At 67.2% G+C, this 41,971-nt stretch carries 35 protein-coding genes, 3 tRNA genes and 1 pseudogene; 22 read left to right on the top strand and 17 right to left on the bottom strand.

Annotation, left to right across the window (positions count from 1 at the left end; genetic code table 11):
• The 3 genes from GORHZ_RS00720 to GORHZ_RS00710 form a co-directional block, all read left to right on the top strand.
• On the top strand, nucleotides 1–3,874 hold a 3,874-nt coding region (locus GORHZ_RS00720; RefSeq protein ID WP_006329349.1), incomplete at its 5' end, for a beta-ketoacyl synthase N-terminal-like domain-containing protein.
• Nucleotides 3,875–3,894: 20 nt separating this feature from the next.
• A complete protein-coding gene (gene acpS / locus GORHZ_RS00715; protein WP_040529547.1) occupies nucleotides 3,895–4,287 on the top strand; it encodes a holo-ACP synthase AcpS in 393 nt (130 codons plus the stop codon).
• Nucleotides 4,288–4,374: 87 nt separating this feature from the next.
• Nucleotides 4,375–4,815, top strand: coding sequence for a nitroreductase family deazaflavin-dependent oxidoreductase (locus GORHZ_RS00710; RefSeq protein WP_006329345.1), 441 nt, complete (start codon nucleotides 4,375–4,377; stop codon nucleotides 4,813–4,815).
• A gap of 54 nt (nucleotides 4,816–4,869) precedes the next feature.
• Here GORHZ_RS00710 and GORHZ_RS00705 read toward each other — a convergent pair whose 3' ends face one another.
• Together GORHZ_RS00705 and bcp are read right to left on the bottom strand one after the other, a co-directional pair.
• Complete coding sequence (locus GORHZ_RS00705) at nucleotides 4,870–5,502, bottom strand: TetR/AcrR family transcriptional regulator (RefSeq protein ID WP_006329343.1); 633 nt, start codon at nucleotides 5,500–5,502, stop codon at nucleotides 4,870–4,872.
• A 24-nt stretch (nucleotides 5,503–5,526) separates the two neighbouring features.
• Entirely contained in the window at nucleotides 5,527–6,000 is a 474-nt protein-coding gene (gene bcp / locus GORHZ_RS00700) for a thioredoxin-dependent thiol peroxidase (RefSeq protein WP_006329341.1), read from the bottom strand.
• A 244-nt stretch (nucleotides 6,001–6,244) separates the two neighbouring features.
• Here bcp and GORHZ_RS00695 point away from each other — a divergent pair, with 244 nt between their 5' ends.
• The 5 genes from GORHZ_RS00695 (at nucleotide 6,245) to GORHZ_RS00675 (ending at nucleotide 10,820) form a co-directional block, all read left to right on the top strand.
• Nucleotides 6,245–6,466, top strand: a complete 222-nt coding sequence (locus GORHZ_RS00695) for a DUF3618 domain-containing protein (protein WP_006329340.1) — start codon at nucleotides 6,245–6,247, stop codon at nucleotides 6,464–6,466.
• A complete protein-coding gene (locus GORHZ_RS00690; protein WP_006329339.1) occupies nucleotides 6,463–7,689 on the top strand; it encodes a L,D-transpeptidase in 1,227 nt (408 codons plus the stop codon). Before GORHZ_RS00695 ends, GORHZ_RS00690 begins: the two co-directional genes overlap by 4 nt.
• Nucleotides 7,690–7,771: 82 nt before the next feature.
• Nucleotides 7,772–7,844 (top strand) — tRNA-Lys (locus GORHZ_RS00685).
• Between the two features lie 204 nt (nucleotides 7,845–8,048).
• Nucleotides 8,049–9,263, top strand: coding sequence for a L,D-transpeptidase (locus tag GORHZ_RS00680; RefSeq protein ID WP_006329338.1), 1,215 nt, complete (start codon nucleotides 8,049–8,051; stop codon nucleotides 9,261–9,263).
• A gap of 66 nt (nucleotides 9,264–9,329) precedes the next feature.
• A complete protein-coding gene (locus GORHZ_RS00675) occupies nucleotides 9,330–10,820 on the top strand; it encodes a glycoside hydrolase family 183 protein (protein WP_006329337.1) in 1,491 nt (496 codons plus the stop codon).
• Between the two features lie 70 nt (nucleotides 10,821–10,890).
• Here GORHZ_RS00675 and GORHZ_RS31195 read toward each other — a convergent pair whose 3' ends face one another.
• The 10 genes from GORHZ_RS31195 to GORHZ_RS00630 all read right to left on the bottom strand — a co-directional run bounded on the left by GORHZ_RS31195 (nucleotide 10,891) and on the right by GORHZ_RS00630 (nucleotide 19,858).
• The gene (locus GORHZ_RS31195) at nucleotides 10,891–11,052 is read right to left on the bottom strand and encodes a hypothetical protein (protein WP_006329328.1); all 162 of its coding nucleotides are present in this window, start codon (nucleotides 11,050–11,052) and stop codon (nucleotides 10,891–10,893) included.
• 354 nt (nucleotides 11,053–11,406) lie between these two features.
• Nucleotides 11,407–11,479: transfer RNA gene (locus tag GORHZ_RS00670), tRNA-His, on the bottom strand.
• A 105-nt stretch (nucleotides 11,480–11,584) separates the two neighbouring features.
• A complete protein-coding gene (gene orn, locus GORHZ_RS00665) occupies nucleotides 11,585–12,184 on the bottom strand; it encodes an oligoribonuclease (RefSeq protein WP_006329327.1) in 600 nt (199 codons plus the stop codon).
• Between the two features lie 72 nt (nucleotides 12,185–12,256).
• On the bottom strand, nucleotides 12,257–13,063 hold the full coding sequence (gene cmrA / locus GORHZ_RS00660) for a mycolate reductase (protein WP_006329326.1): 807 nt from the start codon (nucleotides 13,061–13,063) through the stop codon (nucleotides 12,257–12,259).
• Nucleotides 13,064–13,123: 60 nt separating this feature from the next.
• Nucleotides 13,124–15,187: an NADPH-dependent 2,4-dienoyl-CoA reductase gene (locus GORHZ_RS00655; RefSeq protein WP_006329321.1), complete on the bottom strand. Its 2,064-nt coding sequence runs from the start codon at nucleotides 15,185–15,187 to the stop codon at nucleotides 13,124–13,126.
• 45 nt (nucleotides 15,188–15,232) lie between these two features.
• On the bottom strand, nucleotides 15,233–15,778 hold the full coding sequence (locus GORHZ_RS00650; RefSeq protein WP_040529540.1) for a PadR family transcriptional regulator: 546 nt from the start codon (nucleotides 15,776–15,778) through the stop codon (nucleotides 15,233–15,235).
• A 52-nt stretch (nucleotides 15,779–15,830) separates the two neighbouring features.
• The gene (locus tag GORHZ_RS00645) at nucleotides 15,831–17,510 is read right to left on the bottom strand and encodes an ABC transporter ATP-binding protein (RefSeq protein WP_006329319.1); all 1,680 of its coding nucleotides are present in this window, start codon (nucleotides 17,508–17,510) and stop codon (nucleotides 15,831–15,833) included.
• Nucleotides 17,511–17,713: 203 nt separating this feature from the next.
• A complete protein-coding gene (locus GORHZ_RS00640) occupies nucleotides 17,714–18,139 on the bottom strand; it encodes a hypothetical protein (protein ID WP_006329318.1) in 426 nt (141 codons plus the stop codon).
• Entirely contained in the window at nucleotides 18,136–19,323 is a 1,188-nt protein-coding gene (locus GORHZ_RS00635; RefSeq protein ID WP_006329317.1) for a globin domain-containing protein, read from the bottom strand. The genes GORHZ_RS00640 and GORHZ_RS00635 overlap by 4 nt, the downstream gene beginning before the upstream one ends.
• 31 nt (nucleotides 19,324–19,354) lie before the next feature.
• Nucleotides 19,355–19,858 (bottom strand): RrF2 family transcriptional regulator, encoded by a 504-nt coding sequence (locus GORHZ_RS00630; RefSeq protein ID WP_006329316.1) that lies wholly within the window; start codon nucleotides 19,856–19,858, stop codon nucleotides 19,355–19,357.
• A gap of 120 nt (nucleotides 19,859–19,978) precedes the next feature.
• Here GORHZ_RS00630 and GORHZ_RS00625 point away from each other — a divergent pair, with 120 nt between their 5' ends.
• On the top strand, nucleotides 19,979–21,286 hold the full coding sequence (locus tag GORHZ_RS00625; protein WP_006329315.1) for a uracil-xanthine permease family protein: 1,308 nt from the start codon (nucleotides 19,979–19,981) through the stop codon (nucleotides 21,284–21,286).
• Nucleotides 21,287–21,463: 177 nt separating this feature from the next.
• Here the strand turns inward: GORHZ_RS00625 and GORHZ_RS00620 are convergent.
• The 5 genes from GORHZ_RS00620 to GORHZ_RS31490 form a co-directional block, all read right to left on the bottom strand.
• Nucleotides 21,464–21,537: transfer RNA gene (locus GORHZ_RS00620), tRNA-Arg, on the bottom strand.
• A 115-nt stretch (nucleotides 21,538–21,652) separates the two neighbouring features.
• On the bottom strand, nucleotides 21,653–23,329 hold the full coding sequence (locus GORHZ_RS00615; RefSeq protein WP_006329309.1) for an APC family permease: 1,677 nt from the start codon (nucleotides 23,327–23,329) through the stop codon (nucleotides 21,653–21,655).
• A gap of 267 nt (nucleotides 23,330–23,596) precedes the next feature.
• Nucleotides 23,597–24,730, bottom strand: a complete 1,134-nt coding sequence (locus GORHZ_RS00610) for a hypothetical protein (RefSeq protein WP_157205001.1) — start codon at nucleotides 24,728–24,730, stop codon at nucleotides 23,597–23,599.
• Nucleotides 24,731–24,855: 125 nt separating this feature from the next.
• Nucleotides 24,856–25,026, bottom strand: coding sequence for a hypothetical protein (locus GORHZ_RS30680; RefSeq protein WP_006329305.1), 171 nt, complete (start codon nucleotides 25,024–25,026; stop codon nucleotides 24,856–24,858).
• A gap of 35 nt (nucleotides 25,027–25,061) precedes the next feature.
• The gene (locus GORHZ_RS31490) at nucleotides 25,062–25,913 is read right to left on the bottom strand and encodes a hypothetical protein (protein WP_006329303.1); all 852 of its coding nucleotides are present in this window, start codon (nucleotides 25,911–25,913) and stop codon (nucleotides 25,062–25,064) included.
• A gap of 1,025 nt (nucleotides 25,914–26,938) precedes the next feature.
• On the opposite strand from GORHZ_RS31490, the gene GORHZ_RS29360 reads away from it, so the two are divergent.
• From GORHZ_RS29360 to GORHZ_RS00545, 13 genes and pseudogenes are all read left to right on the top strand, one after another.
• Nucleotides 26,939–27,379: a hypothetical protein gene (locus tag GORHZ_RS29360; protein ID WP_006329301.1), complete on the top strand. Its 441-nt coding sequence runs from the start codon at nucleotides 26,939–26,941 to the stop codon at nucleotides 27,377–27,379.
• A 70-nt stretch (nucleotides 27,380–27,449) separates the two neighbouring features.
• Nucleotides 27,450–27,632, top strand: a complete 183-nt coding sequence (locus GORHZ_RS00595; protein WP_157205000.1) for a hypothetical protein — start codon at nucleotides 27,450–27,452, stop codon at nucleotides 27,630–27,632.
• A complete protein-coding gene (locus GORHZ_RS00590) occupies nucleotides 27,632–28,642 on the top strand; it encodes a sensor histidine kinase (protein WP_051998707.1) in 1,011 nt (336 codons plus the stop codon). The genes GORHZ_RS00595 and GORHZ_RS00590 overlap by 1 nt, the downstream gene beginning before the upstream one ends.
• Complete coding sequence (locus tag GORHZ_RS32065) at nucleotides 28,639–28,842, top strand: response regulator transcription factor (RefSeq protein WP_006329295.1); 204 nt, start codon at nucleotides 28,639–28,641, stop codon at nucleotides 28,840–28,842. The genes GORHZ_RS00590 and GORHZ_RS32065 overlap by 4 nt, the downstream gene beginning before the upstream one ends.
• Entirely contained in the window at nucleotides 28,815–29,309 is a 495-nt protein-coding gene (locus GORHZ_RS00585) for a LuxR C-terminal-related transcriptional regulator (protein ID WP_006329293.1), read from the top strand. Before GORHZ_RS32065 ends, GORHZ_RS00585 begins: the two co-directional genes overlap by 28 nt.
• A gap of 67 nt (nucleotides 29,310–29,376) precedes the next feature.
• Nucleotides 29,377–30,093, top strand: a complete 717-nt coding sequence (locus tag GORHZ_RS00580) for a M15 family metallopeptidase (RefSeq protein WP_006329291.1) — start codon at nucleotides 29,377–29,379, stop codon at nucleotides 30,091–30,093.
• A 129-nt stretch (nucleotides 30,094–30,222) separates the two neighbouring features.
• Nucleotides 30,223–30,840 carry a maleylpyruvate isomerase family mycothiol-dependent enzyme gene (locus GORHZ_RS00575; RefSeq protein ID WP_006329289.1) on the top strand — a complete coding sequence of 206 codons (618 nt, stop codon included), beginning with the start codon at nucleotides 30,223–30,225 and terminating at the stop codon, nucleotides 30,838–30,840.
• Nucleotides 30,841–30,964: 124 nt separating this feature from the next.
• The gene (locus GORHZ_RS00570; protein WP_006329288.1) at nucleotides 30,965–31,423 is read left to right on the top strand and encodes a single-stranded DNA-binding protein; all 459 of its coding nucleotides are present in this window, start codon (nucleotides 30,965–30,967) and stop codon (nucleotides 31,421–31,423) included.
• Nucleotides 31,424–31,734: 311 nt separating this feature from the next.
• Entirely contained in the window at nucleotides 31,735–33,408 is a 1,674-nt protein-coding gene (gene ettA, locus GORHZ_RS00565; RefSeq protein ID WP_006329287.1) for an energy-dependent translational throttle protein EttA, read from the top strand.
• 121 nt (nucleotides 33,409–33,529) lie between these two features.
• Nucleotides 33,530–38,344 carry an NAD-glutamate dehydrogenase gene (locus GORHZ_RS00560; RefSeq protein ID WP_040529536.1) on the top strand — a complete coding sequence of 1,605 codons (4,815 nt, stop codon included), beginning with the start codon at nucleotides 33,530–33,532 and terminating at the stop codon, nucleotides 38,342–38,344.
• 45 nt (nucleotides 38,345–38,389) lie between these two features.
• Entirely contained in the window at nucleotides 38,390–40,615 is a 2,226-nt protein-coding gene (locus GORHZ_RS00555) for a molybdopterin-dependent oxidoreductase (RefSeq protein ID WP_040529535.1), read from the top strand.
• A 158-nt stretch (nucleotides 40,616–40,773) separates the two neighbouring features.
• Nucleotides 40,774–41,348, top strand: a pseudogene (locus tag GORHZ_RS00550) (IS607 family transposase).
• Nucleotides 41,348–41,971 (top strand): helix-turn-helix domain-containing protein (locus GORHZ_RS00545; RefSeq protein ID WP_006329279.1); only part of this gene is annotated, 624 nt, incomplete at its 3' end. The pseudogene GORHZ_RS00550 and the gene GORHZ_RS00545, both read left to right, overlap by 1 nt.

Raw genomic sequence — 41,971 nt, 5'->3', positions numbered from 1 at the left:
GGTGATCGCGCTGTGGACCAAGATGCGTACCGATCAGATCGGTTCGGCCGACACCATCGAGGCGCTGTGCGACGGTGTCTCGTCGCGCCGCAACCAGCTGCTGCTCGACATCGGTGGTGAGCTCGGACTCGGTGCCATCGACGGTGCCGCCGAGGCGGACATGAACGCGCTTGCGTCGACCGTGTCGACGCTGGCCCGCGGATACAAGCCGCTCGGCCCGGTGCTCACCGACGCCGTCGGTGACCAGGTCCGCAAGGTCCTCGGCCCGGTCGGGAAGCGTCAGTCCTACATCACCGACCGTGTCTCGGGCGTCTGGCAGCTCGGCCCGGGCTGGGGTCTGCACACCACCGTGGCGCTCGCCCTCGGAACCCGTGAGGGTGCCAGCGTCCGTGGCGAGGCGCTCGGCAACCTGCTCGACGGTCCGCTGGCCAACACGGATGCGCTCGACGCGCTGATCGACAAGGCAGTCACGTCGGTGGGTGCCGCGCGCGGCATCTCGGTCGCCAAGCCCGCCGCCGACGGTGGCGGCGGCGCGACGGTCGACGCTGCGGCGCTCGGCGAGTTCACCGAGCAGCTGACCGGTCGTTCGGGTGCGTTGGCCTCGGCCGCCTACACCGTGCTGTCCAAGCTCGGCCTCGCCGACGTCGCGGAGACCGCGGCCCTCGCCGAGGACCCGAACGCGGCCATCGCCGAACGGGTCAGTGCCGAACTCGGTTCCGACTGGGCGCGCACCGTCGCGCCGGCGTTCGACGCCGCGAAGGTCGTCCTCGTCGACGACCGGTGGGCGACCAGCCGTGAGGACCTGGTCCGCATCTGGCTGACCGACGAGCAGGAACTCGACGCCGACCACGACAAGCTCGTGGCGCGCTTCGAAGGCGCCGGCAGCACCGTCGCCCAACACGCCACCTGGTGGCAGGGCAAGGCGCTGGCGACCGGAAACGCGGTGCACGCCACGATCTTCGGGTCCATCGCGCAGGCCGCGGAGCAGCCGGGTGTCGGCCAGTGGGCCGACGAGATCGCGGTCGTGACGGGTGCCGGCAAGGGGTCGATCGCCTCGGGCGTCATCGCAGGCCTGCTGGCCGGCGGTGCCACCGTCGTCGCGACGACCTCGAAGCTGAGCTCCGACAAGCTCGCCTTCTACAAGAAGCTCTACCGCGAGAACGCCCGTCACGAGGCCGCGCTGTGGGTGGCGCCGGCGAACATGGCGTCCTACACCGACGTCGACGACCTGGTGGAGTGGGTCGGTTCCGAGCAGACCGAGAACCTCGGTGGCACCACGGCGGTCATCAAGCCGGCGATGAAGCCCACCATGCTGTTCCCGTTCGCGGCGCCGCGGGTGGCCGGTGACCTCACCGACGCCGGTGGTCGCGCCGAGCTCGAGATGAAGGTGCTGCTCTGGTCGGTGGAACGGCTGATCGCCGGACTGGCCGACCTGCGCGCCGACCATGACATCGCGGCCCGCGTCCACGTGGTGCTGCCCGGTTCCCCGAACCGCGGCATGTTCGGCGGCGACGGCGCCTACGGCGAGAGCAAGGCCGCCCTCGACGCCCTGGTCACCCGCTGGTCGGCGGAGGACTCGTGGAATCAGAAGACAACGCTGGCCCATGCCCTCATCGGCTGGGTTCGCGGTACCGGTCTGATGGGCCACAACGACGTCATGGTGACCGCGGTCGAGGCCGCCGGTGTCCGCACCTGGAGCACCGACGAGATGGCCGCCAACCTGCTCGGCCTGTGCACGCCGGAGCAGCGTGAGGACGCACGGACCAAGCCGGTCCTGGGCGACTTCACCGGTGGACTCGATCCGTCGATCGACCTGAAGGCGCTGTCCTCGGCCGCGGCCGAGTCGGCAGAGGCCGAGGCCGCCGACGTCGAGGTCGCCACCGTGCCGGCGCTGCCGGCGCCGGCTCGTGCGCCCAAGGGTCTGACCCCGCAGTGGCCGACGATCGACGCCCGTCCGGAGGATCTGGTCGTCATCGTCGGTGCCGGTGAGCTCGGACCGTACGGTTCGTCGCGCACCCGCTTCGAGATGGAGGTCAACGAGAAGCTCTCGGCGGCAGGCGTCGTCGAGCTCGCGTGGAACACCGGGCTGATCCACTGGGACGACGCGCCCAAGCCGGGCTGGTACGACACCGAGTCCGGGGACCCGGTGGCGGAAAGCGACATCGCCGAGCGCTACCACGACGAGGTCGTGTCCCGCTGCGGTATCCGCCGCTACGCGGACGAGGGTGCGATGGTCGACAACACCTCGCCGCTGCTCACGTCGGTCTTCCTCGACGAGGACCTCACCTTCACGGTGAGCTCCGAGGCCGAGGCCCGGGCATTCGCCGCGGCAAACCCGGAGAAGACCCGCGTCGCGGAGAACGCCGAGACCGGCGACTGGCAGGTCACCCGCCTGGCCGGCACGGAAATCCGTGTGCCACGGCAGTTCTCGCTGTCCCGTTCCGTCGGCGGTCAGATCCCGACCGGTTTCGACCCGACCCGCTGGGGCGTCTCGCCCGACATGGCCGAGTCGATCGACCGGGTGGCCCTGTGGAATCTGGTGGCGACCGTCGATGCCTTCCTGACGTCGGGCTTCACCCCGTCGGAACTGATGCGGTGGGTGCACCCCGGTCTGGTGGCCAACACCCAGGGCACCGGTATGGGCGGCATGATGTCGATGCGCGAGCTCTACATCAACACGCTGCTCGGCGAGTCGAAGGCCAACGACATCCTGCAGGAGGCCTTGCCGAACATCGTTGCGGCCCACGTGGTCCAGTCGTATGTCGGTAGCTACGGCGCGATGATCCACCCGGTCGCCGCGTGTGCGACGGCCGCCGTCTCGGTCGAGGAGGGTGTCGACAAGATCCGCCTCGGCAAGGCACTGTTCGCGGTGGCCGGCGGCTTCGACGATCTCGGTATCGAGGGCATCGTCGGATTCGGCGACATGAATGCGACCGCGGAGTCGGCGAAGATGACCGCGCGCGGCATCGAGGATCGCCGGTTCTCGCGGGCCAACGACCGTCGTCGCGGCGGATTCGTCGAATCCGCCGGTGGCGGGACGATCCTGCTGGCCCGTGGTGATGTCGCGGCCCAGATGGGTCTGCCGGTCCTCGGCGTGGTCGCCTGGGCGCAGAGCTTCGGTGACGGTGTGCACACCTCCATCCCGGCTCCGGGTCTGGGTGCACTGGGTGCCGCCCGCGGTGCGGCTTCCTCGCCGCTGGCGTGCGCGCTGAGCGCGCTGGGTGTCTCCTCCGACGATGTCGCGGTGATCTCCAAGCACGACACCTCCACGCGGGCCAACGACCCCAACGAGTCCGAGCTGCACGAGCGGCTGGCCTCGGCGATCGGTCGGACCGACGGTGCACCGATGTTCGTGGTGTCGCAGAAGTCGCTGACCGGTCACGCCAAGGGCGGCGCCGCCGCCTTCCAGCTGATCGGCCTGTGCCAGCTGCTCCGCGACGGCGTCATCCCGCCGAACCGCAGCCTGGACTGTGTCGACGAGCAGATGCGCGAGTACCCGCACCTGGTGTGGGCACGCGAGACCCTGAATCTCGGCGAGCGGTTCCCGCTCAAGGCGGGTCTGCTGACCAGCCTCGGATTCGGTCACGTGTCCGGTCTGATCGCGGTGGTCCATCCGGAAGCCTTCGTGGCGACGCTCGATCCGGAGCAGGCCGAGGAGTACCGCCGGGTGTCGGAGGAGCGGGCCCGCAAGGGCAGCCAGCGTCTGCTCGAGGCGATGTGCGGTGTCGAGCCGGCCTACAAGCGCCCGCCGAACCGTCGATTCGACGCTGCGGTCGACGAGCACGACGCCGAGGCCGACGTGTTGCTCGACCCCGCTGTTCGCCTGGCCGCCGACGGCAGCTACGCTCGCGTCAACGTTGGTGGGGCAGAGTGAAGCCGGAGGCGGATGCGGCAATGAATGTGCTCGGAGTCGGAATCGACATCGTGTCGGTCCCGGAATTCGGTGAGCAGTTGAAGCAGCCGGGCACGACGTTCGGGGACCGGTTCACGGTCCGCGAGCGTCGTGACGCGGCGGCCGGCACCGGAGACGAGGCGCGTCATCTGGCCGCGCGGTGGGCTGCGAAAGAAGCCGTGGTGAAGGCGTGGTCGGTCAGCCGATTCTCGCGATCACCGCTGCTGCCGCTCATCCGCCACAGCGACATCGAGGTCGTCACCGACAACTGGGGCCGCCCGGCGATCCGGCTCTCCGGTGAGATCGGTGAGCACCTCAAGGACACCCGGGTACACGTCTCGCTGACGCACGACGGGGACATGGCCGCAGCCGTGGCCATCCTCGAGGGCGTCTGAGTTTCGTTCGAGAACAACACCCGCACCAGGGGCACGGCCCCGGTGCGGGTGTTGTCGTCTGCGCGGCGGTGAGCCCATAATCGGGGCATGTCCGAGGTCAAGACGTTTTCGATGACCCGGCTGCGTCGGTTCGGCGACAGGATCATGTCGATCCCGGTGCGACTGGGTCTGATCCCGCACACCTACCTGCTGACCACACGAGGCCGGAGATCCGGTCGATACCACAGTCATCCGGTGACCCTCGTCGAGGGGGACGGACGTCGCTGGCTGGTCGCTCCGTACGGACCCGTCGGTTGGGTCCACAACGCACGCGCCGCGGGCGCCGTGCGGATCCGGCGGCGCCACGAGGACCGGGAGTGGGCGGTGCGAGAGGTCTCCGCGGAGGAGGCCGCACCGGTTCTCAAGCAGTACCTGCAGATCACCGGCCCACCGCGTGACTACTTCCGTGCGGGGCCCGATTCACCGGTGGAGGAGTTTCGTGCGGAGGCCGACCGGCATCCTGTCTTCGAACTCGCCCCGCTCGCCTGAGCACTCGCCCCGCTCGCCTGAGCACTCGCCCCGCTCGCCAGAACACTCGGGGAGTCAGTCTTCGGCGGTGGTCTCCTCGAGGAGCAGATAGCCGGCCAGCATCCGTTTCAGCTCCTTCACGGTCTGCTCGTGATCGTGGCCGTCCTGCACCGAGAAGCTGAGCACCGAATACGCGGTGTGGACGAGCACCTGTGACATCATCTCGCGGCGGGAACGCTGGGTCGGGGTGAGCGGCGCAAGGATGCGGGCCACCTGGTCGGCGAGCACCTTCTCGTTCTGCGCCGCGGTTGCCCGCGTGGCCGGCGTGGATTGGACCGCCAGCCACACGGCCCGGCGCGACGGGTCGTCGCGCCACAGCGCGGCGAGGTGGTCGAGGAACTTCTCGAGCAGACGTGGCCAGTCCAGTGACGGGATCTCCGTGGCGAAGGCGGCGAGTTCCTCGCGGACATCGACGGTGTCCTGGCGATCGAGCTCACACACGATGACGTACTTGTTGGCGAAGTACTGGTAGAGGGTCCCGATGGGGACCTCGGCGCGTGAGGCGATCTCCTCGCAGGTGAGGGACTCGAAGCCGACCTCGGTCAGCAGGTCACGGGCCGCCGCCAGCATCGCAGAGAACTTCTTCTTGCTGCGCTCCTGCGTGGGCCGCTTGCGCGGGACCAGCGGCTCGGCCAGTGGTGCGGACATGTGTCGTCGGGTCCGTCCGGAAGATCAGACCGACAGGTCGCGCCGGAGTTTGGCGACGTGGCCGGTGGCTCGGACGTTGTACTGCGCCGCCTCGATGGTGCCCTCCTCGTCGACCAGGAAGGTGGATCGGATCACGCCGGTGACCGTCTTGCCGTACATCTTCTTCTCGCCGAACGCGCCCCACTCGGTGAGGACGGTCCTGTCCGGATCGGACAGCAGCGGGAAGGTGAGTCCCTCCTTCTCGATGAACTTCGCGAGCTTGGCGGGTTTGTCCGGCGAGATCCCGAGCACATCGATGCCGGCCTCGTTCAGGTCGGACAGATTGTCACGGAAATCACACGCCTGCTTGGTGCAGCCCGGCGTCGCGGCGGCGGGGTAGAAGTAGACGATCACCTTCCGGCCCGCATAATCGGCGAGTGAAACCGGCTTGTCCTGCGCATCGGGGAGCGTGAATGCGGGGGCTTGGTCGCCGACGGACAACCGCGTGCTGGGTGACATAGTCGTCAGGCTAGTCGATCGGTGCGACGACCGGCCCGGACCGGTGGCCCGACGGGGCCGGATATGCGCGTTTTGCAGGTGCGGCCGGAATGACGCGACGCGCAGCAGATCACGAGGAATACCCGGTGATGCCGTAGTCTCGAACGGTCGGGTGCGTGCGTCAGAACGGGGTGGGTTGGCAACCGGTGAGCCGACCGCTCCGACGCCGCCGACCACTCCGCCGTCGAACTCTGGGAGGAACAACGTGGCCGGGGATACCGAACGTATCGAGCAGGAGATCGCACAGGCACGCGAGGACCTGGCCAAGACGCTCGATGCACTGGCCGAGCGGACGAGCCCGCAGCGCTTGGCCGACGACCTGAAGACCAAGGTGGTCGCCACCCTCAACACGCCGGCGGTCAAGTTCGGTCTCGCGGGCGTCGGCGTGCTCGTCATGGTCATCGTCGTACGGAAGATCACTCATTGAGCACCGTTCGTCCCTCGAAGGAAAGCAACACTCGTCGGCGTCGCGCCGGCCTCGCGACGGCGGTGGCCGTCGGATTGACCGTGTCGGCGCTGGCCGGCTGTTCGTCGGCGCCGACCTACCCCGACACCGTCACCAACGCGGAAAGCCTGGATGTGCTCGCCCAGCCCACCATCTCGGTGACCGGCTGGGGCTCGGCGCCCATGGGTGACCACGCCGTCGGTGTGATGCCGGGCGCGCCCATCACCGTGACCGCGCACAAGGGCAGTCTGTCGTCGGTGGTGGTGACCGGACCGGAGGGTCCGGTGGCCGGGAACACGTCGGTGGACGGTTCGAGCTGGGTCTCGTCGGATGCCCTCGACTACGGGGCCGACTACACGCTCACCGCCATCGCGCGCGGCGTCGACGGAGCCGGCGCACGCAAGATCGCGTTCTCCACCGCTTCGGCCGACTCGCTCGCCTACGCGTCCAGCGTGACCTCCGACGGGGAGACGGTCGGGATCGGACAGCCCGTCGCGATCAATTTCGACACCCCGATCGCGAACAAGCGCAACGTACAGAACGCGATCGCGGTGACGACCGACCCGCCGGTCGACGGAGCCTTCTACTGGCTCAACGACAGCATGCTGCGGTGGCGACCCGAGCACTTCTGGAAGCCGGGAACCACTGTCCACGTCGAGGTGAAGACGAAGGGTATCGACCTCGGCGACGGTGTGTTCGGCGACAACGACCTCACCACGAACTTCCGTGTGGGACGCAGTCTCGTGGCGGTCGCCGACGACTCGACCCACGAGATCACCGTCTCGATCGACGACAAGGTCGTCAGGACGATGCCGACCTCGATGGGCAAGGACTCCACCCCCACCAACAACGGCATCTACATCGTCGCCGAACGTGAGCCCAGTGTGATCATGGACTCCTCGACCTACGGGGTGCCGGTCAGTTCACCGGGCGGATACCGGGAGACGGTCTACGACGCGACCCGTATCTCGTTCAGCGGCATCTACGTCCACTCCGCGCCGTGGTCCCTGGGTGACCAGGGGTATGACGATGTCAGCAACGGATGCCTCAATGTGAGCCCCGCCAATGCCGAGTGGTTCCTGAACACCGCACTGCGCGGCGACATCGTCATCGCGAAAAACACTGTCGGGCCTCCGCTTCCGGGTGACGACGGCCTGGGCGACTGGAACGTGCCGTGGTCGGTGTGGAAGAAGGGCAACGCTTGAGCCCACGGTGCCGGAGACCTTCCTGAGCAGGCGATTTCACTTCTGCCGCTTGGACATGTAAGGTTCCTTCTCGCACCGGCAAGCGCCATTAGCTCAATTGGCAGAGCAGCTGACTCTTAATCAGCGGGTTCGGGGTTCGAGTCCCTGATGGCGCACGTTAGAAAACGCCCCGCATCTGCGGGGCGTTTTCTCTTGTCCCGGAGTTTCGTCGCACCCGGTGGCGGGACCGGCGCGCGAAGTCGGGCATTACGGGCGGCGTCTCGTACACTGGACGACGAAACCGCATCCGATGGGGGATTGGTCGTCCCCGTCGTCGGGGCGCGCGGTGGGAGTCGGCTGACCACACGATTTGGAGGATCATGCGGAACGGTCATACCCGGGGCAGGCGTCGCACACTTCCGGCCCTGATCGTCGCCCTCGTCGGCGTCGTCGCATTGGTCTCATCGTGCTCAGAGGAGCCGACCTACTCCTCGGAGGTCGGTAGCTCGACCCTCTTCGACGACATGCTCAAGCCGGGCGTGGAGATCACCGAGTTGGGGAACCGGCCGCTCGCCGACCAAGCCGTCGGCATTCAACCGGGCGCCCCGATCACCGTGTCGGCCCGAGAGGGGTCGATCACGAACGTCCGGATCGACAAGGCCGACGGCTCTCCGGTCAAGGGGGAGCTGTCGGCCGACGGAACGATCTGGACCAGTGCCGAGCCCTTGGGCTACAACCGTACCTATACCGTGCAGGCCGACGCGGTCGGCGTCGGTGGCCGGAGTACCAAGCGGGTCTCGTTCACCACACAGGCACCCAACAACCTGACCCAGGCGTACCTCACACCGTCGCCCGGTGAGACGGTCGGGATCGGTCAGCCGGTGGCGATCAAGTTCGACGAGCCGATCCCGAACCGCAGGGCTGCCCAGGACGCCATCCGGATCACCACGAACCCGCCGACCGAGGGTGCCTTCTACTGGATCAGCGACTCCGAGGTGCGGTGGCGTCCGGAGCACTGGTGGAAGACCGGTACGACCGTCGACGTCGCGGTCAACACCTATGGCATCAACCTCGGCGACGGTCTGTTCGGTCAGGAGAACGTGCGCACGAACTTCCGCATCGGTCGTTCGATGATCATCACCGCCGACGACAACACCAAGCAGGTCGCGGTCAACCGCGACGGCAACGTGATTCGCACCATGCCCACGTCGATGGGCAAGCCGGGCGACGAGACCGACAACGGCGTATACCTGATCTCGGACAAGCACGACAACATCATCATGGACTCGTCGACCTATGGGGTTCCGGTCAACTCAGCCAACGGCTACCGCACGCCGGTGGACTACGCGACCCGGATGTCCTACAGCGGGATCTTCCTCCACTCCGCCCCGTGGTCGGTGTGGGCGCAGGGCAACACCAACACCAGTCACGGATGTCTGAACCTGAGCCCCGACAACGCGCTGTGGGTCATGCAGAACACGCTGCGCGGCGATCCGGTGATCGTGAAGAACACCTCCGGCGGCACGCTGTCGGGCGTCGATGGTCTCGGGGACTGGAACATCCCGTGGAGTGAGTGGTCCAAAGGTAACGCCTGATCTCTCGGCATCCCGACCTCGTCACTGATAGATTCCACCTGATCACACGACGAGGGGGAGCCGACGATGGCCGCAAGCAACGGGTACCGCGCACCCATTGCGGTGTGCGCCGTCGCACTGACTGCGGGTCTGCTCTCGGTCGTGACACCGGCGACGGCCGATGCCCAACCGCAATGGCTCCCGAGCTCGGGCTGCGAAGCCGACCTTCCCGCCCAACCGCAGTCCAAACCATTCGATCCGCGTGACCTGATCCCGGACCGCATCGGTATCCCGCTGCCGTATCCCCGGATCCGATTGGTACCTGAGCCGGAATCCGCGGAGCCGCCCGCGGTGCGGATTCCGTCGCAGCTGCCGCCGAAGAAGCCGTGCACCGATCCGTGCCCCGACATCACCGATCCGCCCAAGCCAAACGGCCCCGCAGGGAGCATCGAGTTCCCCAAGATCTCGTTCGATCTGGCGCCCAAGGACATTCCGGTGCCGGTGCCGAACCCGAATCCGGCACCGTTGCCGCCACGGCCGCCCGCGGTTCATCCGGGTGTCGACGCCGCCCCGGTCGCGCCCGACCTCCCACCGGCACAGGTCGGAAAGGTGGATTACGTCGCGTCGCTGACCGGCAAGGGGTCGACGAGCCGGACCGACAAGCGTTGGCAGATCAACGGTACCGATCTCGGCATCATGTGGGAGTCCAAACCCGGGCAGGTCGCGATCGTGTTCGGCGACACCTTCGGGAAGGGCTTCAAGCCGCCGGGCGCCAACGGTGGGGATTGGCGCAGCAACGTGTTGGGTTTCAGCGCCGACAAGAAGCTGGCCGACGGGATGTCGATCGACACCATGGTCCAGGACAGTCGTTGTCATGCGGCGCAGCTCATCTCGTCCCGCCGCATCGACCGCCTCGAGCTGACGTCCATCCCCACATCGGGTTTCGCCATCGGGGATCGGCAGTTCATGAGCTACATGTCGGTACGGACCTGGGGGCCGATCCCGGGTACATGGCTGACCAACTACGGTGGCCTGGCCTACTCCGACGACGGCGGTTCGACCTGGACGAAGGATCCGTACGTGCGGTGGGACAACATCTTCGGGACCAGTCAGTTCCAGGTGTCGGCGATGGTCCCGCAGGGCGAGTACGTCTACATGTTCGGAACACCCAACTCGCGCCTCGGCTCGATCGGCCTCGCGCGGGTCGCCAAGGGCGACATCCTGAACAAGACCGCCTACCAGTACTGGCGTAACGGACGGTGGATGCCGGCCCGCGACGGCAACGTGGCATCCACGCTTTTCGCCGGCCCGACGGGCGAGCTGTCGGTGCGCTACGACGCCGAGAGCCAGCGATGGCAGATGACCTACCTGGACGTGATCCGCAGCGCGATCGTGCTACGGACGGCGCGTGCGCCGCAGGGCCTGTGGTCCCAACCCGCCGTTCTCGTGCATTCCTTGGACCACAACCAGTTGTACGGCGGATTCCTGCACCCCTGGTCGACCGCGCACGACCTCTACTTCACGATGTCGACGTGGTCGGAGTACAACGTCTCGTTGATGCGCGCCACGGTCTACTGACGGCGCTCCGGATCGTCGAGCGCGCACCCGGGCGTCGAGCGCGCACCCGGGCGTCGAGCGCACGTGGTCGTCACTTGTACTTCTTGATGAGTTTCTCGACCTCGTCGGCGTCGATGTTCTTCTCGATCAGCTTGCCGGTCTTTGCCTTCCGGACGGAGTACAGGCCATCCTTCTTCGCCTTGGCCACATGTAGTCCGACCTTCTTGGCCGCCTTGTTCAGATCCTCCAGCACGCGCGATATCGTACGCGACGGAAATGAATTCGCGGGGTCGTCGTCACCGCTGGGAGGCCAGGTGGCCGACGGCGGCGTCGGACGGGATCCGGTGGGCGTCGAACAGGTCGGTTTCCCGTTCGCCCCCGGTCCACACGGGTATGAGGCGCCGCAATCGTTCCACGCTGTGGAGGTCGTACCGGAGATCATCGGATAGGACGCAGTGGGCCGCGAATCCGGGTCAGTGGACGTACCTGTAGGTGCTGGAAGAGCTCGCGAGCGCGACGCAGGAGGCAGCAGGGGATCAGAGGGCCTGACTTCCCCGGGAAACAACACCGCCCCACCTGCGTCGCGCGGGTGGGGCGGTGTCTTCGGGGTGAGTGACGGGACTCGAACCCGCGACAGCCAGGATCACAACCTGGTGCTCTACCAACTGAACTACACTCACCATCGGCGTCCGTCACCCAGGTATTGCCTACACCAGGTTCCAGAGCCAAGGACATACTCTAGCGGTCGGGACCGCCGAACTCCAATCGGCCCCGATTCGGCGTGTTCACGCAGGTCCGAGATCCGACACGACGGCCGTGATCGCATCCTGCTCGGGTCCGGGCAGTGGCACGAACGCGGTGGCGCGGTAGTACTTGAGCTCGCGGATCGACTCCTTTATGTCGGCGAGCGCGCGGTGGGCGAGTCCCTTTTCCGGCTGACCGAAGTAGATCTTCGGGTACCAGCGCCGACACAACTCCTTGATCGAGCTGACGTCGACCATGCGGTAGTGCAGGTAGTTGTCGAGTTCGGGCATGTAGCGGGCGAGGAATGCGCGGTCGGTCGCGATCGAGTTCCCGGCCAGTGGTACCGCCCCGGCGGTGGTGACCTGAGACCGGATGTAGTCGAGCACCTGCTTCTCGGCCTCGGCGACGCTCACCGTCGACGCGCGGACCTCGTCGGTGAGACCCGAATCGGCATGCATCTTGGTGACCACGTCGGGCATCGCCGCCAGATCCTCGTCGGAGGCGTGGATCACTATGTCCACACCCTCGCCGAGGACGTTGAGTTCGCTGTCGGTGACCAGGGCTGCGATCTCGATCAACTTGTCCGATTCGATCCGCAGACCGGTCATCTCGCAGTCGATCCATACGAGTTTGTCCTGCATCCGTTCAACCTTAGTAGCCCCGTCCGTACAGTCGCCGGGGTCCTCGGCGTGGCGAGCCCCGTCGCGCGCCCGTCAGCCGTCGCCGAGTTTGCGGTAGAAGGTCCCGACGATGGGTGCGACCACGGAGCGCGGACTGTACCCACCGGCCACCGACATCGCCTTCGACAGCGTTCCCGGGACGATGCGCATCTTGTTGTGGTCCAACGCATCCAGGCTCATCTCGGCGACTTTGGCGCTGGAATGCCACAGGAAGTCGGGGACCAGCCGATCGACGATGGACGCGTCCTCGGGCGCGGGGGTCTCGGTTCGCACCGGGCCGGGCGCCAGCAAGGTGACGTGCACGCCCTGATCGGCGACCTCACCGCGCACTGACTCGCTGAAGGTGTTCACAAACGCCTTCGACGCGGCGTAGGTGGCGTTGTTGGGGATGGGCATGTTCCCGGCCGCGGAACCGACCATGAGGATGCCTCCCGAACCGCGGCGCACCATCTGCGGCAGCACCGCCAGCGTCAGGTCGTGCACGGCGTTGACGTTCAGCCGGACCTGCGCGCGTTCGTAGTCGGGGTCGAGTTCGCTGACCGGGCCGAACGTGGCGATGCCCGCGTTGTTGCACAGGATGGAGATCTCGCGACCGGCCAGTTCGGCGCAGAGCACCTCGACGGCGATGGGATCGGACAGGTCGACCGGACGTACCTCGGCCTTGACCCCGTGCGTGTCGCGGACCTGCCCGGACAGGTCCTCGAGGATGTCGCCGCGGCGGGCCACCAGGATCAGCGAATGTCCCCGTGCCGCCAGGGCCCAGGCCAGAGCCATCCCGATCCCCGACGATGCGCCGGTCACGACGGCGCGGGCGGACTCGGACGGTGCGGGAACCGGCATGTCGGCAAGTCTAGTGGTGCTTGCTCGACTTACCGGCGCCGCGCCCCGGCGTCGGCCGGATCAGGAGATGCCGGCGGCCACCTCGGTGCCCTGGCGGATGGCCCGCTTGGCGTCGAGTTCGGCGGCCAGGTCGGCGCCGCCGATGACGTGGGTGGTGACGCCGGCGACCGTCAGCGGGTCGACGAGTTCACGCACCGACTCCTGACCGGCACACACCACGATGTTGTCGACCTCGAGCAGCCGCGTCTCGGTGACGTTGCCCTCCTCGTCGCGGAAGCTCAGGTGCAGACCGGCGTCGTCGATCTTGTCGTAGGTGGCGCCCGAGATCTGTTCCACGCCCTTCATCTTGACGGTCGCGCGGTGCACCCAGCCGGAGGTCTTGCCCAGTGTCCTGCCCTGTCCGCCGGACTTGCGCTGGACCATGTAGACCTGACGGGTCGCCGGCAGCGGCCGCGGCTTGGTGACGAAACCCGGCTTGGTCAGGTCCTCGCTGACGCCCCACTCCTGTTCCCACTCTTTGAGGTTCAGGGTCGGCGACTCGTCGACGGTGAGGAACTCGGTGACGTCGAAGCCGATGCCGCCGGCGCCCATGACCGCGACCCGCTTGCCGACCTCCCGGTGACCGAGGACCGCATCGGCATAGGACATCACCATGGGGTGCTCGATGCCCGGGATCGACGGGATACGGGGCGTCACGCCGGTGGCGACGATGACCTCGTCGAACTTGCGCTCGATGAGGTCATCTGCGCTGACCCGGGTCTTGAGATGCACGGTGACGTTGGTGATCTCGAGCTGGCGGGTGTAGTAGCGGAGGGTTTCGTTGAACTCCTCCTTGCCGGGAATCCTTGCGGCGATGGAGAACTGGCCGCCGATGCGCTCACCGGCCTCGAACAGCTCGACCTTGTGGCCGCGCTGTGCCGCCGAGACAGCCGCGGACAGGCCGGCCGGTCCCGCGCCGACGACGGCGACGCGCTTGGCGCGCCGGGTGGCACCCAGGGTCAGCGTCGTCTCACGTCCGGCGCGCGGGTTGAGCAGGCACGAGACCTTCTTGCCGACGAAGGCGTGATCGAGGCAGGCCTGATTGCAGCCGATGCAGGTGTTGATCTCGTCGGCACGACCGGCCTCCGCCTTGTTCGCGAAGTCGGGGTCGGACAGCATCGGCCGGGCCATCGAGATGGCATCGACCTTGCCGCGCTCGAGGATCTCCTCGGCGACCTCCGGGGTGTTGATGCGGTTGCTCGCGATCAGCGGGATCGACACCTCGTCGCGCAGGCGCTCGGTGAACTTGACGAACGCGGCGCGCGGCACTGACGTGACGATCGTCGGCACCCCGGCCTCATGCCAGCCGATGTCGGTGTTGATCGCATCGACGCCGAGTTCCTCGGCCTTGCGTGCCATCAGGGCGATCTCGTCCCAGGTCTGGCCCTTTCGCACGAAGTCGGCGATCGACTGGCGCAGGATGATCGGGAAATCGCGCGGCACCTGCCGGCGGATTTCCTTGATGACCTCGACGAGGAATCGCTGCCGGTTCTCGGTGCTGCCACCCCACTTGTCGGTGCGGTCGTTGGTGTGCGGGCACAGGAACTGGTTGATGAGGTAGCCCTCGCCGCCCATGATCTCGATCGCGTCGTAGCCCGCCTTGCGGGCCAGCTTGGCCGACCGGCCGAACGAACGGATGACGTGTTTGATGATCGGCTCGGTCATCTTCAGATGCTTGAACGGGTGGATCGGCGACGGTTCGGAGCCCGGCGCGACCTTGAACGGCGTGTACCCGTAGCGGCCCGCGTGGATCAGCTGGGCCGCGATCTTGCCGCCCTCCTGATGCACGGCGCGGGTCAGCCGCTGGTGGCGTTTGACGTCGGCGACGTTGGTGATCTTGCCGGCGAAGGGCACCAGCAGCCCGGTCCGCGAGGTGCCGAATCCTCCGGTGATGATGAGTCCGACGCCGCCGCGGGCCCGTTCGGCGTAGTAGGCGGCCAGCTTGTCGGTGTCCCAGAGGCGATCCTCGAGTCCGGTGTGCATCGACCCCATGACCAGCCGGTTCTTCAACGTCGTCCCGCCGAGCTGCAAAGGCTCGAAGAGATGCGGGTAATAGGGATTCGGTTCGGCCGTGTGGGCTGACATGGCTATACCTTTCGTCTGGATAGGGAGGGACCGGAGATGCTCCGGTCAGGCGGACAATTCGCGTTCGAGGGTGGTGATGACCTCGTCGCACCACTCGACGAAGCCCTCTTCGGATCGGATACCGCCGCGCAGCACCAGATACTGATGCAGCTTGCGGCCGGTGAGGGTGTGCGGGTCGGGGTAGTAGGCGGCCTCGAAGCCGTTGTACAGCTTGAGCTGGGCGACATGCTCGTCGCGGTGCGCCTTCAGCTCGCCGATGACGGCGGCGAGGTCACCGAATTCGGCCGCCCGCAGCTTGACGCCGAGATCGCTGCGCAGAGGCTGCAATGGTGTCGGGCTCATCACCCACTCTGCCAGGACCTTTCGGCCCTCGTCGGAGATCGTGTAGACCTTCTTGTCCGGCCGGCCGTCCTGGGCGACGGATTCGAAGCTGACGAGTCCGTCGGTGTGGAGCTTCTTCAGCGTCCGATAGATCTGCTGGTGCGTCGCCGACCAGAAATAGCCGATGGATCGGTCGAACTGCTGGCCGATCTCGTACCCCGTCCCAGGTCGCTCGGCCAGCGACACGAGAATCGCATGCTCGAGCGCCATACGGTGACAGTAGCACTGCACCTGTGCACTATGCAATTAGGTTCATATGGCTTCAGGCGGTGGCCAGGCTCCCGTCGTGGCTGTGCAGCGTCGCGTCGCGGAGTTCCACGACCCTGTCGGCGATCGCGACGACACGCGGGTCGTGGGTGATCAGCAGAGTCGTGCGGCCGGCGGCGAGGCGACGCATCGGGTCGAGGATGCGCTGTGCGGTCGCGTCGTCGAGGCCGGAGGTCGGTTCGTCGAGGATCAGGATCGGGGTGTCGCGCAGGATCGCGCGGGCCATCGCGACGCGCTGCCGTTGGCCGCCGGACAGGGTGAGACCGTCTTCGCCGAGCATTGTGTCGTATCCGTCGGGCAGATCGGAGATGAACTCGTCGGCATCGGCCCGGATCGCGGCGTTGATGATCTCCGCGCGCGCCGCGGTGGGACAGCCGTAGGCGATGTTGTCGGCGATCGTCGCGGCCTTGATCGCCGGCTGCTGCGGCAGCAGGGTGATGTGGTCGCGGATCGACCGTCCGGTGAGGTCGCGGAAATCCTTGCCGCCGAGGACTATGCGGCCGGAGTCGGGTTGCTCGAAACGGCACAGCAGCGAGGCCAGCGTGGACTTCCCGATGCCGCTCGGGCCGATCAGCGCGGTGATCTCGCCGGATCGCAGGTCCACGGACACGTCGTCGAGGATGGTTCTGCTGCCGCGCCGCAGGGTGACGTTGTGCACCGACAGATCGTGGTCGGGCCCGTGGTGGTCGACCGCGTGGTCGTTGTCGAGGTCGGTGGGAGCGATGTCGAGGAGCTCGGCCAGTCGTTCGGCGCTCACCACGGCCGCGGCGAGGGCCAGACGGACCTCGGCGAGTTCCTGCATCTTCGGGTACAGCATCCCGAGATATCCGGTCAGCGCGAGCAGTTCGCCGACGGTGAGCTCGCCGCGTCGCACCTGCCAGATGCCCGCGAGGGCGATGAACAGGGTGACCACCACCTGGCCGAACCCCAGGACGGCGCCGAAGCCGGCCTCGATCCGGGTCTGCGCCATCCGCGCGCGCAGCCAGGTGACGCCGTGATGATGCAGTCGTGCGTGCTCGCGGCCCTGCTGGTTGTAGGCCACGGCGGTCTCCTGACCGCTGAGCGCGGTCTGGACGGCCACCGCGATGTCGGCGTTGGCGACACGTTCGTCGCGGGTGACGAGGGTCTGGCGGCGTCCGTAGAAGGCCGAGATGGCCCACAACGCAGGGACCGCGGCGAGTGCGACGAACGCGACCTGCCAGCTCATGATCAGGGCGGCGACGACGAGCCCGACCGTGTTGGCCAGCGCGATCAGAAATCCCATCACCCCCGAGCCGACGAGGTATTCGACCGCTTCGAGGTCGTCGGAGTGGCGGGTGACGAGGTCGCCGAGTCCGAATCGGCGGTGGATCACCGGGTTGAGTTGCTGGACGTGGGTGAAGAGCCGATCGCGCAGCCGCAGCACGACTCGCTCCGAGATACCGATCGAGGTGACCTGACCGTAGTAGTCGCAGACCGTCGCGATCGCCGTGATCAGCAGCCACAGGACCGCCAACCGGGCGAACCCCAGGAGGCTGTCGGCCGACAGCGCGCCGTCGATGACGTCGGACAGCACGAAGACCGCGATGATCTCGCACCCGGCCGCAACCAGCAACAGGATTGCGGCCAGGGCGAATCGGCGGCTCTCGCCCCGCAGGGCGGGGACGAAGCGGGTAAAGGCCTCGCGTGTGGTCATGCACGTTCTCCTGGCGCTCGGGTCGTCGGCGATGCCGATGAGCCACAAGCTATCGGCGCCCGCTGCGGGCGCCCTTCGTCGCGACTGGGAGAACGCTGTGTGACCTCAACGCCGCGCACTGCGTTCCGCGGAACGCGGACGACGCCCACCTGCGCAGGAGCACCCGACTCGTCGGATCTATCGGAGATCGGCTTCGCCGGCGCCTACGCGAGGAGGGCGATACCGAGCCAGATGAGCGCCACAACCTTGACGACCTCGAGGGCCACATAGACTATGTGCGCGCGGCTGCGCGGACCCTCGTGACCGGCGAGCACCGCATCCGACCGCCGGGTGAGCATCGGTCGCACCGCGACGAGCTGCACCACCAGCATCGCGATCGCCACCCCCGCGGCGACGGGGACGGCCATACCCGACCACGAGCCCACCACCAGGGCGACCAGGATCGCGATCGCCCAGCCCGCCTCCATCGCGTTCAGCGCGCGGAACACCAGTCGTCCGATGCCGAGTCCGATGGGCACCGTGACGCCGGGGGCGCGGAACTTCAGTGGCGCCTCCACGAACGAGATCGCGATGACCATGCCGAGCCAGAGGAAACAGGCGGCGGTGGCGACGGCGGCGGATGCCGTCATCGCGTGCCCGACCGCAGCAGTTCCGGCCCGAAGGTCTCGTAGTGGATGCGCCCCTCGGCGACGTCACGGTCGAGCAGTGTGTCCCGCATCGATGCGAGGAATCCGGTCGGGCCGCAGAGCAGTACGTGGGTGTCCGGCTCGATGTCGATGCCGTCGAGGGTCATCTGCCCGCGACGCACCGAATCGGAGATGATGTGGTCGGACGCCGACTCGTACCACTGCACGAGCCGCCCCTGCGGCAGCGACTCCACGAGCGACGCAAGCTGCCCGCGATGGGGCTGACGGTCGCGGGACCGGTCCGCGTGCAACACCGTCACCGCGCGCGCATCCTGCTGTTCGGACATGGCGGTGAGCAGGCCGATCACCGGGGTGCAGCCGATGCCGGCGGAGGCCAGCACGATCGGGGCGTCGCCGTCGGGCAGCACGAGATCGCCGAACGGGGTGCTGACCCGCAGTAGATCGCCTTCGAAGACGTGTTCGTGCAGGTGCGCGGAGACCTCACCGGCGAGCTTGACGCTGAACCGCCATTCCGGTGCGGTCGGCGCGCCGGTCAGGCTGTACTGGCGGATCTGGTGCGCGCCGTCGTCCAGCCCGACCTGCACCGAGATGTACTGTCCGGGGCGGAATCCGGGCAGGCGGGAAGTGTCGTCGGCGGCGGCGACGGTGAGGGCGATGGTGTCGGGGGAGATCTGCGTGCGCTCGACGACGCGGACCTCGCGCCACACCTGGCCGGGTTCGACGCCGGCGGCGGCGTAGAGGTCGTCTTCGGACTTGATCAACAGATCGGCCATGTCCCAGTACAACTGGTCCCAGGCGTCGGCGACCGACGGGGTGACCGCGTCGCCGAGGACCTCGACGATGGCGGCGAACAGATGCTCGTGGACCACGGCGTACTGGTCGCGCGTCACTCCGAGCGAGGCGTGCTTGTGGGCGATCCGCTCGAGGATGAAGCGCTGTCGACGGACGTCGGGTTCGAGCTGCAGTTTGGCGAACGCGGCGATCGATCCGGCCAGCGCCTGAGGCTGTTCGCCGGTCTTCTGGTGGGTGCGGTTGAACAGGTCGTCGCGCAGTTCGGGATGGGCCGCGAACATACCCGCGTAGAAGCGTTGGGTGATCTCGCCGATCGCGCCCGCGACCGCCGGCAGGGTGGCGGCGAGGGTTTCGCGTTGGGTGTCGGACAGCATGGGTGACTCCGATCTGTTGTGTTGGTCCGCGTCAGCGGTGTTGCGGGAGGTGTCTGTTCCCGGGTGCGTCGTCGGTCGGCGGCGCGGGGGGAGGAGGGGAGAGGGACAGCAGGACCGCCCCGGTCGGGTCCCGGACGAGGTCGGCGACGGTGTGCTCGTCGAGGCTGTCGAAGAAGGCGCGCTGGGCGCGGGCGAGTGCGCCGCGCAGGCGGCATGCGCTGCGGAGTGGGCACGGTTGGGACCCCTCGCAGTCGACGACCTCGCCCGGGCCCTCGAGGGTGCGGGCCAGCCACCCGATCTGCGCCTCGCGACCGAGGTCGGTGATGGCCAGGCCGCCGGCGCGACCGCGGCGGGAATGCACCGCACCCATCTCCGCCAGGCGGCCAACGACTTTCGCGACGTGTGTGTAGGGCACCGCGAGTTCTCGCGCGAGATCCTTCGTCGTCATCGGTGTGGTGTCCGAGGGTTGTTCACCGGCGACCGCGAGGCGCATGACGATCCGGAGTCCGATGTCGGTGAACCTCGTCAGTTGCATGAGCCGAGTACACCATAATTGGAATCTAAAATGCATATTTAAGATCGGTGATGCCCATCACATCCGTGGGGCCGCTCGTTGCGGGCGCGGAGGAGCGGTGGGTGCCGCAAACTGATGCCTATGACGACGACACCGGAGACACCGTCGGGCGGTTTCTTGTCCTGGACAAGGGTGGACGGTGGCGGCGTCATCGGCCCCGGCGAACGTCTGAGCTGGCCGCGCACGGTCGGGATCGGATTGCAGCATGTGGTGGCGATGTTCGGTGCCACCTTCCTGGTCCCGGTGCTGATCGGGTTTCCTCCGGCGACCACGTTGCTGTTCTCCGGTATCGGTACCGTGCTGTTCCTGCTCATCACACGCAACCGGCTGCCCAGCTACCTCGGGTCGAGTTTCGCGATCATCGCGCCGGTGCTGGCGGCCACGGCATCTCACGGTCAGTCGGCCGCGCTCGGCGGAATCTTCGTCGTCGGCACGTTGCTCGCCGTGATCGGTGTGATCGCGCACTTCGCGGGTATCGCATGGATCGAAGTGCTGATGCCTCCCGTTGTGACGGGCACGATCGTCGCGCTGATCGGACTGAATCTGGCCCCGACCGCGAAGGCGAACTTCGAGCAGGACCCGGTCATCGCGACTCTGGTGCTCGTTCTTCTCGTGGCTTCGGTGGTGTTCTTTCGCGGATTGCTGGGTCGACTCGCGATATTCCTGAGCGTGATCTTCGGTTATCTGATCTCACTGGCCTTCGACAAGGTCGACACGAGTGGGATCGGACAGGCCGCGTGGGTCGGGTTTCCCGACTTCACCACCCCGACTTTCCACTGGTCCGTGATCCCGATGTTTCTCCCGGTGGTGCTGGTACTGCTGGTGGAGAACATCGGCCATGTGAAGTCGGTCGCGACGATGACCGGGGTCGACTACGACCGCAGGATCGGCCGCGCCCTGGCGGCCGACGGGTTGGCCACGATGCTCGCCGGGAGTGGGGGCGGCGCGGCGACCACGACCTACGCCGAGAACATCGGGGTGATGGCGGCGACCAAGGTGTATTCGACCGCCGCCTACTGGGTTGCCGGTGTGGTAGCGGTGCTGCTCGGGCTCTCGCCCAAGGTGGGTGCGGTGATCGCCGCGGTGCCACCGGGAGTACTCGGCGGTATCACCACCGCTCTCTACGGCCTGGTGGGAATCCTTGGTGTGCACATCTGGGTGACCAACCGCGTCGACTTCGGCCGTCCCGTCAATCAGTTCACCGCCGCGATTCCGCTGGTCATCGGCATCGCCGATTTCACCTGGGTGGTCGGCGATCTCAACTTCGGCGGCATCGCGCTGGGCGCCGGCGCCGCACTCGCCATCTACCATTCGATGACGCTGATCGGCCGGTGGCGGGGAACCGTGCCACGCCCTGCGGTGTCACCGCCTGCCACCGAGTCCGAGTGACCAGCGGGTACCCCGTCGACCGTGCGCGCCAGACCCTCGACTGTGCACGCTAGTTCGTCGATCGTGCGCGGGCACCCGCGCACGACGCTGGACTGCGCACGATCGCAGGATTCACGTGCACGGTCGACGCTGTGATGCGCACGCTCGACGGGGTTGGGGTTGCACGGTCGACGTGGGTGCCCCCGGCAGGACTCGAACCTGCGACCTAGGGATTAGAAGGCCCTTGCTCTATCCACCTGAGCTACGGAGGCGTCCGCCGTCGGACGGCAGCGTGGGCGAGTATATCGGGCGGCATCGGGTCGGACGTACCCAACCGCCGGTCGATGGGACCGCGAGGGCCCGCGGGGCCGCACAGGCGGTAGTGGATCAGTGGCTCATCGCTGCACCGAGGACCTCGTCCTCCTCCGCGGCTTCCTCGCGAGCCTCGGCGATGTAGCGCTCGACGGCAGGAGTCGGGAGCTTCACCCACCAGGCAAGGGCGAAGATGATCCCGCTGAAGACGAAGGTCACCGGGAATGCGGTGTCGAAGTGCAGGACACCCAGACCGCCGCCGTAGTCGCCCAGCCAGGAGATCAGCGCCAGGCCACCGAGCCACGGGAGATACCACACCGCACCCTGCCAATCCCAGCTGATGTGACGATCGTTCTCGGCATCCAGGGCGACCATGACACCAAGCATGACGACACCGATCAGCACCGCGATGAACAGCTTGAAGTTGGTCGACCAGCCGGTCCAGTACACGATCAGATTCGCCGACCAGAACGCCAGGAAGGCGATCACGTACACGAACGGCAGTTTGAACGGCCGCCGCTGGTTCGGGATCTGCTTGCGGAAGGTCACGACCGCCAGCGGACCGGACCCGAAGGACAGCACCGTCGCCGAGGTGATGAAGCCGACCAGCTGCTGCCAGCTGGGGAACGGCAGGAAGAGGATGAGCCCCACGACGAATGCGAGGATCATACTGACCAGCGGGACGCCGCGGTGCGTGGTGCGGCCCAGGGATTCGGGGGCGTTTCCGTTGCGTGACATCGCGTAGGAGATGCGGGCTGTGACTGTGGTGTAGATCAGTCCGGTGCCGGCAGGTGAGATCACCGCGTCGATGTAGAGCAGGGTGGCCAGCCAGCCGAGCCCCAGTATCGATGCGATGGCCGCCAGCGGTCCGAAGTCGTTGGTGAAGCTGATGTTGCTCCAGCCGCTCGCGATGTCGCTGGGATTGACCGATCCGATGAACGCGACTTGGAGTAGGACGTAGATGACGACGGTCAACAGGACCGATCCGATGACGGCGAACGGTACATTGCGTTTCGGGTTGTCGGATTCACCCGCCAGTTCGATTCCCTGTCGGAAACCCAAGTACGAGAACACGATTCCGGACGTGGCGATCGCGGTGAAGATGCCGTGCCAGCCGTCGGGCTTGAATCCCTGCGAGGTGAAGTTGTCGGTGTTGAACTGCGTGAGCATGAACGCGGCGATGACGATGGCGATGATCGCGAGCTTCCACCACACCACGACATTGTTGACCGCGGCGAACCACCGGATGCCGTAGTAGTTGATCACCACGAACACGGCCATCGCGATGACCGCGACGACCATACCGAGTCCAGTGAGCGTGTGCACGGTGGCGCCGCCGACGGTGTGTCTGCTGGTGAACGGTGCGTACTTGGTGGCGTAGGTGAGCGCGGCTTCCACCTCGATCGGTGCGACCGAGGCACACGCCACCCAGGTGATCCATCCGGTCATGTAGCTGGAGAAACCACCGAACGCGATGTGCGGGAAGCGTACGACTCCGCCCGACAACGGGAACATCGCGCCGAGTTCCGCGTAGCACAGGCCGATCAGCAGGATCATCAGGCCGCCCAGGCCCCAGGAGATGACTGCGGCAGGACCGGCGATCTGGGAGGCGTTCATCGCGCCGAACAGCCAACCGGAACCGATGATCGAGCCGATACTGGCGAAGAGCAGTCCAATTCGCCCGACATGTCGCCGCAGCGGTGGTGTGCCTGTCGAAGAATTCGAGTAAACGTCCGTGTTCTGATCGGCCATGGTCGGCTCCTCCCGCCGAATCGTCTGCATCGTGTTCGAGCGACGATGCCCGGATTCCTCCAACGGTAGGACGTCGACGTGGTTCTTGCGAGGAATTTTTACCGAAACATTATCTGCAATAAGACAATTCAGATAGACGGAACTAATCGGTCGAACCGGTGATTGGCGTCATTGCGGACATGCGCTCGAGGGGTGAGGTCCCGGCGCGGTTGAACACCCGGTGCCGGCTGGTCTCGACGTCGACCGCGGAGTGGTAGATCGCCGCCGTCACCACCGTGCCGCAGACACGGGCCGGTCGCCACGCGTGGAAGGACCGGTTGTCGTCGCGTCCTCCGCGAGACACAGCGACCGCACCACATTGTGGAACACCACCAGACCGTAGAGATTCGGTGCACCCACGATGCCGGTCGTCTTCGGCAGCATCGCCGAGGTGATCCCCAGCCCGGGGAACAGTTGGTTCACCAGCGCCGCCGCCGGGTCCATGCCGCCTTGGCGCCAAGCGATCTCGACCATACTCGTGGCCAGTCCGTAGGCATAGTAGGCCGCGGTAAGCGACTTCGTCACCGATAGTGACGACAAGGGGACTCGATGGGCGAAGTCCAGTTTCTTGTTCCGGTTGTGGTTGAGCCCCAGGATGATGTCGATCGGAGCGCCACCGACGAACGGCACCGGCGAGAGCCCCAGGCTCAGTGCCTTCTCGATGGTGTTGAAGTCCGCGGGATCGGCCGGGATCGGATTGTCCGGTACGGTCGTCGACCGCATGAAGCGGTCCAGATTGGCGGTGGCCGCACGGATGCGCTGCCCTTGGACGCCGGGCGAGATCGACTGCAGGTAGTCCGACGTCCTGGTGACGATCCGGGTCAGCGGGAGATCGCCGATGGGCTTACACGATCGCGAATCGGCAAGCATGACCTGGCCGGCCATGTCCTTGACGACCTCGGGGACCGGGTAGGCGAACCGAAGGTCCTTGACACTCTTCCCCGCCCGCTCCTTTTGTGAGCGCGTGACGGACACGATGCAGGCGTCGATGAGGCGCTTGCTGACTGTCTGGTAGATCTGCCTCGCACCGTAGACGCCGAGCATGATCGGCAGTGCGATCAGCGTCCCGACCGTCAGCGGCCCGGCGATGGTGGCGATGGCGGGCATACTCCTGGCCGCGACCGACGCCGGGATCATCACGGTCACATACAGATAGAGCCACGCCGTCTCGACCGCCCGCGCCAGTGTCAGGTATTCCACCGGGATCGCCTGCCCGGCGCGACCTTCACGGACACTGATCAGCTGTGTGACCAACCATTGTGAGATCGGATCACGGTAGGTCATGATCGGTGACTCCGGGTCGGCACCCAGATCGTAGGGATGACTCGACACCGCGAGCTGCGAGATCCTCAGACGGTCCATATCCCGGTGCGCGGAGGCCTTGATGTCCGCGGAGCGCGCTCGAACCTGTGTGGGCACAATGCCCGCGATTCGTCGACCGGGAACCTGAGGGTGAGATCCGTCGGCCGGATGTCGATGTCATGTTGTTACTTTCGGGAGGTGCGGAGCTTGAGTTGGCCGGTGTCGTAGAGGCGCAGTAGTCGGACGATGTAGCCAGTGTCGACCTTCACGACCGAATGCTGGCTGACGGTGACACGTTCGGAGAATGTGCCCAGCACCCGCCCGACCATCGGATACCGTGCGGCTGTGGTCTTCATCGGTCTCTCCTGTGCGGTGGGGCTGTGATGGGTGGTCAGTGCGTGATCTTGAGCATCGTGGCGGTGGTGCCCTGCCACAGGGTGCCGTCGGGTCCGATCACCGCGGTGAGCTGGATCGGGTCGTCGAACGGTGTGAGCGCGACCGGAACGAAGGCACGTCGCTGTCCCGTCTCGAAATCGACTGCCGAGTAATAGACCTGGCCGGAATTCTGTTCCCCGCCGAGGTTCACCGGTGTGTTCGCGAATCCGAGGAAGTGGATCTCGCCGTTCGAGGTGGACAACTTGGGTAGGGTGGCCACCTTGTCGCGGCTCCCGGTCTCCCATGCCCGTCGGCAACCCTGCGGCGACACGTCCACCTTGGTCAGGCCGCCCGTGAAGGGGGCGGTCCGCGGAGTGGCCGGTCCGTCCTCGGTGACCGATGGGTATTCGGAACCCCAAGTGCTGGAGAGGATCAGCGAGTTCTTCAACGCGACCGGCGAATTCTCGGTCGCCGGTCCGCCGAAGGTGCCGAACGCGGACATACTGCAGACGGTCGAACCGTCGTCACTGTTGTAGACGTTCACCTTGGGATCCGCTCCGTTGTCGACGATGGCGACGTAGGACGACTTGCCCGGACCGAAATACGTTGGCGTGGTTCCGGAACCACGGCTGAGCTGGCCGGGCTTGCGAATGCCGCCGCCGTTGTCGTAGGCGCGCCGCCACACCGTGGTGATCGTGTCTCCGGCGATCCGCAGCCCGTAGAGCGCGTGGTCGGTGACCACTGCCGCTTGTCCACCGGGCCGGATCGAAAAGCTGTTCTTGATCTCCTCCCCGGCCGGGAGTTGCGCGGTGACCATGGAGCCGTCGGCGGAACGGGCGCCGACGGTTCCGCCGACGGGGCGAACCACAGCCGACCCTCGAAGTCCGGCATGATGGCGTTGATCGCGTCACCGGACCGGATGTGGCTGCCCAGGTCGATCGTCTGGTCGATGAAGAGCTGCCAGCGGCCCGCGGCCTTGCGGTGGGCCAACTTGACGACGCGGTCGGCGCCGGCGCCGATGACCACCCGATCCTTGGAATCGAGGAAGCCATACACTCCCGAGAACAATGAGCCTCCGGGAATCTGTAGGTTCGCCAATGGCGCGGCCGTGACGGGATCGAACAGGGTCACCGACGGCACACCGATCTTCAGTCCGTCGCCGACATAGCGGGTGCAGAGACCCACGGGGATCCCGTCACTGCCGATCATCGTCGTGGGCACCGCTCCGGTGACCGAGCGTGCCGTCAGATGTGCGCCGCGACCAGGTCCGGAGTAGGGGGTGGTGTCGGTCGAGTAGGGATCCCCGTGCATGAGGGACGAAGACATCGGCTCGACGTCGAGGCCGGCGGGCGCCGCGGATGCCCCGGGAGCGGTGAAGCCGAATGTCGTTGCGAGGGTGAGCAGGCCGATCACGGCGTACTTGGTGAGCTTCATCTGTGTGGCTTCCTCGGTCAGGGAGTGATCTTGAGCATCCGGGTCGCGTTGCCGTCGCTCGACGGCCGGATCTACGCCATCCAGGTCCATGCCAATGGCTCGAACTCACTTGCGAAAGCCGTGAACCTCTCGCACCATCTGGGCTCCGGCGATCAGATCCACAGCGCGCTGCCCGATTGGGACGGTCGGGTGTGGTTCACACCGACAAGGCCATCTACCGGATGCAGGCCAACGCCGGTGGCACACCGGTCGTGGACTGGCGCACCGTGTACCCGAATGACGGTGTTCGCAAGCCTGGAAAACTGTCTGCCGGCGCCGGCTCCACCCCGACCCTGATCGACGACACGTGGGTCGCCACCACCGACAACGGTGACCCGACGAGTGTCGTGGTGTATCGGCGTGGTCCGAAGTCGACGGGCGGCGGCACCCAGGTGTGCCGGGTGCCCGTGTTCCCCAAGGGTGCCAGCGCCGACTTCCAAATCTCTGACCTACGCCGACGGGCAGATCCTCGCGGAGAACAACTACGGCTACTCGGGGCCGCAGGCCACCATCGGCGGCCGGAGCACCGTCCCCGGGCTCGCCGCGATCAGCTTCGACCGCTCGACGGAGAAGTGCCGCGTGAAGTGGGTCAACAACACCGTGTCGTCACCGTCGGCGATTCCGCGGCTGTCGTTGGCGAACGGTCTCGTCTACACCGCGTCCAAGCCGCGCCGTACCAATGGTGCCGACGAGTGGTATCTCACCGCGCTCAATTGGCGCACCGGACGCACAGTCTACGAGCTGAAGTACGGCAACGGGCCGCTCCTCAACAACAACTTCGCCGGGTTCAATCTCACGCCCGACGGCGCCGCGTACATGGGCGTGTTGAGCGGGGTGGTCAGGATTGACGACACGCACTGATCCAGGTGCGGACGGCGACCAAGCGCGCTTCCGCCCACCTCCGGAGGGGACTGCCAGTAGCGTGGCCGGCATGGGCAGGCGCTGGTTCGAGGTGGCTGCCCGCGTCGTGTCCGCGCATCCCGCACCGATCATCGCGGCGCTGACGTTCGCCGCGACTGCGTTCGTCATGCGATTTCCACAGCGCGACGGCCGGCCCGGGGACACCTCGTTGCAGGGGTCGCGTACGCCGGGCTCGGCGCCGCGACAGTGCTGATGTGTCGTCGGTGGCCGCACGCCGCGCTCGCCGCGGCCACGGCGGTGTTCATCGTCTATGGGCTCGTCGTCGGCGATTTCAACCCTGCGCTACAGCTCCCGATCATGGTGTGCGTCTATTACCTCGTCACCGAGCGGTCGCCGCTGTGGAGTGCGGTGGTGGTGACCGGGTTGGTCGTCCTCGTGTGGATCATCGCGGTCGCGACCACATCGGGCCACTGGATCGGGCCGAACCGGCTGGGGACGGTCGCCTACATTTTGTTGGCGGCCGCGGTCGGGGCGGTGAGTCACACCCGCCGGGCCTACCTCGAGGCGCTCGAGTCGCGGGCCCGCCTGGCCGAGCGGATGCGGGAGGACGAGGCCCGCCAGCGCGTCGCCGCCGAGCGGCTGCGGATCGCGCAGGACCTGCATGACATCACCGCACACCACCTGTCGCTGATGCACATGCAGATCGCGGTGGCGTTGCGGCTGCTGCACACCCGGCCCGACGAGGCGGCCGAGATCCTCGGACGTCTGCAAGACACCGCGCGTGCCGCGCTCGATGAAACCAAGGCTGCGGTCGGCATGCTCCGAGGCGGGGACGAGTCCGGCGATCTTGCCCCGACACCGGGCCTGAGGGATCTGGCCGAGCTGATCGATGCGCATCGCAAGGCGGGGATGCGCATCGATGTGACCACGACCGGAGTTGTGGTGGACCTGCCGCCCGCCATCGATCTGACCGCCTACCGGATCGTCCAGGAGGCACTGACCAACGCGGCGCGGTATGGCGCCGGTGGCGAGGTCCGCCTGGACCTCGCCTACGGCCTCAACACCCTGACCATCTCGGTGGCCAACACCGTCGCGGCGACTGTCTCGACCCGCGCACGCCCGCAGTTCGGGATCATCGGCACGGAGGAGCGCGCCCGGTCGGTCGGCGGTAGTGTCACGACACGCCGCGACGGGACCGAGTTCCAGGCGGTGTCCCGCCTTCCACTGCACCCGGTCGGCGAGAGTTGGCAGGGCACATCATGATTCGAGTGGCATTGGCCGATGACCAGCACCTGTTCCGGGCCACGTTGCGGGTGCTCATCGACAGCGAAGCCGACATGGAGGTGGTCGGGGAGGCGGCCGACGGTCACGCGGCGATCGAGATCGCTCGCGACGCCCACCCCGATGTGATGCTGATGGACATTCGCATGCGCGGATGGACGGTGTCGAGGCGACCCGCCTGATCGCCGGCGACGCCGCGACCGCGGATATCGCCGTCCTCGTGCTCACCACCTTCTTCGAGATCGACGAACATGTCGAGGCCGCGATCCGGGCCGGCGCCGCCGGATTCGTCGGCAAGGAGATCGAACCCGACGAGCTGCTGTCAGCGATCAGGCGGGTCGCCACCGGTGATCCCGCACTGTCGGCGGTCGCCGGACGCACCCTGATCGAGCGTCTGCGCGCCGGCGGGCCGGCCGCGAGCAGGGCGCTGGACGATCTCGGCGACTTCGACGTCCTGACACCCCGCGAACGTGAGATCGTCATCCTCGCCGCCGAGGGCAGGAACAACCAGGACATCGCCCGTGAACTGACCATCAGTGTGCTGACCGCGAAGACCCACATCAACCGGGCGATGGCGAAGGTCGGGGCCAGGGACCGCGCTCAGCTCGTCGCACATGCGCACACCAGCGGCCTGCTGCGGGGACCGTGACGGGTGATCGGCAGCCCACACCGCGGCATGGCAATCCTGCCCACCACGCGGGTGGTACAAACTGAGCATGCTCGCACGACACGCCGTCCGGTCCGTCGCGATCCTGCTCATGGTCGGCGCGCTGGTCGTCGGCGTTGCGAACGACACTCGGGCGGAAGGGATGCCACGGGCGATCCCACCGGTCTCCGAGGCGGCTCGGGCGGTCGGCCTGATCGACGTGCGCTCGGCGGTGCCGGACGCACTCATCGACCTGCGGTACGCGACCTCGGACAATTTCGTCGGCGAGGCGCTCTATCCCGCGGACGCACGGTGTCTGGTCCACGAGAGCATGCGAGCAGGGTTGGCGACGGCGGCCCGAGCGCTGCGCCGCAGCAACGAGGTCCTGGTGTTCTGGGACTGCTACCGCCCACATTCTGTGCAGCAGAAGATGTTCGACAAAGTCTCGAATCCGGCCTGGGTCGCCGCACCCGGACCCTATTCGCGCAGCCATGAAGCCGGCAGATCGGTCGATGTGACCGTGGCAGCCCGGCTGCCGGAGTGTCCGAAGCCTCGACGCATCGCCGACCGCTGCCTTCTCGACATGGGCACCGATTTCGACTCCTTCACGCCTGCCGCGACGGCCTACGCCACCGCGGGCGTGCCGGTCGCCGCGCAACGCGCGAGGGCGCGGTTGCGCAACGCGATGGCGGCCGGCGGGCTGGCGGTCTACTCGGGCGAATGGTGGCACTTCGACGGCCCGGGCGCCGGTGCCCGACGGCCGGTCATCGACGTCGCGCCGAGGTGATGGCCGAGCGCACGTGATCGCGATAGCGATTGTGGGCTCGCTGGATCATCACCCCCGTTGGGCGTTCACTGGTGAGGCGCGGGGGTGAGGGCTCCTGCCGATCCATCCGAGAACGGAGGCGGGTACGCCATGGGCAACTCGAACGGCATCGATGAGCGCCGGGTCTTCGAGACCGCGGCGGGGCACTTCGTCGATATGGTGCACGGCATCGCGGCCGACCAGTGGGATCGACCGGGCCTGGGGGACTGGTCGGTGCGCGCGCTGGTCGGTCACACCGGGCGGGCGTTGAGCACGGTGGCCGACTACATCGACCGACCGGCCGATGACCAACGGATCCGCGACGCCGCGGACTACTACCTCACCGCGGCGGCCGGGGCCGACCCGGAGGCGGTGCGCGCCCGCGGCGAGCAGGCGGGTCAGGCCCTCGGTGATGACCCGGTATCGGTCGTCGTCGCTGCACGCGACCGCGCGCTGGCGGCACTGGCGCGCGTGGACAACCCGCTCATCCAAACGGTGGTCGGCGGCATGTACCTGCTCGACTATCTCCCGAGCCGCACAACCGAACTCGCCGTGCACGGGATGGACGTGGCGCGGGCCACCGGGCAGGACGTCGCCGTGCCGGCAGAGGTGGTCGAGGTGGCGACGGCGGTACTGGGCGCCGCCGCCGCGCGGCGCGGCGACGGTGAGGCCGTACTCGCCGCCCTCACCGGGAGGTCCGCTCTGCCGGCGGGATTCACCGTCGTCTAGAAATCGGTGGAATTCGTCGAGTAGTCCACAGATCGCGGTCGGCCGCGTTCGCGGCGCCGGATCTGATCGATGCTGACTCCAGCCACGACATCGCGTGGCCAGGGGAGAATCCGAGGAGTCGAGCATGTATGAGACCTACACCACCGTGATCGGGACGGTCATTTCCGAACCGCGCCGGCGCCAGACGAACACGGGTGAGGAGGTGATCTCCTTCCGCGTCGCCTGTAACTCGCGGCGAATGGACCGCAGCAGCGGCGAGTGGACCGATGGTCCCACGCTCTATCTCACTCTGTCCTGCTGGCGTCGCCTGCTGACCGGGGTCGGACTTGCGGTCGCGAAAGGTCGACCGATCATCGCCCACGGGCAGATCCGGACCAATGAATATGTCACCGCCGACGGCGACAAGCGCTCCGACCTGGAGATGACCGCGACCGCGGTGGGCCTCGACCTCAGTCGCTGTGTCGTGAGCTACCAGGGCACGTCGGCCTTCACCGACACCGAGGCCGCCGGTTCGGTCGGAGGAGCGGACGGCGCCGCGAACCCCGACGACGCAGACCCGGCAGATCAGCGCACCGCTGCATGATCATGGTCGGGTGGCGGCGACAAGTATCGCCGCCACCCGGGCACTGCCGATCCCGCTGACGCGTCGCACGCGGGGCGCACTGCGTTCCCCGGAACGGGGTGCGGTTCGCGTTGTCCGGAACGTTGTCTCCGAACGCCCTGCGGTGGGTGCCCCGCCTGCAGGATCACCGCAAGTGCGCGGTGACTAGACTCGAAGGCTGTTGTGCCATGAGGGCGAAGTCCCCTGCGTGTGTCCGGCCCCCGGCCCTCGGGGGTTCCGCGGGGCGACGACCACGGACGAGCAAGCAAAGACGCTGGTAGAGAGGTTGAAGCGTGGCTGAGTTCATCTACACGATGAAGAAGGTACGGAAGGCGCACGGTGACAAGGTCATCCTCGATGACGTCACCATGTCGTTCTTCCCGGGCGCCAAGATCGGTGTCGTCGGACCCAACGGTGCGGGTAAGTCGTCGATCCTGAAGATCATGGCCGGGATCGACCAGCCGTCCAACGGCGAGGCATTCCTCGATCCCGACGCCTCCGTCGGCATCCTCCTGCAGGAACCGCCCCTCAACGAGGAGAAGACGGTCAAGGAGAACGTCGAAGAGGGCATGGGTGAGATCAAGGTGAAGCTCGACCGCTTCAACGAGATCGCCGAGCAGCTCGCGACCGACTACTCCGACGACCTCATGGAGGAGATGGGCAAACTCCAGGAGGACCTCGACAACGCCGACGCCTGGGATCTCGACTCCCAGCTCGATCAGGCGATGGACGCCCTGCGCTGCCCGCCGGCCGACTCCCCGGTGACCCACCTGTCCGGTGGTGAGCGACGACGGGTCGCGCTGTGCAAGCTGCTGCTGTCCAAGCCCGATCTGCTGCTGCTCGACGAGCCGACCAACCACCTCGACGCCGAGAGCGTGCTGTGGCTAGAGCAGTTCCTCGCCGGCTACCCAGGCGCGGTGCTCGCCGTCACCCACGACCGCTACTTCCTCGACCACGTCGCGGAGTGGATCTGCGAGGTCGACCGCGGCAAGCTGATCCCGTATCAGGGCAACTACTCCACCTACCTGGAGAAAAAGGCCGAGCGCCTCGAGGTGCAGGGCAAGAAGGACCAGAAGCTGCAGAAGCGCCTCAAGGAGGAACTCGCCTGGGTCCGCTCCGGTGCCAAGGCCCGCCAGACCAAGAACAAGGCCCGCCTGGCCCGCTACGAGGAGATGGCCGCGGAGGCCGAGAAGACTCGCAAGCTCGACTTCGAGGAGATCCAGATCCCGACGCCGCCGCGGCTGGGTGACGTGGTGGTCGAGGTCTCCCACCTCGACAAGGGCTTCGAGAACCGCGTGCTCATCAAGGACCTGTCGTTCACGCTGCCGCGCAACGGCATCGTCGGCGTCATCGGTCCCAACGGTGTCGGCAAGACCACCCTGTTCAAGACCATCGTCGGGCTCGAGGACCCGGACTCGGGGACGGTCAAGGTCGGCGATACGGTCAAGTTGAGCTACGTCGACCAGAGCCGCGCCAACATCGATCCCAAGAAGACGGTGTGGGAGGTCGTCTCCGACGGCCTCGACTACATCGAGGTCGGCCAGAACGAGATGCCGTCGCGTGCCTACGTCAGCGCGTTCGGTTTCAAGGGCCCCGACCAGCAGAAGCGGTCCGAGGTGCTCTCGGGCGGCGAGCGCAACCGTCTCAACCTCGCGCTGACCCTCAAGGAGGGCGGCAATCTGATCCTGCTGGACGAGCCGACCAACGACCTCGACGTGGAGACCCTCGGTTCGCTGGAGAACGCGCTGGAGAAGTTTCCCGGCTGCGCGGTGGTGATCAGCCACGACCGCTGGTTCCTGGACCGCACCTGTACCCACATCCTGGCGTGGGAGGGCAACGTCGAGGAAGGCCAGTGGTTCTGGTTCGAGGGCAACTTCGAGGCCTATGAGGCCAACAAGGTCGAACGCCTCGGCCCCGAGGCGGCCCGCCCGCACCGGGTCACCTACCGCAAGCTCACCCGCGACTGAGAACGCGCCGAGACGGCTGCCGGACGCGGTCGCGGTCACTACCATCGCAAGGGAGGAGGCACACGCCGGAGATTCCGGTGTCCCTGCCTCTCCCGCGATGGGGTGAACACGGTTGCCGAACATGACATCGCTTCTGCCGCAGGCGATCGCGCGCTACTACAGTGCGTCGCCGGCTGCGGTCCCCGACGAGGCGAATCTGAGGGATCCGGGTTCCCCCGACTCGGACGAGGTCGCCCGCGTGCGCCATCACCTCGAGGTCGCTCATCGTCGTGATCCGGGTGGCCGGCTCGTCGACGTGGTCGTGACCGACTCCGGCGGCATCGAGGTCGTCGCGGTCAACGACGACATGCCACACCTGGTAGAGGCGGTGCTGGCGACCGTCGAGGCCCATGACCTCACCGTCAGCCGGATGGACCACCCGGTCGTCCCGGTCATCCGGAACGACGACGGTACGCTCGCCGAATTCTGCGAGGAGGGCGACGCCACCGCGGTCGAGTCGTGGATTTTCGTCAGCGCGCTGTCACACCGACCCGATGTTGATCTCGAGGCTCTGCGGGCCGATGTTTCAGACGTCGTGGGCCGCGTCGTCGACGTGGACCGAGACGTCGACGAGATGCGGACTCGCATGACCGTGTTGGCCGCGCACTGCGGGACCGTGCCGGCGAGTTCGGTCGCCGGGATCAGTGCCGCCGACAGCGCCGAGTACGGGGAGTTGCTGGCGTGGTTCTCCGGTAATCACTTCATGCCGCTGGGCTACACCCACGTCACCGCCGACGGCACCACCGACGAACGGCTCGGGATCTGGCGGACCGATGCGGTGTGGTCGGACTTCCCGCTTGTCACCGAGCGACCGTTGTTGCCCCGCGTGTCGCGGGTGTACCTCAAGACCGGGATCCAGCGCTCGAATTTCCCGACCCTGCTGCAGGTGCCGACCTTCGGGACCGACGGCGTGCCGACCGGCGAGCACCGTTTCCTGGGTGCCTTCACATCCTCCGGGCTGCATCAGACGGTGCTCGATGTCCCGGTGCTGCGTGAGAAGGTCCACGCGGTCACGACCGAGGCGGGTGTCGAGGAGGAATCCTACGCGGGCCAGTCGATCCTCGAACTGTTGCAGATCTATCCGCTCGTGGAGATGTTCGCGGCGTCGTCGGACGAACTCAAACGGCGGGTGGACGGGATGCTCGAGGCGGTGGCCACCCGCTCGCTGCGTCTGTTCGTCCGAGCCCACCCGGAAGGACGGATGGCCGCCGCCCTCGTGTTCATCCCGCGCGACCGATACACCACCCGGGCGCGCCTGCGGCTGCAGTCGGAGTTGCTCGACGAGTTGGGGGGCTCGGACCTCGAATACACCGCGCGGGTCAGCGAGATGCCGCTCGCGCTGCTGCAGGTGCTCGTGCGCGTGGACGCGGACACCGCGCGTTCGCTCGGCACCCTCGACACCGGAAGTGAACGACACCAGGCGATGCAGGCCCATCTCGCCGACGCCATCCGCAGCTGGGACGAGCGGGTGCGCGCGCTGGGCCGGTCCACGGCGATGTCGATGACACCGGAGGAGATCCTGGCCGAGTGGCCCGCCGGCGGCGTGGACACGTTACTGCGGATGCTGCCGTCGCTGCCCGACGACTACAAGGAGCAGCGCCCGCCTCGGGCCGCCCTCGAGGACCTCATCCACGTGACCCGACTGGAGCCGGACGGGGTCACGGTCACCCTCAGCCGTTACGTCGAAGATGACGAGACGGACCGCGACGCCACGATCGACGCCGGTTCGGTCGGTCAGCGCTGGAACTTCACGCTCTACCTCGGCGGTGGGACGGCCACCCTCACCGACGTCCTGCCGGTCCTGCACAGCCTGGGCCTCGACGTCCTCGACGAGCACCCGTACCACCTGAACCGCCCCGACGGATTGTTGTGTTCGGCATACGAGTTCCGGGTCGCGCTGGCCCAGGACGTGTCGGTGGACCTGGAGTCGCTCGACGACCTCGAGCAGCGGTTCACCGACGCTTTCCGGCAGATCTGGCGGCGTAACGCCGATGTGGATGCGTTCAACGAACTGGTCATTCGCTGCGGGCTGGACTGGCGTTCGGCTGCCATGCTGCGCGCTTACGGCCGCTATCTGCGCCAATGCGGGTTCTCCTACACCACCAGCCACGTCGCCACGATGCTCGGCGAGCACCTGGCGGTGACCCGCGGGCTGGTGGATCTGTTCGCGGCCTCCTTCGATCCGGTGGCCGCCGATCCCCGTCGCCGCGACGACGCGCTGGAGCGGCTGCGCGTCGAGGTCGGCAAGGTGATCAGCCTCGACGCCGACCGGATCCTCTCGGCCTTCGTCGCCGTGGTGACGGCGACATCGCGCACCAACTTCTACGTCACCGACCAGCACGGTCATCGTCCGGTGATGTCGTTCAAGCTGCGTCCGCGGGAGATCCCGGAGGCTCCCCGACCCCGGCCGATGCACGAGATCTTCGTCTATTCACCCCGCATCGAGGGGGTGCACCTGCGGTTCGGCATGGTCGCGCGTGGCGGGCTGCGGTGGTCGGATCGGCGTGAGGACTACCGCACCGAGATCCTCGGCCTCGTCAAGGCCCAGGCGGTGAAGAACGCGGTGATCGTCCCGGTGGGCGCCAAGGGCGGTTTTGTCGTGAAGCGTCCGCCGTCGGCGACCGACGACCCGGCGGCCGATCGCGAGGCACGTCGCACCGAGGGCGTCGCCTGTTACCGGGCCTTCATCGAGGGCCTGCTCGACGTCACCGACAACATCGACCACCAGACCGGGACGGTGGTCCCGGCACGGTCGGTGGTGCGCCGCGACGGCGACGACCCCTACCTCGTCGTGGCCGCCGACAAGGGCACCGCCTCGTTCTCCGACATCGCCAACGACGTGGCGGCACAGTACGGGTTCTGGCTGGGTGACGGGTTCGCGTCGGGCGGCTCGGCCGGCTACGACCACAAGGCGATGGGGATCACGGCGCGCGGCGCCTGGGAGTCGGTGAAACGTCACTTCCGCGAGATCGGTGTGGACACCCAGTCCGAGGAGTTCTCCGTCGTCGGTATCGGCGACATGAGCGGCGACGTGTTCGGCAACGGGATGTTGCTGTCCGAGCACATCCGACTCGTCGCCGCCTTCGACCACCGGCACGTCTTCGTCGACCCTGACCCGGATGCCGCCGCGTCCTTCCGGGAACGCGCGCGCCTGTTCGAGTTGCCGCGCTCGTCATGGGACGACTACGACACGTCGGTGATCAGCGATGGCGGCGGTGTGTGGTCCCGTGAACAGAAGTCGGTGCCGGTCAGCGCCAAGATGCGGGACGTACTCGGACTTTCCGGCGACGTCACCGAACTCTCGCCTCCGGAACTGATCCGCGCAATGCTGCTCGCCCCGGTCGACCTGCTCTGGAACGGCGGTATCGGCACCTATGTGAAGGCGTCGACCGAATCCGACGCCGAGGTCGGTGACAAGGCCAACGACGCGATTCGGGTGAACGGAGACGAGTTACGGGTCAAGGTCTTCGGGGAGGGCGGCAACCTGGGTGCCACCCAACGCGGCCGCATCGAGTTCGACCTGGCCGGGGGACGGATCAACACCGACGCGATGGACAACTCCGCGGGCGTGGACTGTTCGGACCATGAGGTGAACATCAAGATCCTGCTGGATTCGGCGGTGTCGTCGGGCGACCTCGACCGCGCGCAACGCAATCCGTTGCTCGAATCCATGACCGACGAGGTCGCCGACCTCGTCCTGACCGACAACATCTCGCAGAACTCCGAACTGGGGTTCTGCCGGTCCCAGTCGACCGCGCGGGTCGACGTGCACGCACGGATGCTGGCCGACCTCGCTCACCATCACGGGGTGGACCTGCGGCTCGAGGCGTTGCCGGAGCCGGTCCAGCTCGAGAAGCGCATCGATGGCGATATGCACCGCGGTCTCACTTCGCCGGAGCTGGCGACGGTGATGGCGCATGTGAAGTTGGCGACCAAATCCGATCTGCTGGTCACCGATCTTCCCGACAACGAGGTGTTCGACGAGCGTCTGTCCGCCTATTTCCCGGTCCCGCTGCGCGAACGATTCGCCGCCGGTATCCGTGGGCACCGGCTGCGTCGGGAGATAGTCACCACCACGCTCGTCAACGACGTGATCGACAAGGCCGGGACGACGCACCTGTTCCGCTTGAGGGAGGGGAGCGGCGCGACGATCGAGGAGGGGGTGCGCGCCTACGTGGTCGCCAATGCGGTGTTCGGGATGGACGACCTGTTCGCGCGCATCCTGCACGCGTCGGCGCCGGTGACCGCCATCGACGAGATGCTCCTCTACAGCAGGCGGCTGCTGTTCCGGGCGTCGCGCTGGCTGCTGGCGTTCCGTCCGCAGCCGCTGGCCATGGCAGCCGAGATCACCCGCTACGCCGAGCAGGCGGCCGAACTGTCGTCGCTGGTCGACACCTGGTTCGGCGCGAGTTCGGCACTCGACGTCGATCAGCGTGTCGACCGCTACCGCGAGATGGGGGTCTCGGAGGATCTCGCCCACGACGTGGCGGTGAGCCTGCACCGGTTCTGTCTGCTCGACATCATCGACGCCGCGGAGATATCCGACCGCAATCCCGTCGAGGTCGGGGAGACCTACTTCGCGGTGATGGAACACTTCGGTCTCGAGGAACTGTTGACCGCGGTCTCCAACCTCGAGTACGGCGACCGCTGGCATGCGCTGGCTCGTCTGGCGCTGCGTGACGACATGCAGGGCGCGCTGCGGGCGCTGACCCTGAAGCTCCTCGAGATCGGGGAACCGGATGAGTCGCCGTCGGAGAAGATCGACGAGTGGGAGATGTCGAATTCCTCGCGGCTGGCCCGGGTCCGATCGGTCCTGACCGCGATCGAGGAGTCCGGGACCGCGGATCTCGCGGTCTTGTCCGTCGCCGCGCGGCAGTTGCGCAGCATGATTCGCTGAGCAAACAACTGTCGGGGGCGTCGCGTGCCGGGCTATCGTTCTGTCATGGCCCGGACCGCGCTGCGCATCTGTCCGTTCTGTGAGGCGACCTGTGGACTCACCCTGAACCTCGATGAGGACTCGCGGGTGCTCGGCGCCCGCGGTGACCGCGACGACGTGTTCAGTCACGGCTTCATCTGCCCCAAGGGAGCCAGTTTCGCCGAACTCGACAACGACCCCGACCGACTGTCGCGACCGGTGATCCGGCGCGGTGACGAGTTCGTCGAGGCCGGCTGGGAAGAGGGTCTCGCCGCCGCGGCAGATGGTCTGGCGGCGGTCATCGCCGAACATGGTGGCCCGGCGGTCGGGCTGTATTTGGGCAACCCGAATGCGCACACGGTCGCCGGACACCTGCACGTGCCGCTGCTGGCGCGGGCGATCGGCACCCGCGTGCTGTTCAGCGCCAGCACCCTCGACCAGATGCCCAAGCAGGTCGCCCAGGGACACATGTTCGGCGATCCCTTCGCGTTCTCGGTCCCCGATCTCGACCGCACCGATCATCTGGTCATCATTGGCGCGAATCCCGTTGTCTCCAACGGAAGTCTGGCCACCGCGGCCGATTTCCCCGGGAAACTGGCCGCCCTGCGCAAGCGGGGCGGTCGGCTGACCGTCATCGATCCGGCGGCCACCCGTACGACCCGGCTCGCCGACACCCACCTCGCGCCCCGGCCGGGGACCGACGCCGCGCTCCTGTTCGGCGTGGTGCACACGCTGTTCGACGAGGGGCTCGTCGCCCCCGATCTGGGCGGGATCGCCGAGCACGTCGTCGGCGTCGACGAGTTGCGCGCCGCGGCGACCGATTTCGCGCCCGAACAGGTCGCCGAGCACTGCGGCGTCGCAGCCGAGGAGATCCGCGATCTCGCGCGAGCCATCGCGGCATCGCCCTCGGCGGCGGTCTACGGTCGCATCGGCACCACGACCGTCGAGTTCGGCACGACCGGCAGCTGGCTGATCGACGCCATCAACATCCTCACCGGCAACCTCGACCGGCCCGGCGGTGTGATGTTCCCGCTGGCGCCGACCGCCCCGACGCCGCGGGCCCGCCCGGGACGCGACTTCCGGATCGGGCGATGGCACAGCCGGGTGTCGGGATTTCCGGAGGTGGCGGGCGAACTGCCGGCCACAGCCCTCGCCGAGGAGATCGAGACCCCCGGTCCGGGGCAGATCCGGGCACTCGTCGCCGTCGCGGGCAATCCGGTGCTGTCGGCTCCCGACGGACAGCGCCTCTCCCGCGCACTCGAGGGCATCGGGTTCATGCTGGCCATCGACCCATATCTCAACGAGACCACCCGTCACGCCGACGTCATCCTGCCGCCGCCCCCGCCGTCGCAGAGTCCGCATTTCGATTTCACCCTCAACCGGCTCGCGGTGCGGGCGTCGGCGCGGTACTCGCCGCCGGTGCGGCCCCCGGCCGACGGGCGGCCCGACGAGAGCGCGATGCTGTCGCGGATCACGCTGGCGCTGAGCGGTTTCGGTGTCGACTCCGACCCGGCGCTGGTCGACGAGCAGGTGATCGCCACGATGCTCGCCAAGGAGGTCGCCGATCCGACGTCACCGGTCGCCGGGCGCGACGTCGGCGAGATGGTGGCGATGATCCCCGACGGCCCGGGCTACGAACGACGGTTGGACACGATGCTGCGGCTCGGCGCGTACGGGGACGGGTTCGGTGCCCGGCCCGACGGACTGACGCTGGCCGCTGTCAAGGAGTCCCCGCACGGCATCGACCTGGGGCCGATGCGCCCCCGTCTGCCCGACGTGCTGCGTACCGCCACGGGGAAGATCGAGCTGGCCGCCGACGCTCTGCTCGCCGACGTGGCCCGGCTACGCGCCTCGCTGCACCGGAGCCCCGACGACATGCTGCTGATCGGCCGTCGGCACCTGCGCTCCAACAACAGCTGGATGCACAACCTGCCGGCACTCTCGGGTGGCAGCAACCGTTGCACCTTGCGCATCCACCCCGACGACGCGGCGCGGCTCGGTGTCGACGACGTGGCGATCGTCAAGGGAGCGGGAGGCGAGCTGCGGGTGGCCGTCGAGGTCACCACCGAGATCCGGCCCGGTGTCGTGTCGCTGCCGCACGGGTGGGGACACGATGTCGAGGGGACGCGGACGTCGGTCGCATCCGCCGACCCGGGCGTGAATGTGAACCAGCTCAACGACGGAGCCCTGCTCGACCCCCTCTCGGGCACCGCGGTCCTCAACGGTGTCCCGGTGCACGTCGCACCCGTCTGAGGCGATCGGAGCGCATGCGTAGGGTAAAGCCGCGACACTTCGGTCGCCCAACGTGCCGACCGTAGGGGAAGGACAGGCGTGCTCTACGAGGACGCGGGGTTGTGAACTGTTTAGCCTGGTGTGAGTTTTCGTGATCGAATGTGTGTTTTGGTGAGTGTGTGAAGTTGGCTGAGTGGGCGCGGACGCAGGGTGTGCATCCGCAGACTGCGTACAGGTGGTTTCGTGAGGATCGGATGCCGGTGCCTGCTCGTCGTCTTGAGTCGGGGACGATCTGGGTAGAAGCGCTTGCGGCAGAAGAGCGCTGTACGCGCGGGTGTCGTCGCATGATCAGCGTGCTGACGTGGACCGTCAGGTCGCCCGGCTCACGCAGTGGGCTACCGCGAACGGCCACGAGGTCGGGGAGGTGGTGACTGAGGTCGGGTCCGGGGTGAACGGGAAGCGACCGAAGATTCGGCGGGTGCTGTCGGACCCGTCTGCGAGTGTGGTGGTTGTGGAGCATCGCGATCGCCTGGCTCGTTTCGGGGTCGAGCACCTGGAGGCAGCTCTGTCGGCGCAGGGTCGGCGGATCGTGGTGACTGATGAGGGCGAGACCGAGGATGATCTGGTCCGGGACATGATCGAGGTGTTGACGTCGATGTGCGCGCGGCTTTATGGGCGTCGTGGTGCGCGGAACCGGGCGATGCGCGCGGTCACCGCGACCAAACACGACGAGCCGGTCGAGGCGTCCTTCTGATGGCCAGGTTCGAGATCCCTCGGGGTTGGACGGCGCAGGCATACACGTTCGCGGTCGATCCCACGCCGGCGCAGGTGCGGGCGTTCCGGTCTCATGCAGGTGGCGCGCGCACGGCGCACAACACGATGCTCGCGGTGGTGAAGGCGGTGCTGGATCAGCGGGCAGCAGAGCGTTCCTACGGGCTCGCCGAGGAGGAGTTGACGCCGTCGTTGAACTGGTCGCTGGCCGGTCTGCGTAAGGAGTGGAACGCCCGCAAGGGCGAGGTAGCGCCGTGGTGGGCCGAGAACTCCAAGGAGGCCTACAACACTGGCCTCGACAGTCTGGCTCGCGGCCTGGACGCGTGGAGCAAGTCCCGCGCCGGTGAGCGGGCCGGGAAGACCGTCGGGTTTCCGAGATTCAAGACCGCGCGGTCACGGCGGTCGGTGCGGTTCACCACCGGAACCATCCGGGTCGAACCCGACCGGCATCACGTCACGTTGCCCAGGATCGGCCGGATCAAGACCCACGAGTCCACCCGCAAGCTCGCCCGCCGCGTCGAGGCGGGTACCGCCCGGATCTTGTCGGCCACCCTGTCCGAAGACTCCTCGGGACGGTGGCATGTGGCCTTCCAGGTCCTCGTGCAG

Origin of the sequence: Gordonia rhizosphera NBRC 16068, assembly GCF_000298195.1 — a bacterium.
Classification (GTDB): Bacteria; Actinomycetota; Actinomycetes; order Mycobacteriales; family Mycobacteriaceae; genus Gordonia; species Gordonia rhizosphera.
This window is presented reverse-complemented; position numbering and strand designations above follow the sequence as displayed.

Bases quoted from the DNA above. Each gene is read 5' to 3' on its own strand.
- GORHZ_RS00630 (WP_006329316.1), bottom strand. From the start codon at position 19,858: ATGCAACTGACGAGGTTCACCGACATCGGACTCCGGATCGTCATGCGC.
- orn (WP_006329327.1), bottom strand. From the start codon at position 12,184: ATGCAGGACAAACTCGTATGGATCGACTGCGAGATGACCGGTCTGCGG.
- cmrA (WP_006329326.1), bottom strand. From the start codon at position 13,063: ATGCCGGTTCCCGCACCGTCCGAGTCCGCCCGCGCCGTCGTGACCGGC.
- GORHZ_RS00650 (WP_040529540.1), bottom strand. From the start codon at position 15,778: ATGGCGCTCGAGCATGCGATTCTCGTGTCGCTGGCCGAGCGACCTGGG.
- GORHZ_RS00635 (WP_006329317.1), bottom strand. From the start codon at position 19,323: ATGCTGTCCGACACCCAACGCGAAACCCTCGCCGCCACCCTGCCGGCG.
- GORHZ_RS00680 (WP_006329338.1), top strand. From the start codon at position 8,049: ATGCGGAACGGTCATACCCGGGGCAGGCGTCGCACACTTCCGGCCCTG.
- GORHZ_RS00560 (WP_040529536.1), top strand. From the start codon at position 33,530: ATGACATCGCTTCTGCCGCAGGCGATCGCGCGCTACTACAGTGCGTCG.
- GORHZ_RS00590 (WP_051998707.1), top strand. From the start codon at position 27,632: ATGTGTCGTCGGTGGCCGCACGCCGCGCTCGCCGCGGCCACGGCGGTG.
- GORHZ_RS00705 (WP_006329343.1), bottom strand. From the start codon at position 5,502: ATGTCCGCACCACTGGCCGAGCCGCTGGTCCCGCGCAAGCGGCCCACG.
- GORHZ_RS00645 (WP_006329319.1), bottom strand. From the start codon at position 17,510: ATGACCACACGCGAGGCCTTTACCCGCTTCGTCCCCGCCCTGCGGGGC.
- GORHZ_RS00585 (WP_006329293.1), top strand. From the start codon at position 28,815: ATGGACGGTGTCGAGGCGACCCGCCTGATCGCCGGCGACGCCGCGACC.
- GORHZ_RS00610 (WP_157205001.1), bottom strand. From the start codon at position 24,730: ATGGACCGTCTGAGGATCTCGCAGCTCGCGGTGTCGAGTCATCCCTAC.
- GORHZ_RS00675 (WP_006329337.1), top strand. From the start codon at position 9,330: ATGGCCGCAAGCAACGGGTACCGCGCACCCATTGCGGTGTGCGCCGTC.
- GORHZ_RS00625 (WP_006329315.1), top strand. From the start codon at position 19,979: ATGACGACGACACCGGAGACACCGTCGGGCGGTTTCTTGTCCTGGACA.
- GORHZ_RS00640 (WP_006329318.1), bottom strand. From the start codon at position 18,139: ATGACGGCATCCGCCGCCGTCGCCACCGCCGCCTGTTTCCTCTGGCTC.
- GORHZ_RS00655 (WP_006329321.1), bottom strand. From the start codon at position 15,187: ATGTCAGCCCACACGGCCGAACCGAATCCCTATTACCCGCATCTCTTC.
- bcp (WP_006329341.1), bottom strand. From the start codon at position 6,000: ATGTCACCCAGCACGCGGTTGTCCGTCGGCGACCAAGCCCCCGCATTC.
- GORHZ_RS00710 (WP_006329345.1), top strand. From the start codon at position 4,375: ATGTCCGAGGTCAAGACGTTTTCGATGACCCGGCTGCGTCGGTTCGGC.
- GORHZ_RS00575 (WP_006329289.1), top strand. From the start codon at position 30,223: ATGGGCAACTCGAACGGCATCGATGAGCGCCGGGTCTTCGAGACCGCG.
- GORHZ_RS00555 (WP_040529535.1), top strand. From the start codon at position 38,390: ATGGCCCGGACCGCGCTGCGCATCTGTCCGTTCTGTGAGGCGACCTGT.
- GORHZ_RS00580 (WP_006329291.1), top strand. From the start codon at position 29,377: ATGCTCGCACGACACGCCGTCCGGTCCGTCGCGATCCTGCTCATGGTC.
- GORHZ_RS32065 (WP_006329295.1), top strand. From the start codon at position 28,639: ATGATTCGAGTGGCATTGGCCGATGACCAGCACCTGTTCCGGGCCACG.
- GORHZ_RS00595 (WP_157205000.1), top strand. From the start codon at position 27,450: ATGGGCAGGCGCTGGTTCGAGGTGGCTGCCCGCGTCGTGTCCGCGCAT.
- acpS (WP_040529547.1), top strand. From the start codon at position 3,895: ATGAATGTGCTCGGAGTCGGAATCGACATCGTGTCGGTCCCGGAATTC.
- GORHZ_RS00570 (WP_006329288.1), top strand. From the start codon at position 30,965: ATGTATGAGACCTACACCACCGTGATCGGGACGGTCATTTCCGAACCG.
- GORHZ_RS30680 (WP_006329305.1), bottom strand. From the start codon at position 25,026: ATGAAGACCACAGCCGCACGGTATCCGATGGTCGGGCGGGTGCTGGGC.
- GORHZ_RS00615 (WP_006329309.1), bottom strand. From the start codon at position 23,329: ATGGCCGATCAGAACACGGACGTTTACTCGAATTCTTCGACAGGCACA.